This window comes from Anaerotruncus sp. 80 (genome assembly GCF_009936115.1).
GTDB lineage: Bacteria > Bacillota > Clostridia > Peptostreptococcales > Anaerovoracaceae > Senimuribacter > Senimuribacter intestinalis.
This window is the reverse complement of sequence record NZ_QWES01000010.1, coordinates 57,672-115,342: the sequence shown is the minus strand read 5'-3', so window position 1 is coordinate 115,342 and position 57,671 is coordinate 57,672. Positions and strand designations below refer to the sequence as shown.

Here is a 57,671-nt window from a genome sequence, read left to right as displayed (position 1 = left end):
AGGTAACCAGTGGCAGGTGTAATCACTTCAATGCCATAATGCTGCAAAATCTTTATATTGTCCTGTGTGATTGCATTCTCGTACATCGCCGTATTCATCGCCGGTGCTACAATCTTCGGGCAGGTTGACGCCAAAAAAGTGGTAGTCAGCATATCGTCTGCAAGACCGTGCGCTAACTTCGCCATCACGTTAGCAGTTGCCGGCGCCACCAGAAACACGTCAGCCTTCTTTGCCAGTGCCACATGTTCTACATTGTGCTGAAAATTTCTATCGAATGTATCCACAACGCATTTATTTCCTGTCAGCGTCTCAAAGGTGATAGGATTGATGAAATTGCACGCATGTGCAGTCATAATCACATGCACCTCTGCCCCTGCCTTTACCAAACTGCTGGCAAGCGCTGCGCACTTATACGCTGCGATGCCGCCGCTGACACCTAAGAGAACGGTTTTATCTTTTAGCATAGTTTTCTCCTTAAGATACTCGTAGTTTTCCTTATCAGTATACGCCATACCCTCAGAAAAAACAAGAAGAAAGAACCTCCGATTGTCGATGATTTGTCAATTATTCGTTACTGCAGTCCCATTACGCCCAGTCAGAATGGGCAATTCGTTCTTACAATCCTTTCGCCTTCAAATCCTTCACTAATTCCACATAAAATTCTCGCACATCAAAGCCGGGAATATTTTCTCTGTTCAAATCAATCACATCGCCATGGGATACGCCGCGTTTGCCCTCCGCCTGAATTTCAATGCACCGGCTTCCCCATTTCATGGATTCAACCGATACCAGTCCGTCATTGGCTCCATCAAAAAGTTTCACAAAGCGGTAGGTCAAGTTCAATGGAAACTTTCCGTATCCGGCTCTGTTCATTTTCGATGCCACACTTTGGCAGTAAATTCCATACTCCTGCACTGCCGCTTGCTCCGGTTCACGCATCTTCTCATTAAGAGCCTTGCAGCCACTTTCTGTCAAGTCAATAACAGCCGCTAGAAAATCCGGGTTCGGATCGCCCAGATATTTGACTGTCTGGTTATAGGTCTTTGCAATTTTTCCCCTAACCTTTTCCGGCACATGATAAAACAGCCACTCTGCGAATTTACAGCCGCAATGCGGCGTATTGATAGTAGTCAATGATGCAATTCGCGGCGCCGCTCCGCACATCGCAAGCGCATATCTGCTGTCCAAACCGCCTTTTGAATGTCCTATGATATTAACCTTTTCTGCTCCAGTCTTCTGGCAGATTTCTTCAATTCTTGCCGCAATCTCTTCTCCGCAGTCCGCTACTGAATCCGCCGACTGCTGTTTTCCATAAAAAATTTTCGCACCATTTCTTTGCAGTTCTCTCGGAATCCTGCCCCAGTAGTTCAGATATTTAAAGTCCCTGAAAAACACGCCATGCACCAAAAGCAGCGGATATTTTGTATGACAAACTTCGCTCTCTGCCCTCACTCGGTTCAGCTCAGCTTTCTCTGTTTCTGTTTCCACCTCTCGCTGTACAAGGTTAATTAGTTTCAACAAAACCAGCAGATTTACCACCGGAATTAATCCGGTAAAGGCGGCAACCAGCCTCCATTTCATGCCCAGCTGCGTAGATGTTAGATAAATCCGTATCATGCCGCACCAGAACAAAAGAGTCTCTATCCCTGCGCAAATCAGACCTATCGGTATTACTGTCCACCAGCCGGGCCAGGCGGTCAAAATCCAGCTGAATCCAATGAGGCAACACGCTGCAGAAGTCCATAAGAACACGCGCAGCTGCACCGTTCCGCAATACATCTGTCTGATGATTCGACTCTCAAACTCGCTCTTGCCTCGCCTCGGCACGCCAAGAGGCACTATTATAAACCAGATAGCAGCCAGTATCGGCAAAAATATAATAATGTAATATAATTTTTCCATAACCGAAGTCCTCTTTCTTTGTTAAAATGTCATTGCTACTATCACATCTATACTTTCGTACAAAGCAGCATTCTTTATATGATTGGAGTTATTTCTATTTCATTATATTATAGTTTTTTGTTATAATAAAGAAATAAATTGTTTTCGCCATGATTTTTCTATGTATTATCCAAATCCGCACCATTTTAGGATAAATATAAGTCAATGGTGCGTTTTTGCATTTCTGCAGTCTCTATGCTGCACCATATGACGCTCCATGAAAGACAATGGTGCGCCAGAAACTATATCGCAGAATAAATTCTTAAATTTTCACCCCATTTTAGGGATTTATATCCATAAACCAACATACATATTCCATAATATTCCATTTAATTCCAGAAATTTCACTTGTTTCAATGCTTAAATAAAAAAATCCGCACCATGAGACCTCATTTCGTCATATATGGTGCGGATGTCGATTTTTTCTCTTGAAAAATGCACCTTTCAGGGTATTTTCAAGAAAAATGGTGCAGAACGATTTTAGTTCGATTTACTCAGCATATGCTGCTGCTTGCCGATAAACATCTAAAAGTATAAATATAATCTTAACTTTAAACATACTTTCTCATATACTTCAATGCATTCTTTTCAAGGCGGGATACCTGTGCCTGACTGATGGAGATTTCCTCTGCTACCTCCATCTGAGTCTTTCCTTCAAAAAAACGCATTTGTAAAATGTGCCGCTCTCTCTGAGAGAGTTTATTCATAGCTTCCGACAAGGAAATGTTTTCAATCCAGCGTTCATCGGTATTCTTCGTATCCTGCACCTGATCCATTACAAAAATTGCGTCCCCATCATCGTGGAATACCGGCTCAAAGAGAGAGACCGGTTCCTGAATGGAATCCAGAGCCAGCACTACATCTTCCCGTTCCACCTCAATATCCTCAGCAATCTCTGTAATAGATGGCTCTCTGGAAAGCTCATTAGAAAGCCGCTCCTTCGCCTGCAGCGCCTTGTAGGCAATATCCCGCAAAGAACGGGAAACCCTGATGCTGTTGTTGTCGCGCAAATATCTGCGTACTTCGCCGATAATCATCGGTACAGCATATGTGGAGAACTTCACACCGTGACTCAAATCAAAATTATCCAGCGCTTTAATCAGCCCGATACAACCTACCTGAAACAAATCATCGGGGTTTTCACCGCGGTTGTTAAAGCGCTGAATAACGCTTAGAACCAGCCTTAAATTTCCCGTAATAAATTTTTCTCTGACCTGTTCATCTCCCGCTTTGATTGCACGAAGCATTTCCTGCATTTCGGCGTCCTTGTACACCGGAAGCTTTGCCGTATTGACACCGCATATTTCAACCTTATTCGCCATGATTCCACCAGCCTGTTCTATCAAGATTTCCACTTCAATTGAAAAAATCCCTGCCGCACACATTTCTGCCGCTAATACTGATTTGCCGAAAATGCAAAAACGCAGCTGTTTCATCAATTAAAGTATGTATTTCCTATTCATAGCTTGCACTGGCAGGTGTAAAAAATGCCCAGCAATTTATCCCAGTTTCTGCACCTCTTTCTGCAGCCGCTCAATAATTTTCTTTTCCAGTCTGGAAATATAACTTTGAGAAATTCCCATGGCATCAGCTACTTCCTTTTGGGTCATCTCTTTACCATTTTTCAGACCGAAGCGCATATCCATAATCTGCTTCTCCCGCTCATTTAACTTTGTCATCGCATGATACAAAAGATTCCTGTTTACTTCTTCTTCCAGTCTGGTGCTGACGATATCATTTTCCGTTCCCAGAATATCAGAAAGCAGCAGCTCATTGCCATCCCAATCCACATTGAGAGGTTCGTCAAGAGATACCTCGCTCTTTCGTTTCACATCCCTGCGCAAATACATAAGAATTTCATTTTCAATGCAGCGAGACGCATAGGTGGCTAGCTTTATGTTCTTATCTATTTTAAAAGTATTGACGGCTTTGATTAATCCTATCGTCCCAATCGAAATTAAATCTTCGACATTTATCCCCGCATTTTCAAATTTCTTGGCGATATACACCACCAGACGCAGATTCCGCTCGATAAGTACCGCCCTCGCCTCCTGGCTCCCCTTGGCATACTCCTGCAGCATTTTCTGTTCCTCGTCTCTGGCAAGAGGCGGTGGCAGCACATCGCTTCCCCCTATGTAAAAACACCCGCGTCCCGAAGTTCGAAACACTCTCTGCAAAAACTCCCTGATCGTCCTTAAAATCTGCATAAATACCCCTTTCCAGCATACTTTCCGGCAATAGTATCTGTCCGTTTCCTTTTCCCCCTGATAAAAATTCTTTTCCCTCGCAAACTGCCAGAACCGGTTTTTTTACAGTCTGCGAAAGAACTGTCAAGGCATCAATTCTATAGCCGTCCAGCACTCCTTTTTCTGTTCCTACGGTGTGGTACGGCACGGCGGTATACCTCGCTTGCGGCATTTCCATGGTCTGCAGCAGTTTTTCCATGACCTCTCTGCGCACCACAGCTACCGGCTTTCCTGTAAACGGCTCAGAAAGAAAATTCCCCGAATCAATAAATCCCGTCAATTCCCAGCTAACCTCTCCCAGCTGCAAAATTACCGTAACTTCCGTCCTCATCTGCCTTCTTCGCTCCTTTACAAGACTTAGTACCAGCCTAATGAAAAGCGCCCCAAAGGATGCTGCCGCCGTTATCGTCATATAGGTTGCAGCCGGCATATATACGCCTCCTGCGGAAACCGCCCCTTCCCAGGAAAACATACTAAGAAAGGCAATAGCTACACCGCCGTAAAGGATTGTCACTGTGAAAAAAAGCGCCCCCAAAAGCAGCACCCTTTTCATAGACTTTTTCCCAAAAGCAAGCAGTGAAATCAGCAGCACAAATCCCATTTTCCCAAGAAATCCAAGCAGGGGCGATACTGTTATAAACATAGTAAAGGCGTACGCCCCGCAGCACAGACTGCACAAAATTCCCCGCAGAATTCTAAATGGCTCCCCTGCCGCCTTTGCAGTAAAATACAGTATAATCCCACCTGTTATAAAGTTCTCTAAAAAAAGATATTCCCCATAAACGACCAATAAAAAACGCCTCCTTCGCCGGTACTTATCAAGTATAGCGAAAAAGGCGTGTAAAATTTGTCAAAATCAGTCGTCAGAGAAAAATATTCTTATATAATTCCCCGCGCACCTAACACAACCAGCGAAATGCCCGCTGCAAAAACCAGAATAAGATAAACTGCCACCATGCATTTTCCCTTGCGGTGACGTTTCATTTCGCGCTCAGCTTCCTGCCTGCGTTCCTCTTCTGTCATAGCACTCTCGCGTGCTTTCTGCGCCAGATATTCTTCTGTACCCTTTCTGACAGAAGCCTTGAAAAAAGCATCCTTGTCCATCTTCCTAAATGCATTTTGTATGTATTCCCGCATAATTCCTCCCGCTTACACGCCAATAAATTCTTTACAAAAATTGATAAATTCCCCAAAACCAGCCGCAATGCCATATAGAATCTCCGCCACCATAATAAGCGCAAAGAATGCAAGTATCGTCCTCCCGATTTTCCATCTCTTTGAATACTTCATCCCCTATACCTCCTTTAGGTCTGATTCCGCCAACAGCTACATAATCTCTTTTAAAGAAAACGCAATTAATAGAAGTACTCCCGCAGCAAACAGCATCAAAATCAGCTTCCCTTTGACCTTTTCCCAGCGCTCAACGTCCTCGATTTCCTCTCTGGAACGGTAATCATGTTTGCGGCGCTCTACATACTCTGCAACTTCCTTATTAGAGTACTCCTTTGCTGACTTCCAGCGATTTTTCTTCTTTAACTGTTTGATATACTCTTGCGTTTCCCTATTGCTCATAGTTCCGCCCTTTCTCCCTCATAAACAATAACCGCCGGACCGCTTAAGTAAAGGTCTTTTACCTTGCCTCCCTCTCTGATTACATCTACATAAAGAGTGCCTCCAGCCATCTCTACCGCCGTGTGGTCGCCGGAAACCAGTCCCTTCTCCGATAAAACGGTCACCACAGAGCCTGTTCCCGTTCCGCAGGCATAAGTAAAGTCCTCTACGCCCCGTTCAAAGGTACGTTCAAAAATCGTTCCATTCTCTGTGATTTCATAAAAATTCACATTAGCACCCTTGGACAAATCCGGATGCTCCCGCAGCGCTTTTCCAAGTTCCCAAATCGTCGCAGGTTCCGTCTTTGCAAGACCCGGATACTCCACCACCAGATGAGGGAGTCCCGGATTTCCAAGCTCCACATAGGCAGTATTCCAAACATTACCGAGGGCATTCAAATTCACATCAAGAGACAGCTTTGTCACATCGTTTAAGCGAATCTGATAATCCATAGCAGAAAGCCTCTTGCCATAAACTGGTCCCGCTGTGGTTTCCACAGTCATGGACTCTCCTGCGATACCCTTTTCATAGCCGTATTTGCAGATGCATCTTGCTCCGTTTCCGCACATTTCGCCGATAGAGCCGTCAGCATTGATAAAAATCATGCCGAAGTCGCCCCCTGCTTTGGGCTCTACAACCGCCATCAGACCATCTGCTCCCACCGCCATTGCCCGCGGGCAAAGAGTTCTTGCTATATCACAAAGGGTTTCCACAGGCAAATTCAAAGTTCTGTTATCAATGACGATAAAGTCGTTGCCTGCGCCCTGCATTTTCGTAAATTTCATTCTGCTGCCTCCTCTTTCATTGCTAAACCTTTAAGCTCCGCGAGAGAAAGCTCTGCGCCTTCAAGTCTGCGGTTTTCATCACTTCTTACAGAAATTCCAACCGTCTCAACCTTGATATAAACCGTTCGGTTTTCCTTTCCTTTAAACTTCTTAAACTGCCCTGCCATAGTTGCCGTAGTAAAGGACAAGCCTGTCACATCTGACTGTGCAGCCTTCATCACGCTGCCGCAAGCCGGACACTTAAAATAGTATTCTCTGTCCAAAAGTTTCCACTCATCACGAGTCAGCCACTTCGGATTTTTTTCTTTACAAAATGGACATATCGTAAAAGTCGTATCCGCAAAACGCTGCGGAATATCATACATACTTGCCGTGTCACGTTTAAAATTACCCATACGTTTCTCCTTAATTGCAGTATAGCATATGTTTCCTTAGAGTTGCAAGAAAAACTGCTGCTTTACCACATTGAAAGTTTTCTATCATTTCTTCAAAGAAGTTCAATCTCCTAAATAACAAAAATAGGAAAGGCAACCGCAAAGAAAGGATTGTTTCGTTACGGTTGCCCTGTGTTTTACATTTACATTAAAGCTGTTCGTTCATCAGCATATCATCATAAGACTGACGTTTCACTACAACGCGGGACTGTCCGTCACGGACGAATACCACTGCAGGAATCGGGTTCTTATTATAATTGCTTGCCATAGAGTATCCATATGCGCCTGTGGAATAAATGGCAAAGATGTCTCCTGTTTCCGGAGTCGGAACCTTTAAGTCATGAATCAGAATATCGCCGGATTCACAGCATTTTCCGCAAACCGTTACAGTTTCAGTTTTTTCAGCGTCTGCCTTGTTTGCGATAACGCCGGTATATTCCGCCTGATAAAGCGCCGGTCTGATATTGTCAGTCATACCGCCGTCAACAGAAACATACTTTCTGATGTCTCTAATATCCTTAATGCTTCCGATGGTATAAAGACTAACGCCGGCTTCAGCAACAATGCTTCTGCCCGGTTCGATGACTACCAGCGGTTTAGGCAGATCTTTTTCTGTAAACCACTTATCAATTCTTTCCATCATTGGGTCAAGGAAATAGCTGTACGGCGGTCGTTTCTCATCTACATAAGTCACGCCAAATCCACCGCCCAGATTGAGTTCCTTTACTGTTTCTCCATAAGTGTCTTTAATTTTTCCAGCCAGTTCTAAGATGATTTCCAGCGCCTGCAGATGGGAATCATTATCTAAAAGCTGAGAACCCACATGGAAATGCAGTCCATAAAACTCTACATATGGAGAATCGATTGCGGCTTTTATCTGCGGCATAATCACATCGTCATCGAGAGGAATTCCGAATTTGGAATCCTTCTTTCCGGTGACAATATAGTCATGACTGCTGCTTTTCACGCCAGGAGTTACTCGGAAGAGTATTTTGATTGTCTTATCCTTCTCCTTACAGATTTCTTCAATCATTGCAAGTTCAGAAAGTCCGTCTACAATAATTCTTCCAATTCCATACTCGACAGCAAGTTCAAGCTCGCTGCGCAGCTTATTATTTCCATTAAATTCAATGCGTTCAGCAGGAAAACCTGCTTTTATTGCGGTATACAGCTCACCGCCGGATACCACGTCTACACACATATTTTCGTCTTTTACCAGTTTAGCCATTGCCAGAGGGAAAAAAGCCTTTGCCGCATAGGCAACTCTTGTTCCTGGATATTTCTCCACGAAATCTCTGCGCAGTTCGCTAAATCTGTTTACAATATCGCGCTCAGAGTAGACATACAATGGTGTGTCATACTTCTGCGCAAGCTCTACAGTGCTGCATCCATCAATGTATAATGTATGCTCTTTTATTTCTCTCACCATTATCTTGCCTCTCAATTCTGCTATCTTTCTACCTTAAAAACTATACTCTTCTTTTCTGCGTCCATGGTGCAAAGTGCACCCATCGGAAGTGTCATCATCGGCTTTCCATGTCCTGACTCTACATTGTACATTACAGGAATATCAAGGTCCTCAAAGATTTCTTCCAAACACTTATAGACATCATAGGCTGGGCATTCTTCATTGACAATTTTCGTAAACTGTCCCAGAATAATCCCCGCGCAGTCTGCCAGCTTTCCGGCATTCTTTAAATGGTACGTCCATTTCTCAATCTTTGTTACAGGCTCACAAACCTCTTCGATGAATAAAATCTTACCCTTCGTGTCCGGTTCATAAGGCGTTCCAATGGCGGCAGAAAGGAGGGAGAGATTCCCTCCAATCAATCTGCCGGATGCCTTACCTGTTTTCATGACGTCTATTTCACAGCCCTTTGGATTGCAGAATTCAAATGTATCTTCTGCCTCCAGCGCTGCAAAAAATGACGCTTTTGTTTCTTCATCGAAACTATCTACCATATTGGAAGATACCATAGGTCCATGGAACGTAACCAAGTCACACTGCTGATTCAGCGCAAGGTGTAAACTGGTCACATCGCTGTAGCCTACGAAAACTTTTGGATTCGCTTTTACCAAATCAAAATCTATGTACTCCATAGCACGGCTTCCGCCATCGCCTCCGCGAATACAGAAAATGCCGTTCACTTCGGGATCTGCGAACATCTTATTGACCCATTCGCCACGAGTCTTGCCGCTTCCTGCCATATATCCGCCATAATCCTGGTCTAAGTTATCTGCCAGTTTTACCTGAAATCCAAGGTCTTCTACTGCCTTTTTACACTCTGCAACTCTATCAGTTCCAATTGCGGAACTGCTGCAAATCAGACCTACTGTATCACCTTTTTTTAATTTTTTTGGGTAACGCATTTGTATTTCACCCTCTATTAAAACCACATGATGTTAACAATCAGAGTTGCTGCAATCAGGGATGCCAGGTCACCTAAAAGACCAGCTGCGATAGAGTGTCTGGTGTTGCTGATTCCTACAGAACCGAAGTATACAGCTACTACATAGAAAGTGGTTTCAGTAGAACCCAGTGCAACAGAGGCAATTCTACCAATCTGGGACTGAGTACCGTACTGCGCTAACAGGTCTGCCATCATACCTTCTGCACCGCCGCCGGAGAAAGATCTCATGATTGCCATCGGCAGAACTTCAGACGGTAAACCGATTACGTTAGTTACAGGAGCAAGCAGGTCGCAAATGAAATCCATTGCACCGGATGCTCTGAACATACCGATAGCACAAAGCATTGCTACCAGGTAAGGAATAATCATAATGGCTGTTGAAAAGCCTTCTTTTGCGCCTTCTGTGAATACAGAATATACAGGAACTTTTTTACAAATTGCGTAAAAGGCTACCAGTGCAACAACAACTGGAATCGCCCAAATGGATATCGCTTCTAATACTGCTGTCATGTTCTTACCTCCTTAGAATGAAACTCTTCCGCCGTCTTTAGAGCTAACGGAAACATAATTTTCCGGCAGAACAATCGGATTGTCGCCGATGTACTCTTCGTTGATTTCCAGAGTGCCTGCTGCCATTTCCTTTTCGATTACGTTTTCCCACTTCCATCTCTTCATCTTCTGGAATAAGATAGTGCAAGTAACACCCACGATAGTGGAGATAGCGGTTGCAATGATAACCGGTGCGATAATTTCAGCAGCGCCCTGTGTCTGTACTGCAGAACGAAGACCCATAGCGGTTACCGGAATCAGAGTAATAGAGGTTGTAGAAATTGCCATCAGCATGCACTGTGCATTAGTAGCAATGCCCCTAGTAGGGTTTAATGTCTGCAGTTCAGCCATCGCTTTCAGACCAAACGGAGTAGCAGCGTTACCGATACCTAAGATATTAGCAGCGAAGTACAGAGCCATTGCCGAGTTAGCAGGGTGCTCTGCCGGAACTTCCGGGAACAGAAGGCGCATAACTGGTGCGATTGCTTTACCAAGCTTTTCGCAAAGACCTGCTCTTTCCATTACTTTCATCAAACCGCAGAAGAAAGTCATGATACCAATTAAATCTAGTGCGATATCAACAGCAGTCTGTGCAAAGTCGAAGACATTGTTCAGAACTGCCTCAATGTTACCAGTTACGCCGCCGGCAATAACTGCGATGACAACAAATGCCACCCAAATGTAATTCATCATAATTAAATATCCTCCTTCAAAAATGCGTATAGGTACTACACGATTCTTAATAATTGCTGATTTAAATTTCATTTCAAAGTTCTATGGTACAGTCTGCAGCCTTTCATAAAACTAAGAAATAATTCTTAAATCACTTGGCGAAAATCTATAGAGCAATATTCATGCCAATTCTTTTCATTCAGGCACGATTTTTGCTTGTATATATGCTTGGAAGGAAGCTTCCAGCAAAACAAAATAAAGGAGATCATTTCATGCAAGGACATTTTTCAGTCATTAATAAGCGGGGTTTCATCACCTCCTGTATATTAATCTTTATCAGTATTTTAGGATTTGCGTACAGCCTTTTCAGACAGGTAGGCGGCGGCTCTAAGCTGTGGATTGTACCGCTTATCCTTTTTGCCTGCTTCGCCCTAATCAGCCTTTTGATTCTTCGCGGCGTCGCTACTGCAGGTGTCGATGTACAAAACGGTCAGGTGATATTTGCCGCCGCAGGTGGAAATGGGCTCAGAGCACCGCAGTTTTCCCTGTCTGACTTAGAATCCGTTCAGCTTTACAACAGCGATGGTCCCATTGCAAATCCGGAAAGTTCCGTCCTTGCTGGAGCAAAGGTCGTCTTTACCACCAAAAATGACCAGCAATTTGTATATTATCCTGTAACGATTACATATAAGCAATTTCTTAATCTGAAGCAGGGACTTACTCAGCTTCAGTCACTATTATAAAATATTTCTATTTTTTAAATCTGACCTGCAAATCGCAGGTCTTTTTCTTACAATTTTTTACAATACTCTCCAAAATAGTCCTATATTTAGAACTTATAATCCGTAAATCCGGACAATTTCATAATTAACACTGTTGCAATCCTCATTTCAGGAAGTTTTTTTAGGCATGATTCTTGCTACTATTATCATAGTATAGAACTATATGCTGTTTCATCAGGAAATAGCACTCGGCTTTTTATATAGGAAAAGCCCAAAGAAAGGATCAATCATTATGTACAAAATTCAGTATCATTACACCAATCTTGCCAAGCAGGTTTTATTCGGCGTATGCTTTGTCTATGTCCTGCTTCGTTTTTTGATTATGGCAGAAATTATTATCTTCAAGATTGACGGTTATTACCAGGCGACCAACATTCCATTAACTATCGTTATGTATCTTGTAATCTTTGCCCTGATTATCTTCCTCTTCAGAGGTCACAAGTACTGCTACAGCACCTATGACGAAAAGCAGCTGACCTACCATAACAGTCTTTTGAAAAGAAGCCGCAGCTTGGATTTTTCAGAAGCGCAGGTTGCTGTATTTGACACCAAAGGCGTCAGCTTTTACGCAAAAGACGGAGACAACTTTGAAAGTGCGGAGCCAATCTTCTTCCTGCCCTTTTTTAGAGACGGAAAAATCGAAGCCATACAGATTAACAAGTTTTACAAAATGTTAAAGGAATTGCCCGGCATGCGTGTTATCAAGCGTTTCCACGTTCTTCCTGGCTACGAAAAGAAATGGAATTTTGTCACTATCGCATATGGCTTTCTCGCAGTCATCGTATTTATGAACTGCGCTACCCCGCTGACCGTATGTATCGTATTATTACAAAATCACTAAAAAAGGAGACTATAAAGAAAATGCAGCAATATGGAAATTTAGTAAGACTTTTGGACGTAGACCCGGATTTCATCATCGAACTGGTCTACGCAACAGCAGATAATTTTACAGGCAGCATCGTCTATGATTCTCCTGAATGCTATATCGATGTGGATACGGCTAAGCGCCTGATTATTGCCAAGAATTTAGCAAAGAAAGATGGCTACCGCATGAAAGTTTGGGACGCATTCCGCCCAACAAGCGCCCAGCAGCGATTTTGGGATTTGCTTCCCGACAATGACTTTGTCGCCTATCCACCGGACATGGAGACCATTACAGAGTTTAAGAACTCCCACATGAACGGTCAGTGCGTTGACGTAACCTTAACGGACATGGATGGTAATGACATCCTCATGCCAAGCGCTTTTGACGACTTTACAGAAAAAGCCCGCCTGGATTGTCAGACGACTTCCGGCGAGGCTCTTAAAAATGCTACATATTTGCGCGACATCATGGTTCGCGCAGGATTCAGTCCTTACAGCGGCGAATGGTGGCATTTCTATGATAGAAATTCAGTACCAGTAAGATACACAGAGACTATCCCTAGATAGTCTCTGTTTCATTTTTGTTGTCATTTCCATTGTCTGCCCGCATCTGTTCCTGCTCCATGCAGGCTTTCGCCTTGGCACTTTTCTTTTCTAATAAGTTCTGCATCATGCTCTTGTCATGGTTCTTCATGATATATACAAAAGACAGTGCAATAATCCCAAGGCCGATGAGGATTTTAATCATTAAAATTACCTCCCGATTACGTCTTTTAAAACGCGCAGTGCATTGCCGCTGCTGATTAAATCGATTTCATCACAAGTGAAGTGTTTCTCCATAGCGCCGATTAATTTACCAAAGCCAGCATAGTTCACCAGTTCACCGTTATCATCAATTCCATCAAAGTCGGAGCCGAATCCGATAGCTTCAATACCAGCTTTATCTCTCATGTACAACAGGTGCTCCACAATCCAGTCGATTTTCGGTGCTTCTTCGTCATCTTTTAAAAACGGTCCATTAAAGTTTACACCGACAACGCCGCCTGCATTACCCAGAGTTTTCAGCTGATCATCAGTCAGGTTACGTCTGTGGCTGCAAAGGGCTCTAGCACAGGAGTGAGAAGCAACAAACGGCTTCTTGCTGTATTTTGCAACATCGTAGAAACCACCTTCGGACAGATGAGATACGTCGATTACCATGCCAAGACGGTTCATTTCCTCTACTACTTCAATACCAAACGGTTTCAGACCGCGCAGGTGTTCTTCCTGATTGTCGCTGCTTGGAAAACCAACAGAATTTTCAAAGTTCCACAGAACAGTCAAAAGTCTTACTCCCATATCGTAAACTTCGTGAAGTCTTTCCATTTTTCCATCCAAGAATACACCGTCTTCGATGGTCAACAAAGAAGATAAAATACCCTCTTCCTTGTTTTTCATAATGTCTTCCACAGTGTAAACCGGTCTGATGTGTGCCTTGTTTGCTTCCATAACCTGCTGATAACGAGCGTACATCCCCTTGATGATATCATAGGAATCCATGGTTTCCATCTCGCTTCTGGATATGTACATGGCAAAAAACTGCGCTAAGCTGTCGTTCTGCTTTAATAACTCTATGTTGATGGAAAGGTCAGCATTATAAAAATCCAGTTCCGGCTTTCTCCATGCTTCAAGAAGTGTGTCGCAATGCATATCTACTATTTTCATTTTATCTTCCTCCATTTATTATACATCTATCATATACTAAAAGCAAAAATTGTGCCACCTTTTTATATCATAAGAATTGTATCGGCACAAGACTTGCATAAGAATAGTAATCAGAAAAGAAAACTGATTACGGAGGGTTCCATGAAATATACAAGTGAAGAAATCAAAAACAAAGTAAATTCAGTCTATGACGAAGCTGTTTCACTGCGCCGTCATCTGCATATGTATCCCGAACTCAGCGAGCAGGAATACGAAACCAGCCGTTTTATCTGCGAGCAGCTAGATAAAATGGGGATTCCTTACGAAAAGGATATTGCAGGCTGCGGTGTCTCCGCCGTTATCTACGGCAAGAACAAAACCAAGGGTGTGGCACTGCGTGCCGATATCGATGCGCTTCCCATTACAGAAAAGGTTGAAATCCCATTTAAATCGAATAATCCTAATATTATGCACGCCTGCGGCCACGATATTCACACCGCAATCCTTCTTGGCACAGCAAAAGTTTTAAACGATATGAAGGAAGATTTACCCGGATCTGTTAGACTTCTGTTCCAGCCTTCTGAAGAAACCATCGGCGGTGCTCGCCAGATGATAGAAGCAGGCTGCCTGAATGAACCAGCTATTTCCGCAGTTTTGGGACTTCATGTAGACTCCGGCACCGATGCTGGCAGCGTAGAATTTATTCCTGGCTCCATGAACGCCGCGTGCAGCGAATTTTTCGTTACAGTAAAGGGAAAATCCTGCCACGGTGCACACCCTAACGATGGCATTGACGCCCTGCTTCCTGCCTGCACCATGGTATCCAGCCTGCAGTCCATCATTACAAGACGAATCGACCCAGCTGAATCGGTGCTGATTACCGTAGGAAAATTCAACAGCGGCACCAAAGAAAACATCGTCTCTGGCGAAGCTGTTTTCTCCGGCACCATGCGCGCCCTAGATATGAAAAACATGGATAAGCTGCGAACCTACCTCAAAGAACTTTGCGAGGGAATCGCTGCTTCCTACGGTGCAAGCTGCGAAATCAGCTTTTCCGGCAGCTATCCAACGCTGGAAAACGACCCGCAGCTCTTCGACAGCGTGATGACAACGGCCAAGGAAATGCTGGGAGAAGACAAGGTAAAATTGACTGTAAAGCCTAGCCTGGGTGCTGACGATTTTGCTTTTTTCTGTCATGAAAGCCGCGGACTTTACTATAATATCGGTATCAGAAAACCTGGAGAAGACTTCGCTCACCCGATTCATAGCGAGCTGTTTCACCCGGATGAGGAATGTATTCGCACAGGCATGCTGGTGCAAATCGCCAGCGTACTGAAAATTTTAGAGGAGGAAGCATAAACATGACAAATACAGAAATCCTTCGCGACACACAAATTGTCGTCGATTTAAATAAGCTGGCTGGTAATATGACTAAAATCAAGGAGATGGTCGGCGCTGACGTCGACATCATGCCGGTTATCAAAGCCAACGGCTACGGTCACGGCGCCTGCGCCATCGCACAGACTTTGATGGAATGCGGTGCTTCTGCCTTGGCGGTTGCCACACTGACCGAGGCTTTGGAGTTAAAAGAAGCATATCCCGACTACCCAGTGCTCATCATGGGCTATACCCCTGACAGGCTGCTCCACTGGGTTGTAGAAAAAGATATCATTCAGACCATCTGGTCCATCGAACAGGCTGAGAAGCTTGGACAACTGGCAGGTTCTCTTGACAAAACCGCCTGCGTTCATATCAAGGTGGACACCGGTTTTCACCGTCTTGGAAAATGTCCTTCTGATGAATTCGCAGCAGAAATCTCCGATATTTTCAAAGTTCCTCATCTTGCAGTACAGGGGATTTTCAGCCACCTGGCTCTCGCCGGTCTCTCTGAAGACGAGGAGCAGTACCAGCAGTTCACTGACTTTATCAAAAAGCTGGAAGCCATAGGCTGCAAGTTCCACTACAAGCACATTGCAGACAGTATCGCCTGCGTGGACTATCCGCAGTATCGCATGAATCTGGTGCGTCCGGGCGCTCTGCTTTACGGTATGAAAGGCGCTCAATACGCGGATATCAATGTAGAACAAATTCTGACCTTTAAAACAGCAATTTCTCAGCTTCATGAAATTCCCGCAGGTGAAGGTCTCAGCTACGATTATCTCTGGAAGGCAGAGCGTGACAGTATCATCGCAACCCTGCCATTCGGCTACGCCGATGGCTATCCGAGAAATCTCCGGGATAAAGGCTATGTCATTATAAACGGTACCCGGGCGCCTATCGTCGGCGTTATCTGCATGGATCAGTGCATGGCGGATGTCACCGATGTGCCTGATGTCTGCTGCGGTATGGAAGCCATCATCTACGGAGATGGAAAAGACGGCTCCATGACTATCGCAGAAGCAGCATCCCTGTCCAGCACCAACAAAAATGACATCATTGCAAGACTGACCGCAAGACCGCCAAGGGTTTATATTGGTAAATAACCCTTGTTGCTTACAGGTGTTGGCGCACGTGCATATTTTAGATGAAACTGCCAAATATATGCACAGTACTGTGCATATTTCTCAAAAAAAGACTAAATATATGCAGAAAAAGGCAGTCAATTCGATTTTATCTTTCGAGTTGACTGCCTTTTATCGTCTCAATCTGCATATTTCACTGAAAATCCCTCAAAATATGCACACCTGCAAAGATAAACGTGCATATTTTAAGGGATTTTACTAAATTTATGCATACACAGTAGCAAATCGATCTTGCGAGCGCAGCGCTCCCTGCATCACTTAGAACAAAGAGTTATAGAAATCACTGCCTGCACCGAAAACAATCTGGCGCAATGCCATCAGTTCATCCATGTTTTCTGCGCTGATTCCCACTGTCATAGAATCAATTCTCTTAGTGCCAGGTACGCGCATTGCCCCATCAGCCAAATTCACCTGCTGAAAGGTCACTTCCATTTCCGGCTTTTCAGGTACAGCAACCAGCTTTCTGCTCTTAGCAGCTCTGACCGCTTTTTCCGCAGTGTCTCTCAGCATTTTCTGAGTCTGGGTTCTCGGCAGACATCTTGCACAAAATCTGCCCTCTGCATATTTTACGACTACAGTCTCCACTTCAGGGTCAAAAGTCTTCGCCTCTGCTTCCAGTGCCTGATCACCTGTCACCATGAGAAGGGGCACACCCTTTTCTGCTGCAAAGTAAGAATTCATGCCAAGCTCGCCTACACTCATGCCGGAGACCTTTAAATCTCTGATAGTTGCCGGATTAAAGGTATGATCCAAAATTGCATTCTGTGTGCCGAATTTAGCATGATAACCTACCAAAATCAATCCGTCAAATGACTCATCAAGGCCGTGAACCATAGAATTTCTGCGGGTGTCCCCTCTGGTAATCTGCGCCCTTTCATCCAGCATTTCCACTTTGATATTCTGAGAAATATTATGAGAATCGCAGACTACCACTTCTGTAGCACCCCCTGCGAAAGCACCGTCTACAACTGCGTTTACTTCCTCCGTCATAAAAATTCTTGCCTGCTGATAACCTGCCCCCACCTCTTCAACATCTTCCGGTGCAACGATTCCGTTAATGCCTTCCAAATCCGCTGAAATAAAAATCCTCATACTTAATTCCTCCGTTAATATTTTATGTTATACTTTTTTAGCTTGTCATAGAAAACCGTTCTGGACATATCAAGTTCCTCCATCGCCGCCTGTTTATCCCCATTGTATTTAATCAAAGCCATTTCTAAAATGCGGGCTTCTTCCTTTGCCAGCATCTCCTTCATAGTCACAGGAATATTTCCCTTTCCGATTTGCAGATGCTCCGAATAGATAATGTTGGACTCACACAGGGTAATCGCACGCTCAATTGCGTTTTCCAGTTCACGCACGTTACCTGGCCAGTTGTAGGAAATCAACTTCTGTAAAGCTTCACCAGAAAACTGTTTTTGTTCCAGTCCATAAGTATCGCAGACCTTCTCCAGAATCTGATTAATCAAAAGATAAAGGTCCGCTTTCCTTTCCCTAAGAGACGGGATTTCGATAGGAAATACGTTGATACGATAGAACAAATCCTGACGGAATCTGCCCAGCGAAACTTCTTCTTCCAAATTTCTATTAGTCGCTGCAATCACACGCACATCCACTTTAATCGGCTTGGAAGAGCCGACTCTGTAAATGGTTTTGTTCTGCAGTACATGAAGCAGTTTCACTTGAATATCCAGCGGAATTTCACCTATTTCGTCTAGAAAAATCGTGCCGCCGTTGGCTGCCTCAAAGAATCCTGTCTTTCCTTCATTTTTTGCACCAGTAAAAGCACCCCCCACATATCCGAACAGTTCACTTTCAAATAAAGTCGGTGCAATAGCATTACAGTTTACTTCCACAAAAGGTGCGCCGGGCATGCCGATAGAATGAATTTCCCTCGCCAATTTGGATTTACCAGTCCCACTTTCTCCGGTAATAATCACATTAAATCTGCTTTTAGCCGCTTTCCACGCCATATATTTGACTTCCCGCGCCTTGTTGCTCTTGCCTGCAAAGCCAGAAAAAGCGTCTTCTGGATAGTCAAGGTTTTGTATCCCCCCTATCGTATTTTGTTCTTCAATTCGCTGAATAATCTGATCACGTTCGCTCAAGAGTCTCTCCAGATGTGAAGCATCCGATAGCAGCAAAAAGGCTCCATCAGCGCCAGCCTCATCTTCATCGGTCCACTTTACAATGCTGCAGTTAAAAGGTCTTTTATTGATTTCATAAAGCTGATTATAAACCTTTTCCTCCGTACCCTCCAGTACAAGCTGCAGTTTCTCTGTCAAAGGTGACTGCTGAAATAAATCCCAAAATCGCTGACCTGTCACATCCACATCCGTGTCCTCTACGCTCTTTGCCTGATAGGTTGCACCGCGTAGCAAATAGCCTAAATCTTCCTGTCTGACACTATACCCTTTTGCCTGAAAAAATTTAATATTACCGGTAATCCCGTCAATAATTACAACGTTTCCAACGGAATTAGAATATCTCAGTCTGTGAACCATGTCATTGACAGAAATCAGCGTTTCTTTTTTTCCTGTGTCAATAATGGCCTGAATATGAAATCCCCAATAATTCACGTCCAGTTTCATAGGGACATTCAGGGAGTGTTCTCTGATATATTTGTACTGCGGTTCAATCTTCTTATTTTTGTAAACACCGACCGCTACCAGCATGTCTCCTCTATGGATACCGGCATCATTGATATTGAGAAGCGTCAATTCTTCTCTGCCCATCAGACCATCGTCATCACCCAGCTTGTTGTCCGCAATAACGACAATATCACCTTCACAAATCTGCCCCGCATCATGTCCTGTCTTTGCATTAATGATAATCCCCGTTGTCTCTTTGGCCTTGCGATTGCAAAGCTGTATTTTTCCTTCGCTGTCAACAAAAATAATGCCCTGATTCATACTGTTCATCAGAAGCTCGATAGCCTCTTTCACATTACTTCTGTGCATGTTTTTTCCCTTCCTTCTTTAATCCCCGCTCTATTCTTATGCAAGAATCAAGCCAAAACTGTCTTACCAAAAAACAGGGTAGCCGATAACGTATTCTATCGACACCCTGTCAGATTGTTACATATTGTCAGCTGCTTCTTTTATTTTAATAATGGCGTCCTCTACAAGCTCTCCGACCGGCAGCATACTTACGCCTGCCACCAGATTATCACACCTGTTCATCGGAACCAGCACCTTAGCTGCATGACTTTGCCCTACGGCAACTGCCATATCAGGTGTCACTTCTCCAAGAAGCGAATCTGCAATGACAATACCGATAGGTCCAGCAATAATATCCGCCCGCTGACTTGCTACTATGACCGGGTTTTCTCCTGTTGCAGCCTCATCAGCCCCAGCCTTTAGCATAGTAGCCGTCGCAACAGCGTTGGTTCCCACCGCCATAATCTCCGCCCGTGAAAACTCTCTTCTGATTCCTTCTACAAGCAGCTTTCCCAATCTGCCGCCTTGTCCGTCTATTACTAGAAAACGCATGGTTCCTCCCTCAATGCCTTTTATCAGTACTATTCTACCACATCTTGGAGGAAAAGCAACGATATACGTTTATAATATTTTTTATCTTTGTAGAGTTACAATTGATGTGACACTTTCCAATAGAAAAAGACGATAGGATTTGTTAGAATGTCAATCACCACAAAAAACATATCTGAAATGAACCCTATCGTCATGAACAGTATAACACAAACTCAACGATATTTGCCACATGAAATTTCTACCCGTTTTTACGCAGTGAATCTTTATCGCAGCGGTCAGTCCGTCGCCTTTGTCTGCAGGCGCTACCATATATCTAAATCTTCCCTTATGCGCTGGAACAAACGCTTTGATGGTACGAAAGAGTCCCTTATGGATCATTCTCACAGACCCAAAACGCCTCATCCTTCTTCTCATACCACTGAGGAACTCAAGTGGATTCGTGATTTGCACAGACGCAATCCCCACGCCTCCGTCTGCGAAATCTATGGAAAATTACGTACTTCCAAAGGGTATCGCAGGCATCCCGGCTCTCTTTACCGTGTATTTTCTCGGCTAGGGTATACCAAGCAAAAAGTGACTCCCACTAACAAGTATACTCCAAAGCCTTATGCGACTCCTCAGGCTGTTGGTGAAAAGTGGCAGATGGATGTGAAATATGTGCCCTCTGCCTGCTATACTGGCTCTATGCCTGACAAATTTTATCAATATACAATCATAGATGAAGCTTCCAGACAGCGCTTCCTCTACCCATATAAAGAACAGAGTTCTTATTCTACCGTTAATTTCATAAAGCGCGCTATCCAATTCTTTGGATATACGCCCAAAATGATTCAAACGGATAATGGCGCTGAATTTACTTATCCAAAAGACTACAAAAAACTACATCCGATGGATAAACTCTGTGATGAACTTGGCATTACCCACAAACTGATTCGTCCACGCACACCAAGACACAATGGCAAAGTGGAACGCAGCCATCGACTGAATCAGGAGCGATTCTACAATTACCTGCATTTTCTACTCCTATGAAGATTTAAAAGTGCAGATGCTCCGCTATCTAAAACGTTACAACAACACCCCTAAACCAGTCCTTGGGTGGGCTACACCTTTGGAGAAAAGGTCATCTTTGGAATTGCATTCTTATGATACCATATCGTCAAATTAATGCTCTCTTTTGGGTGTCATATCATTGACAAACCAACAGTCAAAAGAACTGCTATGCACAATTGCAGAAAAAATCCAATTCATTGATGAAACCTGCGTCGTACACATTACTATGCAGCAAAGAATTCACCAGTGCCCAGAATGCAGTACCCATACCTCAAAAGTACATGGCTACAGAATCCAGCGGGTCAAACATATCCCTATCGGTAATCCCCCGTCATGCTCAGCATTCGTAAAAGACGTCATGTTTGCCCCTGCTGCGGTAAAAAGTTCTTTGAAACAATTCCATTCCTTCCCAAATATCAAAGAACCTCCAACGCATTATGGGCAATGGCACTTTTCGAATTATCAAAAACCGCTTCGATGAAATCTATTGTAGAAAGACTTAACGTCTCCGCTTCAACCACTGCACGTATTTTGGACAAAGTGAATTACCCTTGTACCACCCTGCCATCTGTAATTTCCATCGATGAATTCAAAGGCAACACCGGCGGCAGAAAATTCCAGTGCATCCTAACCAATCCCAAAGAGAAGAAAGTGCTGGATATCCTTCCAAACAGAAAAGGCGATACCTTGTACCAGTACTTTTCGAAGTTTCCAGATCGAAACAACATAAAATACGTTGTCATGGATTTAAGCACACTCTTTAGAAGTCTGGCAAAAACCGCATTTCCAAAAGCAGAAATCGTTGCCGACCGATTCCATGCCCTAAGACTTGCCATTTACGCATTAGAACAAGTTCGCAAAGAAGCCCAAAAGAACTTTCATACAAAACGAAGGAGATACTTCAAACACGCCAGAACACTTCTCATCAAACACAAAGAAAAGCTGGATTCAGAAGAACTCGAACAAGTAGCGAATATGCTCTCACTATCTAAGGAACTGGCACAGGCATACCATTTAAAAGAACTAGCATACGAACTATTTGCTTCCCTTGATGTGTATACCGCCAAGAAAAAGCTACTTGCCTTTAAAATGGCTGTACAGGTTGCAAACCTTGCCCCATTCAATAAAGTTGCTTCTACCTACACACAATGGGAGAAAGAAATACTAAATGCCTTTGATGTACCATTCTCCAACGGATATACCGAAGGCTGCAACAATCGAATCAAAGTCACCAAGAGAGTCGCTTATGGCATGAGAAACTACGAAAGATTTAAGAAAAGAATTCTACATACTATGGTTCAATATTAAACCAAAAGAGACAGCTTTATCACTGCCTCCTCAGTCACTTAAATTTTTTTAGTTTGCGTTCCACCTCAACATTTGACATAGAACCTCAAAACCGCAAACCGGAAGACTCAGGAATTTCTAAGACCTTCTGATCTGCGGTTTTTTCTAAGGCGCAGGGAGGAAATCCTACGACTTAAATTTCTTCCAGTATTTGGTGAACAAATCGTCCGCTTCTGCGCCAAGATTTCTAAGAGACTCACACCGTTTCAGCACTATTTCATCCGGAAACAGGATATCCATCTTGTCCGAATCACCCTTAACACTATCTATAACACTGATATTTGGAATTGAGTATGTCAAATAATCGAAGTTTATCATCGCCGTTTCCTTTTCCAGCATAAAATTGATCCAGGCGTGGGCACTATCCCGATTTTTCGCAGCTTTCGGAATCGCCCAGGCATCGGTAAAATACTCACTGCCTTCTTTTGGAACGACATAAGCTAAATTTTCTTTTTCTTCGCGACAATACAAAACTTCACCATTCCAGATGACTGCAATATCCGCAGATCCGCCGAGAATCATATCCCTCGCCGAATCATTGGCATATTTGTATACCAGAGATTTTTGCTCTGTCAGATAAGCTGCTGCTTCAGAAAGTTCCGCCTCGCTGACAGTATTTAACGAATATCCCTTTGCTTTCAACGCAATTCCCATAGTGTCACGCATACTATCAGGCATAACAATTCTGCCCGCATATTCCGTCTTCCAAAGATCATTCCAGGAAGTGATCTCTCCCTCAGGAATTTTATCCGTATCGTATAAAATTCCCAGCGTGCCCCATGTATGAGGAACCGCATATTTATTTCCCGAATCGAAAGACTCCGCAAGCTGCAGATATTTTTTCTCCAAATTAGAGATATTTGGAATCGAAGAATAATCTACTTCTGCAAGCAAATCCTCGCTGATAAGTTTTTCAATCATATAATCGGAAACACAAATCACATCGTAATTAACCGAACCATTTTTTATGACAGGATACATTTCCTCTGCTGTGTCAAAAGTGTCCATGACCACAGATATCCCTGTCTCCTGTTCAAATTCTTTAATGAGCGCAGGATCAATATAATCTCCAAAAGCATAGACATGGACTTCCTTTCCGGTGTTGCCTCCTGTGGAACCGCTGAGATAAAGAGTTCCGCAAAGCAAACAAATCACCAGCGCTGTCAGCACTGCCATAATACGCTTTTTCGTCTTTCCGCCTGCCTTGGCCGACGCAACATTGGAAGTAGTCAAAACCAGCAGCACGGTAACAAAAATAACTGTAGACAGTGCAAAAAGTGTCGGTCTGATTCCTACTTTCACCTGGCTATAAATCAAAGTCGAAATCGTATTAATGCCAGCGCCTCTTGTAAAGTGTGTAATTACAAAATCATCTACAGACATGGTGAACGCCAGCAGAAATCCGCTGACAATGCCCGGTCTAATATCAGGAAGAACGACTTTATAAAACGCATAAAGCGGCGTTGCTCCAAGATCCAGTGCAGCTTCATAAGTATTTCCAGAAATCTGTTTAAATTTTGGCATCACCGACAGAATCACATAAGGAATGCTGAAAGTAATATGCGCAAGCAGTACTGTACCCCAGCTCAGTGAAATACCGAAGGCAATAAATGCCATCATCAGAGAAATACCTGTAACGATATCTGCATTGAGCAGAGGAATATTGTTCAGCGCCATGATTACATTTTCTGAGCGCTTTTTCATCGCCATAATCCCGATACATGCAGCAGTCCCGATGAGGGTTGCTATGGCGGCAGCTGCCAGCGCAATCGTGAATGTATTCCAGATTGCTTCCATAATCATGGTATTTGACAGCATTTCCTTGTACCATTTCAAAGAAAAGCCCGTCCACAGAGACATAGACTTGCTCTCGTTGAAGGAAAAAACCATCAGGATCAGAATTGGCAGATACAAAAACAGCAGAACGAGGATCAGATAAATGCTTTTTCCAAGTTTTTTCATATCAGCGTCCCCTCCCCATTTTTGTCTAATTTAGAGAGCGCTGCCATGCTGATAACAATAAATACCATCATGACAAGAGACAGGCCCGAGCCCAGATTCCAGTTGGAACTTGTCGTAAATTCCTGCTCGATGATATTTCCAATCAGATTGATTTTCCCTCCGCCCAGCATGTTGGAGATTACAAAAGTGGTCAGGGACGGTACAAACACCATGGTAACACCGCTGGCAATACCCGGAATGCTGAGAGGCAGCAGGATATCTGTCAGTACCTTCCGCTTGGTCGCTCCAAGATCGTAAGCAGCTTCTATAATATGATCATCTATCTTCATCAGTGTATTATAGATCGGCAGTACCATAAAAGGCAGAAAATCATAAACCATTCCCAGTACAATTGCTGCCGGTGTATTGATCAGCGCAAGAGGCGGCAGATGTAAAAGTCCCAGCAGACCGTTGATCAATCCGCCCTTTTCCAGAATTACCTGCCACGCCATCGTTCGCAGTAAAAAGTTCATCCACATCGGCAAGATAAAAATGAACACCATAAAGCCCTGCCGTCCAAGCTTGCTCCCTTTTAAAATCAGCGCCAGCGGAAAAGCAATCACAAAGCAAATCACAGTACTGATTAATGACAGTAAAAGAGACAGTAAAAGCGCCTGCGCATGCTCTGCGCTCAGCATTGCAATCAAATTAGCAAAAGTAAATGTGCCGCTTCTATCTGTAAAACCATAATAAGCAACAACTGCCAAAGGAATCACAGTACCGCAGATAATCCACAAGAGAAATGGCGCTGCAAAACTTTTTTTAGACATCGATTTCTATCGCCTCCTCTTCCTTGGACTGTGGTTTATGCATAATTTGAATATTTTCCGGAATCACATCCAGACTAACCTTAGTTCCTACCGGATAGCTGGTGGTATTCTGTGCAAGCCAGGTGAACCCGCCTGCTTCAATTTCCATTTCATAGTGTACACCAATGAATACATTGTGAGTCACTTCACCATCTAGCCTGCCTGCACCCGGTTTTCCAATAATCAGATCCTCCGGTCTGATTACAACGTCGACTGGCTTATTTCTGCCAAAGCCGTCGTCAATACAAGGAAATACCGTATCACAGATCTTCACATAAAAATCTTCCATCATTGTGCCATCAATAATATTGCTGTCACCGATAAAATCTGCAACGAAAGCATTTTCCGGCTCGTTGTAAATCTCTTCCGGCGTACCCATCTGCTGAATATATCCACCGTTCATTACCACTACTTTATCGCTCATAGTCAGAGCTTCCTCCTGATCGTGAGTAACGTAAATAAAGGTGATGCCAAGTTCATTCTTCAGGCGAATCAACTCATACTGCATATCCTGGCGCAATTTCAAATCCAATGCTCCCAAAGGTTCATCAAGCAAAAGCACCTTCGGTTCATTGACAATAGCTCTTGCCATAGCAATTCTCTGCTGCTGACCGCCGGAAAGCTGATCGATTTTTCGTTTCTCATAGCCGTCCAGATTGACAAGTTTCAGCGCATATTCAATTTTATCTTTAATATACGATTCGCTCTTCCCGCTAATCTTAAGGCCAAAGGCGATATTCTGTCCCACATTCATATGTGGAAAAAGCGCGTACTTCTGAAATACAGTATTCAGATGGCGCTGATTCGGCGGCACATCGGTAATATCCTTTCCTTCAAAGAACACCTGCCCTGCATCAGGCTTTTCAAAACCGCCTACAATACGAAGCGTTGTAGTCTTTCCACATCCAGAAGGTCCCAACAGTGTGATAAATTCGTTCTCATTTACCGTTAAATTGAAGTCATCCAGCACCTGTGTATCTTCAAAAGACTTGTAAATATGCTTTAATTCGATGAGTGATGATGTCATTTAAGTTCCTTTCTTTACATCTTAAAAGCTTGGCGGCGAACTTACCCATATCAGTTCTGCGCCTGCTTTCGACGAAATATAATGTTTTCTTGCCGGTGTATAATAAAATGAATCGCCGGCCTTTGCCTGATGGATTTTCTTTCCTATATGAATGGTAATCTCACCTTTCAGTACAAATCCAAACTCTTCTCCCTCGTGCGGATTGTCAGGATATGTCTGGCCGCCCGCCTCAAGGCTCAGGCGAATAGGCTCCATAACGTTCTTTTGCGCACTTGGAATAATCCACTCTATTTTATTCTTTAATTCAAGGTCTATTTTCTCAAAATAATCTTCATCTGCAAATACAATCTGTTCATCGCTGTCCTCTGCAAAAAACTCTGAAACAGATACTCCCAGGCACTGCAATATGTCTGAAAGTGTTGCAATAGATGGAGATGTCAAATCTCGTTCCAGCTGAGAAATGAAGCCCTTAGAAAGCTCCGCCCTGTCAGCTAGTTCCTCCTGCGTCAGTCCATTGACAATGCGCAGGGCTTTAATCTTGGAACCAATCTCCATATTCCTACTCCCTTACTGTGTCACAAGTATTAAACTTCAAGTTTAGTATTTCTAAACTGTAGTGCAAGATTATTATACTCGTTTTTTATGACATGTCAATAGGTGATTTAACTTTTACAAATTTTTTGTCAAAAAAAATAAATCGGATTTCAAAACAATTTGCATTGTCTGGTATTCCGATCTATTTCTTATATTTACTTACAGCTCCTCATCACCTAGCCTGTTTCGGATATAATCCTGTACATCATCTCTGGAAATTCCCAGCGCTGCTGCGAACTCTCCGAAAAGAAGGTCTTCTGCACGTTTCATAAATTTTTTGTCAATCTGCCCAAGGTGGCGATTCTGAGCAAGTGCATCCAGCTTTTTTTGATGTATGGACTTGGTCAGTTTAAGCAAGTCTATACATTTATGGCTGTCAATGACTGACTGATAATACTTCGTAAGCTGTTGCATGCTACTGTTTTTGTAAATTTCCGTGTGAATCTGCGGAATATTGTCAATCAGATCTTTCGCTTCATCTTCGGAGATTACCGCACGCATAAACACTTTCTGATTATCTACTGGTGCATAAATGACGCCGCTTTGATAAAGAGGCTCCAGCACATAATACAGCCTGTCCTCATCTCCACCGGCAAAATCCGACTTACGAATATCCGATACTTTGCAAACGCCTGTCGTGCCATACATAATCAGGTCATCAATGTTATACATTTCGGCTCACATCTCCTTTCTTCTTCCATTATTTCTATCTCATTTATTATTATAACACGTTTTTGAAAGAAAATGTAAGTTTTTTGTATACAATTCCAAAATATTTTTATCATATCATTTTTTGCACGCAAAAGGGAACGACGATAAATGCGTCTGTTCCCTAAATTCTTGTCAGTTTAAAATTGTGCTACTTCAGGATCGGCTTCTTCTGTCTCTTCCACTTTTGTGCAGTAGAGCACAGGTCCCACCTCGCCATAGGTTTCATCATCTTCCACTTTCACTTTAGCTATAATCGTTACCCAGCCGCCGTGTTCCAGCAAATTTGCTGCATTTTCCCATCTGCATACAAGTCCTGCAAACTGAATATCTTCTACACAGCATGTCATCACATGACGACCAAAGACAAATTTGTCGTCCGGCATACCGCCGCCAAGAACGCTGCGACCCTTTACAGTAATCACCTTGCCGTCATACTTGTCCTGCTCCTCGTTGATATCTCTGTACCACTCCGCATAGGCATTGTCTGCAATCTCAATCAGCGGCGCATTGAGGTCAAAAGGCAGAGGATCCGGAATCTGGTCCAGTTCCACATCGTCTTTATCATATTCATAAAGAATCTGGCTCTTTCGGTTAACTCCGCGAACAATTTTATGAAATTCCATCTTGTCAAAGCCTTTTTCGCAGCGGTTGAACACAACCATCTCAGCGCTTTTCAGTTTATCAAAGACCAGCTGCCGCATATTCTGATTATACACAGAAAAAGTCTGCGCATCTGCAAAAAACATTTCCTGATAGGTAATCCACTCCTTCGGCATATTTCTGTAGATCGTGTCCAAACTCCACATGCCGTTATACTCGATGATTACCCGTTCGACCTTATGCTTTTTCTGCAAAGCGCTAAGCGTCTCTTCCGTTAAATCTTCTTCCTCTTCAACCCGTTCAATAAACACGTTGGTTCCGAAAAACTTGACCGGATGATATTCTTCCTCACCCTCTTCACACAGAAGCAGCAAGGTTCTTTCTCCGGCATTGAAGTCATCGCCCTCCAGCGCCTCCTGAATAAACGTGGTTTTACCGCTTTCTAAAAATCCGGTAAACAAATATACTGGTATTTCCATATGCTACTACCTCTTTACAGTCCAAACAACTCTTTAATGCTGTCCTCTTCGATGCCTGCACCAATGACACACAGCATACCTGTTACTGCCGCAGTGCCATATCTAACATCAGGTTCACCCGGCACATAGTCAAAATGTAACCACTTACCGTCTTCTCCCTCTACAATTCCTTTCGCACGAAGCACCTGTCCATACATTGCAAAATTTGTCAAAGCGCTCAGCGCTTCTTCAATCTGCTCTTTTGTAAACTTATGAGATGTTTCCAGTCCAAAACTCTGGAATACTTCATCGGCGTGGTGATGATGGTGGTCATGATGATGTTCATGTTCGTGACAGCCGCAGTCACAATCTTCATCGTGGTGATGATGGTCATGATGTTCATGCTCGTGTGCGTGGTCGTGGCAGCCGCAATCCTCATCGTGATGATGATGACCATGGTCGTGATGTTCATGCGCTTCTTTCTCAAGAGTTGCCAGCTGCGCTGCCAGTGTATTCTTCTGCTCGATCGTTTCCAGAAGCTGCTGTCCTGTAAGTTCTTCCCAGTCTGTTGTTACTACAGGCGCTTTCTCGTTATATTTACGAACAAGCGCTACACAGTCGTCCAGTTTCTTCTGCGCAAGCCCCGCCGTATGGCTGAGAATAACTGCTGCCGCATGTTCAATCTGATTATTATAAAACTCCCCAAAGTTCTGCATGTACATCTTCGCCTTCTTTGCGTCCACAACCGCAACCGCAGCATTTAAGCACAATGCTTCGTTATGCAGATTTGTCACAGCAGTTATCACATCGCTAAGTTTTCCTACACCGGACGGCTCGATGAGAATTCTGTCAGGCGCAAACTCTGCCAGTACCTTTTCTAGTGCCTTTCCAAAATCACCAACGAGGCTGCAGCAGATACAGCCAGAAGTCATCTCATTAATTTCAATTCCTGCATCTTTGAGAAATCCGCCGTCAATCCCGATTTCTCCAAATTCATTTTCGATGAGAACTACTTTCTCATTCTGATACGCTTCTTCAATGAGTTTCTTAATTAGCGTTGTCTTTCCGGCACCTAAAAATCCGGAAAAAATATCTACCTTTGTCATATTATCATCTCTCTCCTGTAAAGTTCTACTTTATAGTATACCACAAATTCCCATAATTCTCACCGGAAATATAGAAATTTTCTATTCTGCGTCATAATACGCTTTGACTCTGCTTTCTACAAGTGCCATAACCTGATCCCAGCCGCCGATACAGATCCAGTCCTGCGCAAGATGTACCTTTACTACCTCATAAAGCCATGTCTTATAGTGTTCTATCGCCGCCTCAAAGTTCAGCCCCTGTTTCTGCAGCTGCTTAATATCAAAGGCAGCAAACTCTACTGTAATTTTACAGCGCTGCCGCGGCGCTTCTTTTAACCCCTTTGGAAAATCCAGCACTGCCACATCTACACTGTTAAAAAAGGGAGGGTCCATCCTCAGCTGAATTTCTTTCATTTGATTCTCCTTTACCAAAAACAAGCAAATACACTAGCGCCTACCACTGTGACAAGACCCGCCACCGCAATGGAAAGGCTGCTCATAGCGCCTTCAATTTCTCCTATTTCTATCGCCTTTGCCGTGCCGACGGCATGAGACGCTGTGCCAAAGCCCATACCCTTTGCGATAGGCTCTTCTATGCGGAACAGTCTGCAAACCGCTTCGCCGAACATATTTCCTAAAATCCCCGTAATGATTATGACGGCTACCGTAATCGTGACATAGCCGCCCAGCGTTTCCGAAACACCCATGCCAATAGCTGTCGTAATAGATTTTGGCAGTAGAGTCACATAAGTTTCGTGGCTGAGGCCAAAGAGGACTGCCATAGCAAGTATGGAGACAAGGCTTGTCAAACAGCCTGCAATAATTCCAGCCATAACTGCTTTCCAGTTCTTTTTCAAAAGACTCATCTGTTCGTACATAGGAATGGCAAGACATACTGTAGCCGGCGTCAGCAAATAACTAATATACTTTGCACCTTCGTAATATGTATCGTAGTCCATATCTAAAAGCAGAAGCGCACCGATAATCAGCACCGTTGCGATCAAAATGGGGTTAAACAGGGGAATTTTCAGCTTTTTCTTTGCAATTTGTCCAATTTCAAAGCAGAGCAGCGTAAGCCCCACGCCGAAGAATACAGACTCAATCAGAATATCATTCATCAGCTTCACCGCCTTTTCGAATCACAAACTGGGTCACTCTGCCGGAGACCGCCATCACTACTACAGTTGAAATGACGGTGATGCAAATAACTGGAATCCACACCGGCTTCAGTACGCCCCAGGATTCCAGAAGCCCTACTGCCGCAGGCACAAACATCAGCGGCATAATCTCTACCATAAACGTTCCGGTCTCTCTGACCGCTTCCAGAGGAATAATCCCACTCAAAAGACATATCAGCATAATTACCAGTCCATAAATGCTGGCAGGTACCGGAAGCGGAAGTAAAAAGTTAAGCATCTCTCCTGCAAAAGAAACTATCATTACAATTAAAACCTGTCGTATATATTTCATTGATTTCCTCGTTTCTATCTAAAATTGCAGCTTGTCCCTCTGCCGCAATTTAATAGTATATCACCTTGCCGAAAAAAAGCAACCGTCTTTCCCTCTTCACATGAAGAAGGGATCTCGACAAGTTTATCAATGGGAAGCTTAACCTAAATTTTGTTTTTATACCAAAAATGTATAAGTCTAACGGCAAATCTTAACCTAAAATGAAAAAGTATTAAAAAAGTGTATAAGAGAAACTTGAAACAGGGTCGAAACATCCTTGAAAACGAAACATTTGCCAAAGGAATTCAAGTGCTTTTATACATTTTTTTAAATTCTTTAAATTCTCGGTTAAGATTTTCATATTCTCTTATACACTTTTTTTTAAAATTTCTATTTTAGGTTAAACGCTTGTTCCTTCTAAATCCTTTTTTTCATATCCATTTGCGCCGGATTATCAATCAATTTTCCATCCCCTGCAAATCTTGAACCGTGGCAAGGGCAATCCCAGGTTTTCTCCGCCGCATTCCATTTCAGCGCACAGCCAAGATGGGTACAGCGAGGTGCAGTTGGCCGCATAAAATTTTTTGTCGTCTCAAAACCGTTTACCAAGAGCTGCGGTCTCAGTATCGTCCGCTGAGGTGAAAACACCCTTCCAATCTCCCGATCCAGTTCTCCGGTCAGGGCCATTGCCGCTGTCATCGCGCCGGTCATCCCCCACTTGTTAAAACCCGTCGCCACCAGCAGCCCGTCCTTTTTTCGACTATAGCTGCCAACGTAAGGAACTTCATCTAACGTCATGCAGTCCTGCGCCGCCCATGCTGCCACTTCCCGGCTGCCCGGATAAAGGCGCTTTGCCTGCTGTCTCAGCTGTTCAAAAGCCGCATGGCTGGTTCCGGTTCTGCCACCTCCTCCGCCTAAAAGTAAATAGTCGTCATAGGTTCTAAAGGATAGATCCAGAGGATTACCCTTTTCACCGCCATTTCCGATATACATGCCGCAGACCTGCTGCATTTCTGCCTTTCCCTCGTCATTCTGTGCTGAAAGCGCTAACACATAGGACCGGCTCTGGTACATCTTCATAAAATACATGCCTCTGCGGTCAATAAACGGAAAGTGGGTTGCGATAATTACCTTATCCGCATGAATCCTTATATCCCGACCCCAGCCATTTATAACAAAAGCCTGCCAGCCAAAACGCTGCTTCTTTACGTCGCTTACAAAACTGTGCTCGTAAATTGCCTGCCCCTTGGCAATCTCTGACGCAAATTTCAGCGGGTGAAACTGGGCCTGCCCCTTCACCTTAACTGCACAGGCTGCCGGCAGCGGTATATCCACATGCTCCGTGTAGGATACTTTTCCGCCAACCTCTGTGATAGCCTCAATCTCAGAAAGCACCGCACCTACATCATTCATCGTGTAAACGTAGTTTGCCTTCTCTTCAAAATCACACGAGATGCGCTCAGCTAAACGCCTGTACATCTCTATCGCTTTCTCATTTGCCGATAGATATGCTGCGGTCTTTTCCCTGCCAAAACGAGCAAGGCGTTTTCTGTAGGAAAGTCCATGAAAGGCGGTAATCTTTGCCGTCGTATTTTTCGTCACACCGCCTGCGATAGTATCCTTCTCCATCACTGCGTAGTTCGCCCCTTGCTCATTTAAAAAATGACCGATTAAGAGACCGCACATACCGCCGCCAACCACCAGCACATCTACTTTCATATCATGCTCTGCTGTGGGAAATTCCGGCATCTTGATATCTTTTGTCCAGATTGATTCCATTGCAATAACCTCCAAATACCCCTATTGTGCCACCAGTGTGCTTTTTTATAACAATATCTAAAAATTAACAGAATCTCAATAAAAAAGCTGTACAACAATCTAACCTCACTTGTTTGAGACTGTTATACAGCTTTTATTTTATTTTAATACGCAGTCCAAAGTGGTCCTTCCTTATCCTAACCGTCTCTGCATCTGTTCTGCATTGTCCGCATAGATAAGTGCCGTATCCTTACTAATCTCACCATTTTTACAAAGAGTCAAGATAGACTGATCCATGGATAACATACCCTCATTTGCCCCTGCGGCAATTGCGTTGTTAATCTGGTGGCTCTTGTTATCTCGAATCAAACTCTTGATTGCATTATTCATATGCATGATTTCAAAAGCCGGCACCAGATTTCCAGAAGTGCCTGGCAGCAGCTGCTGTGATACGACTGTGCGAAGCACCATGCTCAACTGGGTTCTCACCTGTGCCTGCTGCTCACTTGGGAAAGAATCCACAATTCTGTCGATGGTATTTACAGTTCCTTTCGTGTGCAGCGTTGCAATAATCAAATGCCCTGTTTCCGCTGCGGTCATGGCTGTACGAATCGTCTCGTGGTCACGCATTTCTCCCAGCAAAATCACATCCGGTGCCTGGCGCAGGCAAGCACGAAGTCCGGAAAGATAGTCCTCCGTATCAATAGAAATTTCTCTCTGGCTTACAATGCTCCTGTCATTTCTGTGCAGGTACTCGATGGGATTTTCCATGGTAATGATGTGGCATTCTCTGGTGTGATTGATTCGGTCAATGATACATGCCTGAGTCGTAGATTTCCCGCTTCCTGCAGTACCTGTCACCAGAATCAGCCCGTGACTTGCCTCCGACAGTTCCATCACCTGAGCCGGAATCCCCATTTCTTTCCAATCAGGAATCCCAAAAGCAACCACACGCACGACAGCCGCCATCGAGCCGCGCTGCTGATAGGTATTTACACGAAATCGCGCCAGTCCCGGCACAGAGAAGGAAAAGTCATCATCACCGCAACTCAAAAAATGCTCCATGGGTCTTCCCGCTTTTTCGTAAATCTCTGTGACCAGTTTTGCGCTGGTATCCGGAAGAACTCGCTCTTCACCAATAGGTGTCACGCTTTTGTCCAGTTTCACGCAAACTGGACCGCCTGCCACAATAAAAATATCCGAAGCTCCGCATTCGACTGCTTTACCTAAATAATTCATCAAATCTGCCATAATCAAATCCTCCTGGTCACTCGTTTTCTATGCTGTCTTCAGGTTCCGTGCCGTCCCAAACAGGAAGGTTTTCATCAATCTCCTCATCTCTACTGGTTTCCACTCGCCAATGTTCTATCGTATAATCGGCTCCGTTAAACCGAATCGAAACTTTTAGGTTTTGGTTCTCCGAAATCGGACAGGTATAAGTATATCTGTTTCCCCTAATTGTTACATGCTCCGGCACTTTGCCCTGACGAATCTGCGCCAGTATTTCTTCCGCACGAGAATCCGCTTCATAGTAGTCTGACACAGCCTTTGCCGAAGCCTTACTGAGTCTCTCATCTGCCCGCACCGTGGAAAGACTGAGCAGCGAAAACACAGTCAGGCACAATACTGCAAAGATGACCAAAAGGGATGTTCCCCCTACTGCAGGCGGCGAAAATGATTCTTTGCTGATTTTTCTCATTACTCCACCTCCCGATTCTGCCACGATACCGGCATGCTGAACAGAAGCTCTCCCTCAGCATCATATACTGCAATCTCCGCACTCTGCAAATATGCTATGTCCGTATCCTTATAACTGAGCTGCAAGCGGAATGCTGCCTCCATCTCACCCTTACTATCTTCGAACGGTTTCCATTTTTCATTGTAAAATATCTGGCCGCCTTCCTCTCCTAAGTTTGCGCCCATTTCACGAAAATAGGTCTCTCCATCGCCAGCTTTCATGGACTCCGCTGCATTCTGCACTTCCACGACTGCCCGGTCACGGCAAATGCTTTCCTCAGAAATCTCTTTGGAAGTTGTAAAAGCCTGCAAGCACAAAACTGCCGCAAGGGCAAATACCAGCAGCATAATCATCTGCTCTATCATCACTAGAGGTGCTTTGCTTCTCATGACGCTGCCTCCTCTCCGCTTCGCAGAGTCAAAAACATAACAGTCTCAGACTCCTGCGTTCCTTCATTTCCGTAGGAAATTTCCAGTCTGCTACCCTTCATAGAGAGGGAAAACTTGGAAATCGGCATAATTTTCTCTCCATCTTCTGGCGCCAGCTGTGCTCCTTCGGCACAAAAAAGTTCCATCAGATAGCCGTCATAACTATAAATTAAAGTTACATAAGTATTTCCTTCGATTTCTTTCGCAAGGGAAAGCGCATTTCCATCCCCAAAATCGGTTACAGAAACACTGTTCATATCATCATTTTGACGCACCTGAGTCGCAATGTACTGTCCGCAAACTCGGCTGTCATACGCAATCCTGTCCTTGGTTGTCAAACCGTTGTATGCATCAGCGCCTGCAAGCAAAACAATCAGCAGGCATACTGCAAATACACCAAACAGCAATAAGGCGATTAGACCTTCTAAATGATTCTTCTGTATCTTCATTGATCATTCTCCAGTACTGTAATATCCGGCATCAGGTTATCGGCAATCACCATATAGTGCACCGTGTAACGCTCCTCGTCAATTTGAACGCCATAATGTTCCTTCAGGTATTCAAGACTTGGAGGGTATGCTCCTTCAGCAGCATAGCACGCCACACAGTTTCGTCTGATGGCCTCTTGCAGCTGCTCCAAACTTTCTTGATTTCTACCGCTATCCAGGCTATTAAACGCTGTCGCAAAGCACAAAAGCACGCAAACTGCAACGGCCGGAAGCAGCAGTCCCTTTATCAGTCCACTCCATTTGGAAAATTTTCTTTTCATCTTTTGCACCGCCTATTAACCAATTGCTGACATAATATGCATAAGCGGAAGCATTACAGAAAGGAGAATCAGCCCTACCAGAAGTGCACAAACCAGCACCAGTGCAGGTTCTACCTTGCCGACCATCGCTTCAATCGCAAACTCGCTCTCTTCAGATAAATCTGCAGCAATTTTTTCTACGGTTGCGTCCATGGTGCCGCTTTTCTGACCCAGTTCCATCAGTCTGCAGGAAGCCGCCGGAAGCATTCCGCTTTCCTGCATGGCAGCATTCAGGCTCTTTCCCTCATCGATTAGATTTCTGCAAGTTTCGCAGCGCATTTTCGCCCCTGGAACGTCACAAAGCAGTTCCGCAGAAAGTTCCAGCGCTTCCTCTGTCTGAAGTCCGCTGGATACACCCATAGCAAATGCCTGAATCAGCCTGGAAGTATTTAACTGACGAAAGATGCCCTTATCGCCGCGGCTGTTTCTCCATGCGCCGAGAAGCTTCTCACGAAAGCTTCTAATCGCTGCAAAAGCCACCAGGAAAATCATCACAGCGGCTAAAAGAATCCATAAAACCGGCATTGCCTTATCAAGCCAGCGTCCCAGCATCAAAAGTCCGCCGCCAACACCGGTGAGTTGTCCGCCTAAAGACGCATATACATCATCAAAAATTGGGAGCACCTTTACCAATAAAATGCCTATTACAATCAGCATTAAAACCAGCATAACTGCAGGATAAAGAAGCGCGCTCTTAATACGCTTATTCAGTCTGACGCGGCGCTCATAATATGTAGCCAAGGCCGTCAGCGCTTCCTCTGTACGACCTGCATGCTCGCCCACATCAATCAGCCCGCATACATATGCCGGAAACCTGCCGCTTTCACGAAAACACTCTGAAAGAGATACTCCATCATCTGCCTTTTGCGCCATACCCTCCAAAATTTCTTTGTAGTCTGCTTCTTCTGACAGCAGCGCCAACGCATCCCCCACAGGAATTCCTGCATGAAACAGCAAAGAAAGTTCAAGGCATAAAGCTGCTATCATCTCATTTGAAAGTATTTGATTCATAATTATTCCGTCCTCGTCTTTCATTCTAAAAAGTTTTAAATGCGCAACAAATCGTTAGGTTGCTTTAACAGCTCCCTAACGATTTATTTCGCAGTTTTTTAATAGAAAAGTTTTGGTGCATAGTTGCTTCCGTCACCGACGTATTTCTTGATAGATTTACTATTCTTAGCAGAGGAAACGAATGTCGGATCCATACGCTGCCATTTAACACCGTCGAAGTAGATAGCACCATCAACCCAGCCTGTATCTTCACTCCATACACTAATCCAGGCATGATATGCACTGCCTGCATATCCTACAACCAGTTTGCACGGAACGCCCTGGCTTCTCAGCATACCAGTCATCAACGCTGCATAGTCGAAACAGATTCCCTTTTTCTTTTTCAGAACTTTATCTAAATCAGGAAGATAACCGGACTGCACAGTCTTTGCAAGCTTGGTATCATAGGATAAATTCTTTATGACATATTTATAAACTTTTTCCACTTTCTTCAGTGGATCTTTGGTTTTGCCTACGACGCTCTTCGCCTTCTTGACTGTATTAGGCGCATCCTCATAGTTTACATACTGATTCGGACGAATGAACGGTGCAAATTCATCATCAAGAGTTGCCTTGAAGCTTACAGAAAGCACTGTGGAGTACTTATTGTCCGTTACATTCTCGAATACCGTAACCTTGTAACTTCCGTTGCCATCTGACAGCGGAAATGTAGTCCACTCGTCTACGTTAATGTTATACGTATAAGTTGTAGTCGGACCTGCAACCTGTGTCTTAAGGCGTTTTTTGGTGGAACCGATAAACTTGACCATAACATACCCGTCTTCAACATTAGAATAGTCAATGATTGCACGGTCATCCTGCTTCACGCTGGTTCCAGACGGTTCCGGAGTTAATATATTAGGGATGGAAGGCGCTTTCGCTAAGATTGCCGGTTCATCCGGAATCTCTACATCTTCCGCATCAACAAGTGCAACCTGCTCGATATAAGGAATGTCATCCATAGCTACACTGTCCTCAGAATCCTGCCCGCAAGCCGTGAGTGATGTCAGAACCAATATCAGCGCCAAAAGCAAGGATAGGGTTTTCTTTATATACACAAAATCACCTCCATTAAAATTTGTATCTTTTCTTCTACGGTTAGAAGTATACCACAGAATTTGCGGAATGAAAACCCCTTTTTTGAAAAAAAATATAATCTTTCCGAACTTTCTTTTTAAGCAAACACCATACTCCGATTAAACCTTTATTTTTAGCCATTTATTCTCAATTCAAGTTCGGATATCAATTCGTTTTTTTGGTAAAAAATCCGAAATATCATGTTCAAAAATGGAAATTTTATACCGTTTTCCATTAAATTCCTCTGGTTAGATTCCGCAGCAATGCCTTTCATATTCGTGCAAAATCTAACCGATTTGTATGAAATTATCCCATACCATTTTATGTCATACTATCTTTATGCGTGTAAACAAAAAAACAATTCAGCCAGCAAATTCACAGACTGAATTGACATTTTTAGCCTTTCTATTCTACTAAAAAAACTTGCTTAAAATCCGATTAATTTCCGCAAGGAGCAGCTCCATCGGATGGCTTTGACTGCGAGCACAGACCTTCGCAGCTTCACCACAAAGAAGACACCGCCTGCCTGGCATTCCAAGGTTTGACCGTGAAATACTCCCTTTTTCAGATAAAACATCCATATCAAAAATTCTTCCCAAAGGCGTCGTATCTTCGATTTCCACAGTCACCCTTTTCACCTCTTCAGGCTGCATACCTGTTATCATTAGATAGCCTTCTGCGCCGGTCGAAAGAAATTTTTCTTCTCTATATAAAATCTGTTCTGCCGAAATTTTTTCCGCAAGAAGTTCCATTCCCACCTTCAAAGCTTCCCTATAAGCAGGCTTATCTTTTACAGGCCCCGGAATGTTCAAAGTCACCGAAACCAAAACGCCATCATGCTGGTCAAGCAGCATTCTTTGCTTCTGCGCCCGCTTTTCTCGGGAGTCTAAAAGTTCCTGCAAAGTAATCGGATGTTCTGTCATGTCCGTCCTTCTTTCTGCTATTACTGTATTTCCTATGATAAATCAAATACCCCAGTAATTCAACATTTCTTTTTATTGAAAAGTCATTTTGGAGGCTCTCATGCTTTTTCGAAAAATAGAAACACTTTTATTATATCATGTTTTTTCAGCACAACCCAAATAATACTGACACTTTAATTCCATAAGAAAACCCGGTCTGCTTCTCGCAAACCGGGTTTTATCTCAACAAACTATATTATAGCAGCACTGTGGTCAGTACTGGAAATGCAGCAATCAAAATCACCGCCGCAATTACCGTCAAAATATACGGAACCAGCCCTTTTACCACGTCTACATAACTTTCTCCCGTCGTCGAGCAAACAGTAAACAAGTTGACCCCAAAAGGAGGCGTAATATAACCAACTACCAGCGCAATTACAAAGACCAATCCCAAATGGAGCGGATCAAATCCGAGAGCAAGTCCTGTCGGCACGATAATCGGTGCCAAAATAACAACAGAAGCGCTGGTTTCCATCAAAGTACCGATGATAAAAAGCAGAATTAGAAGCACTGCCATGTATAGTACTTTGGTATGTAGCAACGGCACCAAAAATGTCGTAATAGTTGCCGGAATTTTTCCTGCTGCAAGAAGCCAGCCAAATACGTTAGCTGAGCCTACGATCAGTAGTCCCATCGCCGAAACTGTAGCGGATTTTTTCAAAATCTCAAAGAGCTTTTTAAAGGTCATGCTTTTATAACAAATTGAAATCAAAAGACTGTACGCACATGCAATCGCCGCCGCTTCCGTTGCAGTAAAAATGCCTTTATAAATACCGCCAAGTACCAGCACAGGCATAAACAAAGTTCCTGCAGCCTTCCATGTATAGCCAAGCACTTCCCTTGCCGTATACTTTTTATCGCTGACCTCTATTCCCCATCTTCTCGCCATTAAATTGTTTGCTGCAATCAGTGCAACAGCCATGAGTACGCCTGGAACAATTGCTCCTGTAAACATATCCGGCACACTGACTCCCATGGTTGTCCCGTAAATAATCATCACAATGCTCGGCGGAATAACCGGTCCTAAAGCCCCTCCGGCAGCAACCAGCGCCGCAGAAGAATTTTTCGGATATCCTGCGTCAATTAGCGCCGGATACATAATCGCTCCGATAGCCGCAACAGTTGCAGGTCCGGAACCTGTTAGTGCCGCAAAAATCGCACACGCTACAATTGTAACGGTACCTACACCGCCTCTGGTACGTCCGCATACACAGGATGCCCAGTCTACAAGGCGCTGCGACATACTGCTGCCCTCCATAATATATCCTGCCAAAATGAACAATGGACAGGCAAGAATCGGAAAACTGTCAAGACCTCCAAACATTCTCTGTACCATAATGATTAAATCAGCAAAGTCGGTACTCACCAGTGTAATTCCACTGCAAAGCACAAGGGCATAGGCAATCGGCATACCGATTAACATCAAAACTAATAGAGAAATAATTAAAATTGCGCCCATATTTATGCACCCGCCTTTCCGCAAAGCTTTGCGATGCCAGTGGCTGCCCCATCAACACAGTGAAGCAGTGTCAAAATGCTTCCTACCGGAATCGCCCCATAAACCAGACTCATAGGAAGATGTACCGCCGTACTGGTTAATCCTGAGGCAGATGCCGCATAAGTAATGCCATACTTTGTCAAAATAGCTGCAGTCACTCCTGTTAATATGAAAATAATTGTCTCCTGCAGCGCAATCTGCTTTTCACTTTTCAGCCTCTTTTTTAGAAGGTCAATAGCCGCTCCACTGCCCTCTTTTACTGTCACAGCCGTGGCAAGAAGAATCATCCACACAAATACATATCGCATGGTTTCCTCACTCCATGTGAGGGAATTATTTAAGAATCGGCGGAATATCACCTGCAGGGTGCAAACGATGGCAAGATATGCCATCATTACTGCACAAACTGCTTTGCACGCCTCATTTACTACGTTACTGATTTTATTTAATCCCTTTAACATAGTCTCCGTCCTTTCCGGCAGCGCCTACTTTCTCAGTGAATCGACATAGTCCATAGCCTTGTCATAGAGCTCAGCGCCAATTTTATCGCGATAGCTGTCCAAAATCGGCTGCACTGCTTTACGCATTTCCTCTGTATTTACATCACGGTTTACTACTGCGCCAGCTTTTTCAATTTCAGCAAGCTGAGATTCCACAGATTCCATCTGTGCTTTTCTTGAAGCCTCATTAGCCGCTTTTGCTGCTTCAGAAAAAATTTCTTGCTCTTCAGCAGACAATTTATTCCACAAGTCATCACTGGTACACATATACCATGCTGCAAACATGTGATTGGTCATATCGATGTACTTCGCTGCGGTATAAAGCTGCATGGAATAGATGGAAGAAACCGGAAACTCACAGCCGTCTATGGTACCCTGTTGCAAACCTGTAAACACCTCAGCCCCACCCATCGGTGTTGCATTGGCACCAAGGGCATTAAAAGTATCTGTAAACAAATCCATCGGCGGAACTCTCCACTTCATTCCCTTGAAATCAGCCATTGCCTTAATCGTCTTCTTCGTGTTCAGAGACTGGCGGAATCCTCCGTCCAATATACTCATCACCTTCATTCCTTTGCTCTCCAGACCCTGATTCATTTCTGCTGCAATATCACTGTCAATGAAAGCATTTGCCTGTTCATCATCGTCAAAGAGGAACGGCAGTGCATACAGCTGGTGGGCAGGATTGTACCCACTGATTGCCGCGTTTGAAGTAATTCCCATATCTAAAGTGCCCAGGGTCAGTCCTTCTGCAATTTCCACATCATCACCCAAAACACTGTCACCTTGAATATCAAATGTGATTCTTCCTTCTGTCTTTTCTGTCACTAAATCCGCAAATGTTTTGCAGTATATGTAGACAGGATCTTTTTCGTTATTCGGATGCGGAGTTGCAATAGTAATTTCCATCGCTTTTGCTTCACCATCTGAGCCAGCCGGTTCATCAGAACCGCCGCTGCACGCAAAAAGTCCTAAAATCAAAGTAAGGGTCAATATTGCCGCTAATATTTTCTTCATGATTCTTTCCTCTTTTTATCTTTCTCCAAACATGGTTTCCACTGTGTCCAGTAGAACTTTCATAAAATGCTTTGCAAGAAATTCCTGCGCCTCTTTTGTCAAATGCAATCCGTTTTCTGGAATATTCACATCGCCCTCAAAAGCTTTTAAATTCTCCGTTTGGTCGTTCAATACACAGTTTTTCACTTCTGCAATTTCTCTGATAACGCCGTTAAAAACATCCCAGTCATCAATTCTGTAGGTCCATCTTTTATCACGCACTCCTCTTTCCTGCGCAGGAATGTTACACGGAGTTAGGGTGTGGAGAATCACCTGACTGTCGTATTGTTTCACCATATCGATAATGTAATTCATATCTCTTGCAAATTCTCTCGGACTCACATTATTCTTTGTATAGACGTCCCGGTTTCTTCGCATATCGTTAATGCCCATATAAATCGAGCACAAATCCGGCTTATACCTCAGCACCCGGTTATAAAGGTGTGCCATGGTTTGCGGCACAGTCTCGGCAGTTACTGCTGCGTCGATAACTTCAATTTGCGGATAATACCGGCGCAGTAAATCTGTCACTACATTGACATAGCTCAAATATTCCGATGAAAAGGAGCAGCCGATAATCGCAAAGCGAAAATTTTTTTCAGTCAGAACCTTCTCCATTCTCTCTCCATATTCTGACCTTACAGTTTCCGCCATTTCATCTACCTGGAATTTAAGCGCGCTGATAATATCCTCAATTTCTTTTTCGGTATAATCAAAGCCCTTGGCCAGAAGTGGAATATTATCTTCCATCCACATAACCCCCTGGTCGTAGCTTTTAAATCGGATATTGGTATATGCGTCATAATAGTCGCTGACATTTCCAATCTGTTTCACACTTTCACCTCCTTCAAAGCTGTGCCAGCAGCACCTTTATAAAGCCTCTTGCAATGGCAAATTGCGCTTTTTCTGTCAGTAAAACTCCATTCCCATCTAAAACTACAGGTTTTTCTATCTCACGCAAAACAGCTGCAATATCATTGAGTGCACACTGATTTTTTTCTGCAATCTGATAAATCAGTCTGTTCCTAATCTCAATTTCGTCATTACTGATTGTCCAGTTCATATGCGCATATGCATGTTCCGCCGCTTTTTGCTCCACTGGAGGCAAAGTGTTTAAAATCACCTTGCTCCCAGTGTGAAGCATAACCTTAGTGAGGTAGTCCACGTTATCTCTAAACTCTTCTCTGGAGGAAATCGTCTTCACGAAAGCATCTTTACCGCAAAAGGCGTCATTGGTTCCAATCAAAATAGAAGTAACCGTAGGTTCCTGAGACACTGCAAGACCGTAAATGTATTGCAGCGACTGATTAGAGGTATCCCCCGTATTTCCTGCAATAGAAAGCTTTATTTCCGGAAACTCTGCGAAAAGCCGCTTCAGAATATTATAGTAGCTCAAACATTCGCTAGTCATCTGATCTCCAATAAAAACAAAGCTGGCTGGACGATTTTTAAGTTTTTCATAAAGCTTCTCGCCAAACTCCTCTTTCAACAACTCGACTTCGTCTTGTAATATCCGATCCATTTCCGAAAAAATCCTTTCCACTTCTTCCAAAGAATACCCATAGATTTCTGCAATCTTTTCGGCGTCATTGTCCAGCGGCACGCAGTGCCTGTATAGCTTCATTCTCGTATTGGTATAGCTGTTAAAAAAGCTCCCCGTATATCTGGCATCTTCTTTTGCCATATTCTTGGACCTCCTTTTTCTTTGAAATTTTAGTCAAGGGGTGGCATTTCCGGTATCCATTTTTCCTGCAGCAGTACATCCGGATCTCCGTACTTTGCTGCCTCTTTAATTACCTCCGGATCGTCCAAAATCATTAAGCGTCCGTCTTTAATTAAAACTTCCCCATTTACAGTCAGTGTTGGGAAGAACACTTCCATATCTCTGTGTCTATACCACTCATCTTTACCGCCGCCGATTCCAAAGTGCAGTACGCCGGAACGTCTGGTACCGCCAACCCATGCCTGGAAAGTTTCAGAACCCTGATATCGATATTTATAACCCAATCTGAACGCACGAGGATGTACACCGTACATAATTTCTTCTATCCAGTTAATTCCAGGTCCCGGAGATACCCCAAAGGTCGTGCATCTGCCCTCTGCACTGGCATTTTTTCCTTTCTCAAAATCTCTCATCCATTCTTTTGCGACTGCGCCGCCGCCCTCCATTGCTACAATGCGTCCGCCTTTCACGAAGGCTTTCATTTCAGGCACATAACCGGTATGAATAGATGTCGCTACGATTACACCTTCTGCATTGGCGCCATTAGGCTTTGGTTCGTAAGGAATCATGCCTACCTGCTCCGTTCCAAAGGTATTAATCGGATCCTTTCCGTTTTCGTTCTTGATTTCTCCCTTTGTACACATTTTAAAACCTTTTATGGTAATATCTGTTCCCTGCAAATCAGTAATGTGCATAACTGCATGATCCGGGTCACCGCCGATGGCATTTAAAAGATGCTCATGAGCCTTGAAATTCAAATATTTAAGCAAATCGTTCGGATAGGTTGCCCAATCGCTTGTCAGCGCTTCTTTATTAGAAATAGCCACGCTGAGCATTCTCGTATGATATTTGCACCAAAAATCTGTCGGATGCAGTCCGTATTTACTGAATCCTGTGCCGTAAATTCCGTGCATATCGGCATATCCACTTAGATTAATACACAAATCAGCAGCTTTCATTGCCTCTATCAGCACCTCCGGATACGGACCGCAAAGGGTATTGTTGGTGATTTCACTGGAGCAGCAGCCGACTCCTGCCGCCGGAATCGTAATTGCTGTTACATACCCTCCCTCCGATTCGTAAGCAATTCTATATGCATCTACGATTAAAGAATCCGTTGTGGTATCTGCAATCAGCAGCACAGATTCGCCTTCGGTAATAGGGCACGCATTTCTTGCACAGTTCAGCGTGCCTTTCATCATGTCTGAAAGTCTAATTGTCATAATGATCTCCTTCTTCGCTTCTCAGTTTATGTGTTACAATTTTCAAAGAATTTGTAATACAAAGTATATACCACTTCCGAATTCTTGTCAATACATTTTTAATCATTTTTTAATACATTTATAATACACTTCAAAAGAATTGTCTCTTGCATTTTTCTCTTATTTGTATTATAATCGACTATAATAGGACATACTCAGGAGGAAAATTTATGGCTAAAGGGCGTACTACTTTACCCCTATATCTGCAAATCGCAGCTAGGATTAAGAAACATATCGAAGATGAAGAGCTCATGGCAGGTGACCGTCTGCCCTTTGAGAGTTGGTTTATAGAACATTTTAACGTTAGTCGTGTCACAGTCAGAAAGGCTATCGACCATCTCATAGCAGAAGGCGTCATAGAACGTCGTCCTTATCAGGGACTTTATGTATCTCAAAAGGAAATGCAAATGCATTCCGATTCTCCAATTTATTCTTTCGGACTTTCCGACGATGACCCTAATATTACGTCAAAAATCATCTCTTTTGATACACTATCTGCTTCTGATAAGCTGCAACAGATTTTCCAGTACGAACAGGAAGAAAAAACATACTATATCAATATTTTACGATACTATAACGGCAAGCCGTTTACAATTCAGTCTGTTTATCTGAACAAAGAGCTGCTTACGGATCTTGACATTTTTGCTTTAAAAGACAGGCCTCTTTACGAAATCATAGAAAAAGACTACGGACTTAACATCAGCCATCTCAATGTAACCATGTCTATCTCTGTACCTACAGAAGAACAAGCCGAATGGCTCTGCGTATCTCCCCTTGATAATCTTTTGGAGGCGACCGATTCACTGTGTCTTTCCGACAATAGGGTTGTCCGCTATGCGATTTCCCTCTATACCAACGCGATTGACTATAACTATACGGTTTATAAATAAATTTCATTTCACGAAAAAAGCACCTATTGACTACGATAGGTGCTTTCTTATGCTGTGTTTTCATTCCCATAACATTCGGATTTTTTAAGGGAATTAGATGTTTTAAAGGTAAACTGCGAAGGGCCCTCGCTTTAAACTCCTTTATATCAATTTGTTAATCCAATTTGAAATAAGCCAGCCTGTCATTTGCTTTTATCTCAATTTATGTTACACCGTTACTCTTCTGATATAGCAACAGTTTCCAGTAGATCCTCCACTCTGCAGCCCAACGCATTAGCAAGGGAGGCAACCGCCCGTACAGACGCTTTCCCAATCTCCTTCGTGCCAAGTTCATACTGTTGCAGTGTGCGCAGATTAACATCTGACTTTTCGGCAAGTTCTCTTTGTGAGTACCCGCATGTTTTCCTCTGAGCCTGTAGCTTTGTTGTTTGCTTTTTTCGCCGTAATATAGCGTTTACGGTATATAAAAACTTTTCTTCTGCCGCTTCATGGTGCGTGGAGTACATCTTCAGCACCTCAATCATTGAGATATTTGCGTGTATGTCTTTAAACGACTGATCCGTGTACCACTGGTAAAAAGCAAGTATCCAACCACTCCAGTATTCAGCCGATGCGGCGTATTCAATTTGCGCCTCCGGGAAGTTTATAGCAATCCCAGATTTTAAACAGACCTCCATAACAAGTTCGGTTCCTGAAAATCCTGATATAACCTTTGGATTACCTTTGCCAAACTTATCTGCATAACCGCTGGCAATGAACAGTTCCATAAAAGCATCAGCTTTCATTTTGCAGGCGTTTACGGCATAGTCAAAGGCTTCGCCTAAATTGATCATAGCGTCATGCAAATACTGTTCAGTGTAAGCGTGGATCATTTGGCTTTATCTCCTTTCGTATAATATCTCGCATGAAAATCCCATCCAAATCCTCATTTTCCAATTCTTTGTTGTAGGCGTCTCTCGCCTTATTATCTCTCACTTTACGCCTTGCATAATAAAGAGTATTATCCGCAATCTCATAATTAAGAAAACGGATGCTTTCAAATGCTTTTTGAGATTTTAAAACAAACTGCTCACCGAGCTTTCCGAGCTTCATGGCATAACCTAACTGCTTCAGCGATATCTCATTGCTCACAAAAGAGCGGGCAAACGAAAAGTAAGAGTCATCTGCACGATATCCTATAATGACATCATAGGATTGGAACTCCGGAAGAAAATTTTGAATCAAATAGTCTTTTTCTCGTCTTGCAAGAGGGGTTGATAGTCTTGCTTTCCGATGAAGCATCAAAATGGCAAGCCAGTTTAGTATTGTGAAATCATTCGAAGAAAGGTTCAGAATCGCTAAATCAGAGAGATCGATTTCATACCGATTAGCAAAGCCGTCTACATTCTCGCTACAAGCCCATTCTTTAGCAAGCTCAATATGCTCTGTGCAGTAGAAGCCTTTCCCATAATCCTTTACAATTTCGACCTTTCGGCTTCGAATCCCTGACTCTGATTTCCACGAAAAAAGCGCGCCTGCGGCGCGCTTTTATAACACTTGGCGGAGAGTCAGGGATTCGAACCCTGGGTCCGGTTAAGGACACAGCATTTCGAGTGCTGCACGATCGACCACTCTGACAACTCTCCAAAACAGCTTATTTATTCTATCATAAATCCATTTAAGTTTCAACTAAATTCTACGATGCAAACACGGCAAACGCACAAAAACGTTCTATGCCAGCTAACATTGACAAATTTCTTTCACCCCGTGTATTTTTGTCAATAAACCATCAGTGCAGCAGGTCAAAAGCGCTCTTAAATCCCTTCAACTTTGTCAGAATTGACAAAAAATCAAGAGTTTGTCAATCTTGTCAATATTAGAGCGTAAAATATGAACAAATCGGTATTTTAACGCGCATTTATTGACAAAAATACAAAATATCCAAGAATTTGTCAATGTTCAATTTCTGAAAGCTTTTTCGTGCGTTTGTCGTGACGATGCAAAAACCATTGCAGCCTTCGGCACAATGAACCGCAGTCCATTAGGCACGATAGAAAATTCCACTTCTCCCGCAACCTGAATCTCTCCATCTGCACAAAGAATAAAATTTTGCGCCATAGGCGAAATCTTTAAGGCAGTACACTGTTTCACCGTTATAACCTCTTCAATCCCTGGAATTTCTAAATGATTACCCTTCATATAGCTAGGAAACAGTTTGAGAAATTTCAGTCGAGATACATCGTGAATGATATTCAAATCAAAGACGCCGTCTGTCAACGCTGACTGCGGCGATGTTTTCAATCCGCCACCGCAAAAACTTCCGTTGGCAATTGCGCAAAGCAACACTTCACCATCGATATGCACGGCATCGCGTTCAGTTAGATGCAGACAAATCCCCTTCTTTTTGATGAACATGCCAAGCACCGCTAACAGATACGCCATACTGCCGGAAATCATGGGTTTCTTCTTCAGCCGTCCAGCCAGTTCTGCCACGTTGCAGTCAAAACCGATATTAAACATGTTAGCGCAGTACCGCGTTTGCGCTTTTCCGGCAATCACGCCGCTATATCGCATCAAATCCACCTGTGTATCCGCCCCCTCAAACTGTGCCTTGAGGTCGAGAAAACTTCCCGCTTCAGGAAAATTCCGCACAAAATCATTGCCTGTTCCGATAGGCACACAACCTACTGCAATATTGTCAAATCCAAAACTGCCGTTGATCACCTCATTCAAAGTGCCGTCTCCGCCACAAGCGTAAAATCTAGCTTCTTTCCCCTGCAATTCCTGCGAAATTCGGCGAGCAGCAGTCTCACCGTCACCCTCTGCCTTTGTAATATATATCTCATACTGCATAGACAAAGCCTCGGCTGAGGCTTTAATATCCGCAATAAATCGTTCAATCCCTTTCCCCTGACCCGCAACCGGGTTCACAAAGAAATAGCTGATCATTATATGCTCCTTTTATCATAAGTAGTTTTATTTTACGCTAATCTCCTTTTAATTACAAGGGGTTTCGGCTATAATATATCGAAGAAACAAAAAAACAAGGAGGTATCCCGATGGATCCAAGAGACAAAAAATTGGCAGATTTGCTGATCAATTATTCCTGCGATATAAAACCGGACGAAAATATTTTAATCGACTATGAAGGCGCTGCTTGCAAGCCTTTGATCAAGGAGCTGATTCGCAGCACCTACAAAGCCGGCGGCAGACCCTTTATCGCAATTATCGATAGCGAAATCAACCGTGAACTTCTGTTGGAATGCAGCGAAGAACAGGTCAAATTTAAAAACGACTATCTGCTTCACCAGATGAAAGGCATGGACGCTTTTATCGCGGTGCGCGGCGGTGATAACGCCTCCGAAATGGCGGATGTACCTTCCGAAAAACTGAATCTGCACAGCAAACTTATGCAGCCTTTGCAGGACTACCGAGTCAACAAAACTAAATGGTGTATTCTCAGATATCCAAACGCCGCGATGGCACAGCTTGCGGGCACCAGCCAGGAAGCTTTTTCGGAGTTTTTCTACAATGTCTGCACGCTGGACTACGCAAAGATGAGCAAAGCCATGGATCCACTGGTAAACCTTCTAAACAAAACCGACAAAGTCCACATCAAAGGACCTGATACAGATTTGGAATTTTCTATCAAGGGAATCGGCGCTGTCAAGTGCGACGGCAAAGCCAATATTCCTGACGGTGAAGTCTATACCGCTCCTGTCAAGGACTCCATGAACGGCTATATCACTTACAATACCGTCAGTCAGGAGCAGGGCTTTACCTTCGAAAATATTCATTTCGACATCGAAAAAGGTCGCATCGTCAATGCGTCCGCCAACAACACCGAGCGAATCAACAAGCTACTCGACACCGACGAAGGCGCAAGATATTTCGGAGAATTTGCCTTCGGTGTCAATCCTTACGTCCTGCATCCAATGAAGGATACCCTTTTCGATGAAAAAATCGCCGGCAGCTTCCACCTGACGCCGGGCATGTGCTACGAAGATGCGCCAAACGGCAATGAATCCTCCGTTCACTGGGATTTAGTCATGATTCAGCGTCCGGAATATGGCGGCGGCGAAATCTGGCTGGACGACGTCCTCGTGCGCAAAGACGGGCTCTTTGTTCTGCCGGAACTGAAAGGTCTCAACCCTGAAAACCTGAAATAGCCAAAGTTTTAAAAGCCGCAGGGCGTCTGCAAAGGCAAACCATTGCCGAAAAACAGACGCCCCGTATTTTATCATTTTACTGCCAGCAGCTTCTCGCGGATTATTTTTTTCTGACTGTCGCTGAGCGGTATATTCGTATTTATCCAAATCGCTCTGTCACCATATTGAAGAATCCACTTATTCTCTTTGCTGCCGCCTTCACCAACGGAAATATAAGTCTTTCCCCCATGAAATCTCTCATCTTCTATCTCGGAAAATTCCATGAATTCCTTCCGCGATTCTATCATCCACTGCACAAGCTTCCTGGCATTTCCAACATAGACTCTATATGAAAGAAAGTAATTTTCTTCATTGTTCGAAAAATCGTCGCATTCCATATACCGAATAAATGGCGTTCCACCTCTGTCGCAGTACCGGTCCGCATAGGCTGCCGTTTCGATGCCCAAATCTTCCATCGTAAGCGGCAATTCATCCAGGGAAACCATTTGGTAACTACCGTCAACCTGCACATATTCGCCACTCTCTGCGGTTTCTATAATTACACCAGTCACTGCCGAAGTCAGCACCGCCAATCCAATTCCAATCAATAAATAAGTTCCGTAATTCCCCTTCCTCGCTTTGCCAAATCTAGCGCTAAAAAAAGGAAACAGTATGATAAATAGCAGAATCACCGCAAACAGCGCCAACGTTGTTATCATCTCCGTTCGCTTTCCGCTGAAATAGGCGTCCAAAAGCTGTGCGCCCCAAATGCCGCCGAAAATATACAGCAGTATAACCTTATCCAAGATTCGATTCAGCCGTTTCTTCCTATAATCCGGAGACTGACCGTCCGCGACAGCTTTTTTAGCCTTTAAATACCAATGCAGATAACTGCCTGCCAACAACACAAGCACCAGCATAAGAAACGGCATACCGAATACAGCAAGAATTTCTCTGCTGCTCATTAAAGTACCATAATCAAAGTTCAATCTGAAATGCTTCATCCAAAGGCAAGAAAAAAATAAAGCGATAACCGGAAGCCAGAGATTCATCTTCTTTGCTTTGCGGTGAACTGCCGCAAGCTTCAATGCCGGATCTGTATGAATAGGCGTTGCATCTAAATCATCAGTTTCAAAAATCTGAATCTTCCCATCGCTGAACATATGCCGCCAGCCAGCTGATTCACAGTACTCGATAAATCTTGCGTTGTCGTAGTCATTGTCATCGGAATAAACCAGTTCTACACTGACTCTGACTTTCCGCAGCGCACTCCTGCGAAAGCCCAAACTTACGCCCGTCTTGCTAGTCAGCTGCCAGCCCTCAGCCGCTTTTTTCTCAAGAAATTCTGCCAGTGCGTCCAGTTCATTATATTCACAGGCAAAACGTACTGTCATGGTGTTCATGTCTTTCAGTTTCATCTTCTCACCTCTCCTCCTCGTAATACTTTTCAAAATCCGAAACCAGCAGCTGATGCCGCTGATGCTCCTGCAAGAGCCGCTTCTTTCCTTCCTCTGTCATACGATAGCTTCGCTTTCCCCCTGCCACTTTGCCTGTGGTCTCTTCAATCAGACCTTCTTTTTGAAAATCACCAAGAAGCGCGTACAATGTGCCCGGTCCCAGGCGAACGCGTCCGTCAGTCATCACTCTGACAGCCTCCATTACGTCAACGCCGCAAAGTTCCTGCTGGAGCGCAAGGAGTACATAATACATCTGTTCCGTTAAGGTTTTAAATTTTTCCCGCGGCATGATTTCATAATTCCTTTCTCAGTCCCATCTCATCATATCGAATATCGTATCGATATTCGATATGATTGTAGCTACAGTATACACCAGCGATGAAAGTATGTCAACTGATATTGGCACCGTATCCTTAACCTAAAATAGAATTTCTTTTAAAAAATGTATAAGAAGATTCCATGCCGCATCTGTCAACTCGGTTTTCATCGCACTTTAGCAATAGTTTAGCTGCGGTTTCAACCAAATTCATTCTCAAAACTTGCATCTGGCGCAAGTTTCAAAGAAATTTTCCTAATGTCTTACATTCTACGCAAGGCAGCTCCCTTAGACGAGTTATCTTCTTATACATTTTTTTAGAAAAATCAAGGTTTAAGTTAAAAAAGCAGTGCATCAGCGAAGATAGGAAAAACATAGAAAGAAACCTCAAAAAAGCCCATACGCCCCAAGGATTCCCCCGGAGCGCATGAACCAGTTATTTTACAGGACAACAATCCTATAACGCATATAAATTTTTAAACTTCTTTTCCAGATAATCTACATAATAAGCCGGATTAAATGGCTTTCCGCAGGTCATCTGAATCAGTTCATCCGCTGTGTACAGCATGCCGTGACGGTAGATTTTCTCTGTCAACCACTGACATACCGGCGCAAAGTCTCCTTTTTTGCAACAAGCATCCACATCGACAGCCTCACGCAGCACCGCGTAAATCTGTGCGGAATAGGCTGTTCCCAAAGCGTAGCTCGGGAAGTATCCAAAGGCGCCGCCTGCCCAGTGGGCGTCCTGCAACACGCCGCGAGTATCATCCGGCACATCGATGCCAAGGTATTCCTTATATAAACGATTCCATTCTGCAGGCAGTTCGCTGACGGAAAGCGTGCCGTCGAACATCCGCTTTTCAATTTCATAACGCACCATAACGTGGAGCGCATAGGTCAGTTCATCTGCGTCAGTACGAATCAAAGATGGTTTTGCCACATTGACAACCCGATAAAACGCTTCAGCTGTCACATCCTTCATCTGCGCAGGAAACAATTCCTTCACCTTTGGAAAAATCAACTGACAAAACGGCAAACTGCGCCCGATGTAGTTTTCCCAAAGGCGGGACTGCGACTCATGGATTGCCGTGGTAGCTCCTGCTCCCAGTACTGAAAACTGCAGTGCATCGTCTATCGACAATTCATACATACCATGACCGCTTTCATGAATGACGCTGTACAAATTACTAGTCAAATCCTCTTCCAGATATTTGGTCGTAATACGCACATCATTCTTAGAAAACTCAATCGTAAAAGGATGTTCAGTCTCCCGCAGGATGCAGCGTTCTTTGTCAATTCCCATCACATCCATCACATATTCTGACAGTTCCTTCTGTGCTTCTAGATCAAAAGGTCCTGTCAGGAATGAGGTGTCCGGCTGCTGCACCGCGCCTACCGCCTGAATCAGCGGCACCAATTTTTCCCGCAGTGCGTCAAAGAAAGAATCCATCTGCGCCTTCGTCATGCCCTTTTCAAATTCGTTGAGCAGTGTATCATACACATCGCCGCCCGGATTGATGTATTCGGCGTAGCGTTTTTTCATTGCAATCAGCTTCTCAAGATGCGGCGCGAAAATCGAAAAGTCATTGTTCTTCTTCGCCACTTCCCAGTAGTGATTCGCTTTGGTCTGCGCTTCCTCCATGGCGACAACCTCTTCCTTTGGAACCTTCGCCATCTTCACCTGCTCCTCGTTAAGCTCCTCAACTTCACGGCGCGTCTGAAAATCCAGTTCCTGCCGCTGTCCATACAAATCCTCTAATAAAGTCTTAAACTCCGGATTCACAGTCAGACTGTAAATTTCCCCGCTGAGCACACCTGTCGTTGCACTCATAGACTCTGCCGCACCCGCCGGCATGGATGTAGAAGCATCATAGAACAGAAGGCTGGCAGCATGATTGTATGCCTTCAGCTTTTTTTGATGTTCCTTCAAGGCTTTTACTTTATCATCTAAATTCATTGCTGTTTCCTCCTCTTTCATCGGTTGTGTAAAACCCTTCTTTCTCTGGTTAATTGCACAACTCATCATCGACAAGGTTGTGTAGAATCCCTAGATTTATCCCAATTTTACACAACTTGAACTACAACAGTTCTCTTTTCAAAGAAAAAGTTGTGCAATCTATAGAAAAAGAATATCCGTTGCACAACTATCTTCAGAAATCTTTACTAACATTGGGCTTAATAACGTGGAAGTTGTGCAATTTCATATTTTTCCATTGGTTTTACACAACATAACCAACAAAGAGCTGTGCAAAACCAGAAATAATTCCAAATTCTGCACAACCTTTGTCAAATACGGCAAGTACTTTACGCTTTACAGCATGCAACAAAATGTCCCGGCTCTCTTTCCTCAAACGGAATATCAGCAGCGCGGCATTCATCACTTGCAAACGGACATCGATTGGCAAAGCGGCAGCCCGGTTTCGGGTTAATCGGGTTGGAAACTTCACCCTTGATGACCTCAATTTTCTTGCCCTTCATCTCGATGCTCGGTACAGGAATGGCTGACAGCAGCGCTTTGGTGTACGGATGAATCGGATTTTTAAACAGTTCCTTGGATGGCGCTAGTTCCACACACTGTCCCAGATACATCACCGCAATCTGGTCGGAAATGTGCCGCACAACAGAAAGGTCGTGGGTGATGAACATATAGGTCAAGTTTCGTTCGTCCTGCAAATCCATCAAAAGGTTCAAAATCTGTGCCTGAATGGATACGTCCAACGCGGAAACCGGTTCATCACAGACGATAAACTTCGGATTTAGCGCTAGGGCTCTTGCCACACCGATTCTCTGGCGGCGACCGCCGTCCAGTTCATGCGGATATGCGCCGGAAAGACGTTCCGCAAGGCCTACGGTTTCCATCAGCTCAGAAACCTTATCAAAAACTTCCGCTCTGCTTCCGCAGGCTTTGTTAATAATCAGTGGTTCTGCAATCAACTCCTGCACACTCATACGTGGATTCAGACTAGAATACGGATCCTGGAAAATCATCTGCATATCCTGCCTGATTTTATGAATCTGTTTATGCTTATAATCCGTAATATCGTTTCCATCAAAGATAATTTTACCGTCGGTCGGCGCATGGAGCTTCAGAACAGTTCTTCCCAGCGTGGACTTTCCGCATCCGGATTCGCCTACAACGCCCAAGGTTTCCCCTTCGTTGATAGACAGCGTAACGCCGTCCACCGCATGAAGCTGTACCCCTTTGGATATATCAAAATACTTCTTGAGGTTTTGTAATTCTATTAACGGTTTTCCCACGGTTATACCTCCTTCGCTAGGTTCTCAAAAAGATGGCATCTAATTTTGTGCGTGCCGGAAACAGCTTCTTCTGGATGAACTCCTCTGCACTGTTCCGTGCACTTTGGACATCTCGGTGAGAAATAGCAGCCGCTTGGCAAGTCGGTCGGATCAGGCATCATGCCGTCGATTGGGTGCAGTCTTTCTTCGTCTCCTTCCAGGCTTGGAATTGATCCGAACAACCCTACCGTATACGGATGATGTGCGTCTCCTGTAAAAATGTCTTCCACTGTACCATACTCGATGATTTCACCAGCATACATAACAGCCACCTTATCACAGGTCTGTGCGACAATCCCGAGGTCATGGGTAATCATTATCATCGCCGTATCCAGCTTTTCCTTCAGTTCCTGCATCATAGCCAGTACCTGCGCCTGAATGGTTACATCCAGGGCTGTAGTCGGCTCGTCTGCAATGAGAAGTCCCGGATTGCAGGCAAGGGCGATCGCGATGACAACCCTCTGCTTCATGCCGCCGGAGAATTGGTGCGGATAGTCCTTTTTTCTTGCCGCAGGAATACCAACAAGTTCCAGTACTTCTTCCACTCGAGCATCGATCACTTCCTTGCTTCTGCCTTGGTCATCATGGAGCTGCAGAGACTCTGCAATCTGATCCCCTACAGTCAAAACCGGATTCAACGCCGTCATTGGATCCTGGAAAATCATAGATACCTTCTCGCCGCGGATTTTCTGCATTTCCTTCTCGGAAAGTTCCAGTACGTTTCTACCCTCTAGTTCAATGCTGCCATTTGTAATCTGCGCCGTACGCTCCGGCAGCAGGCGGAGAATGGAAAGTGCCGTCGTCGTTTTTCCTGCGCCGGTTTCTCCCACCAACCCCAGGGTTTCTCCTTTATCCAAATCAAAGGAGATGTTGTTGACTGCATAAACTGTTTCCAAATCCGTCTTATAGATCACTTCCAGGTCCTTCACCTGTAAGAATTTTTCTTTCATCTTTTATTCCTCCTAGTCTTTCAGCTTTGGATCCAGCGCATCTCTCAGCCCGTCACCGGCAAGGTTAAAGCACAGTGCTGCCAGGACGATGAAGATACCCGGAATATACAAAAGATACGGCGCGTTAAACATATACTGTCTCGCATCAGAGAGCAGTGCCCCCCACTCTGGCGCAGGCGGCTGTACGCCCATGCCCAGGAAAGAAAGTCCGGAAGCGGATAAAATCATGCTGGAAACGTTCATGGTCGTCGTTACAATGATTGGTCCCAGCGCATTTGGAATCACATATTTTAAAATAATACGCAGGTCAGAACCGCCATAAGACCTTGCTGCTTCAATATAATCGTTGTCAATGACAGTCAGCACCACAGAACGCACCATACGTACCATGCTCGGCACACAGGATATGGTAATGGCAATGAGCAGATTTCTAAGATTCGCACCCAGCGCCGCTACAACAGCCAGCGACAGCAGAATCGGCGGAACAGTCATCACTACGTCCACAAGACGCATAATCACATTATCCACTGTCTTGCCGTAATAGCCTGCTGCTGCACCAAGCAGTCCACCGATGAGCAGGGCAAAGATACTGGTAGAAATGCCGATGAGCAGAGAATATCTGGAACCGTGGACAATACGGGCAAAGAGATCTCTACCAATTTCATCGGTGCCAAACCAGTGTTCAGCGCTTGGTCCCTGCAGTCTGTTGGCAGGATCTTGGGTAATTGCTTCCTGATACGGAACAATCAAATCTGCAAAGATTGCAATCAGCAAAATAAAAACCAGAAGTACAAGGCCCAGCATAGCAGTCTTACTTTTTTTGAATCTACGCCAGATTTCTTTCACCTGGCTGTTCTTTTTCGATGTTTTCTTGTTCATATGTAAGTTCCCTCCTGATTAACTCTTATACTTAGCCTTTAGCCTTGGATCTATATATGCGTAGAGCAAATCGACGATCAGCATAATCAGACAGAACAGAACTGCCAAAAACAGTGTCGCTGCCATGACAGTCGGCGTATCCTTTTGACGAATTGCCGTCACCATCAGCTGACCAACACCCGGTACACCAAATACGGTTTCGATGATGACTGCGCCGCCAAGGCTTGCACCAAAACCCATACCAATCGAGGTCAAAACCGGCAGCAGTGCATTTTTCAGTGCATGACGGAAAATGACGATTTTAGACGGTGCCCCTTTGGATTTTGCCGTTCTGATATAATCCATGCGAATGGTTTCCAGCATGGTGGAACGCGTCAAACGAATATCCGCTGCGATGTTGGACAAACTCAGGGTAATCACCGGCAGAATATAGCCCTGCCAGGAATCCAGTCCGTTGGATGGCAAAAGCCCCAACTTTAAGGAAAAGATCAGCATCAGCATCAGCGCCAGCCAAAATCCCGGAACTGCGGAAAGCACCATGGAAGTCGTCGTCAGCACATTGTCCAGTACCGAATACTGCTTTACGGCAGAAATCACACCGAGGATAATGCCGATGACCGCGCCCAGAAGGCAGGACCACAAAGTGAGCCAGAAGGTCGCAGGAAATCTTGCCAAAATCTCATTGAACACCGGCATGCGGGTTCTGTAAGAAATGCCGAAATCAAACTCGGTAACAATATCCTTTATATAGTTAAAAAACTGTGTAAAGAATG

61 protein-coding genes, 1 tRNA gene and 2 pseudogenes (2 of these 64 cut by a window edge) are annotated in these 57,671 nt (G+C 44.0%); 9 read left to right on the top strand and 55 right to left on the bottom strand.

Features of this window, described 5'->3' with window-relative positions; translation table 11 throughout:
• The 14 genes and pseudogenes from coaBC to D1155_RS06410 form a co-directional block, all read right to left on the bottom strand.
• Positions 1 to 464: the beginning of a bifunctional phosphopantothenoylcysteine decarboxylase/phosphopantothenate--cysteine ligase CoaBC gene (gene coaBC / locus D1155_RS06475; RefSeq protein WP_160201572.1), read on the bottom strand. 727 nt of this gene lie to the left of the window's left edge; 464 of the gene's 1,191 nt are visible here — the first part of the coding sequence; it begins with the start codon at positions 462 to 464; the stop codon falls past the left edge of the window.
• 151 nt (positions 465 to 615) lie between these two features.
• Positions 616 to 1,902 carry an alpha/beta fold hydrolase gene (locus tag D1155_RS06470; protein WP_160201571.1) on the bottom strand — a complete coding sequence of 429 codons (1,287 nt, stop codon included), beginning with the start codon at positions 1,900 to 1,902 and terminating at the stop codon, positions 616 to 618.
• 590 nt (positions 1,903 to 2,492) lie between these two features.
• Positions 2,493 to 3,266 (bottom strand): RNA polymerase sporulation sigma factor SigG, encoded by a 774-nt coding sequence (gene sigG, locus D1155_RS06465; RefSeq protein WP_161880230.1) that lies wholly within the window; start codon positions 3,264 to 3,266, stop codon positions 2,493 to 2,495.
• A gap of 174 nt (positions 3,267 to 3,440) precedes the next feature.
• Positions 3,441 to 4,148, bottom strand: coding sequence for an RNA polymerase sporulation sigma factor SigE (sigE, locus tag D1155_RS06460; protein WP_160201570.1), 708 nt, complete (start codon positions 4,146 to 4,148; stop codon positions 3,441 to 3,443).
• Between the two features lie 82 nt (positions 4,149 to 4,230).
• Positions 4,231 to 4,977: pseudogene (locus D1155_RS15790) on the bottom strand (sigma-E processing peptidase SpoIIGA); the annotation flags it as partial.
• 89 nt (positions 4,978 to 5,066) lie between these two features.
• Positions 5,067 to 5,324, bottom strand: a complete 258-nt coding sequence (locus tag D1155_RS06450; protein ID WP_160201568.1) for a hypothetical protein — start codon at positions 5,322 to 5,324, stop codon at positions 5,067 to 5,069.
• A 12-nt stretch (positions 5,325 to 5,336) separates the two neighbouring features.
• Complete coding sequence (locus D1155_RS06445; protein WP_160201567.1) at positions 5,337 to 5,477, bottom strand: hypothetical protein; 141 nt, start codon at positions 5,475 to 5,477, stop codon at positions 5,337 to 5,339.
• Positions 5,478 to 5,513: 36 nt separating this feature from the next.
• Complete coding sequence (locus D1155_RS06440; RefSeq protein ID WP_160201566.1) at positions 5,514 to 5,759, bottom strand: hypothetical protein; 246 nt, start codon at positions 5,757 to 5,759, stop codon at positions 5,514 to 5,516.
• Positions 5,756 to 6,583, bottom strand: coding sequence for a diaminopimelate epimerase (gene dapF / locus D1155_RS06435; RefSeq protein ID WP_160201565.1), 828 nt, complete (start codon positions 6,581 to 6,583; stop codon positions 5,756 to 5,758). The genes D1155_RS06440 and dapF overlap by 4 nt, the downstream gene beginning before the upstream one ends.
• Positions 6,580 to 6,978, bottom strand: a complete 399-nt coding sequence (locus tag D1155_RS06430) for a hypothetical protein (protein ID WP_160201564.1) — start codon at positions 6,976 to 6,978, stop codon at positions 6,580 to 6,582. The genes dapF and D1155_RS06430 overlap by 4 nt, the downstream gene beginning before the upstream one ends.
• Positions 6,979 to 7,165: 187 nt before the next feature.
• Complete coding sequence (gene lysA / locus D1155_RS06425) at positions 7,166 to 8,446, bottom strand: diaminopimelate decarboxylase (RefSeq protein ID WP_160201563.1); 1,281 nt, start codon at positions 8,444 to 8,446, stop codon at positions 7,166 to 7,168.
• Between the two features lie 20 nt (positions 8,447 to 8,466).
• Positions 8,467 to 9,387, bottom strand: coding sequence for an LD-carboxypeptidase (locus tag D1155_RS06420; protein ID WP_160201562.1), 921 nt, complete (start codon positions 9,385 to 9,387; stop codon positions 8,467 to 8,469).
• A 17-nt stretch (positions 9,388 to 9,404) separates the two neighbouring features.
• Entirely contained in the window at positions 9,405 to 9,938 is a 534-nt protein-coding gene (locus D1155_RS06415) for a spore maturation protein (protein WP_160201561.1), read from the bottom strand.
• Between the two features lie 12 nt (positions 9,939 to 9,950).
• Positions 9,951 to 10,670, bottom strand: coding sequence for a nucleoside recognition domain-containing protein (locus D1155_RS06410; protein WP_160201560.1), 720 nt, complete (start codon positions 10,668 to 10,670; stop codon positions 9,951 to 9,953).
• A gap of 251 nt (positions 10,671 to 10,921) precedes the next feature.
• Here D1155_RS06410 and D1155_RS06405 point away from each other — a divergent pair, with 251 nt between their 5' ends.
• From D1155_RS06405 to D1155_RS06395, 3 genes are all read left to right on the top strand, one after another.
• A complete protein-coding gene (locus D1155_RS06405; protein ID WP_160201559.1) occupies positions 10,922 to 11,392 on the top strand; it encodes a hypothetical protein in 471 nt (156 codons plus the stop codon).
• A gap of 271 nt (positions 11,393 to 11,663) precedes the next feature.
• Positions 11,664 to 12,272, top strand: coding sequence for a hypothetical protein (locus tag D1155_RS06400; protein WP_160201558.1), 609 nt, complete (start codon positions 11,664 to 11,666; stop codon positions 12,270 to 12,272).
• Between the two features lie 20 nt (positions 12,273 to 12,292).
• On the top strand, positions 12,293 to 12,862 hold the full coding sequence (locus tag D1155_RS06395; RefSeq protein WP_160201557.1) for a M15 family metallopeptidase: 570 nt from the start codon (positions 12,293 to 12,295) through the stop codon (positions 12,860 to 12,862).
• On the opposite strand, the gene D1155_RS06390 is transcribed toward D1155_RS06395, so the two are convergent.
• Positions 12,855 to 13,043, bottom strand: a complete 189-nt coding sequence (locus D1155_RS06390; RefSeq protein ID WP_160201556.1) for a hypothetical protein — start codon at positions 13,041 to 13,043, stop codon at positions 12,855 to 12,857. The genes D1155_RS06395 and D1155_RS06390 overlap by 8 nt on opposite strands.
• 5 nt (positions 13,044 to 13,048) lie before the next feature.
• A complete protein-coding gene (locus tag D1155_RS06385; protein WP_160201555.1) occupies positions 13,049 to 13,999 on the bottom strand; it encodes a membrane dipeptidase in 951 nt (316 codons plus the stop codon).
• A 141-nt stretch (positions 14,000 to 14,140) separates the two neighbouring features.
• Here D1155_RS06385 and D1155_RS06380 point away from each other — a divergent pair, with 141 nt between their 5' ends.
• The gene (locus D1155_RS06380; RefSeq protein ID WP_160201554.1) at positions 14,141 to 15,337 is read left to right on the top strand and encodes a M20 family metallopeptidase; all 1,197 of its coding nucleotides are present in this window, start codon (positions 14,141 to 14,143) and stop codon (positions 15,335 to 15,337) included.
• Positions 15,338 to 15,339: 2 nt separating this feature from the next.
• Positions 15,340 to 16,461 (top strand): alanine racemase, encoded by a 1,122-nt coding sequence (gene alr, locus D1155_RS06375; RefSeq protein WP_160201553.1) that lies wholly within the window; start codon positions 15,340 to 15,342, stop codon positions 16,459 to 16,461.
• Positions 16,462 to 16,758: 297 nt separating this feature from the next.
• Here alr and D1155_RS06370 read toward each other — a convergent pair whose 3' ends face one another.
• The 3 genes from D1155_RS06370 to D1155_RS06360 all read right to left on the bottom strand — a co-directional run bounded on the left by D1155_RS06370 (position 16,759) and on the right by D1155_RS06360 (position 19,991).
• Positions 16,759 to 17,592 (bottom strand): M55 family metallopeptidase, encoded by an 834-nt coding sequence (locus D1155_RS06370; protein WP_160201552.1) that lies wholly within the window; start codon positions 17,590 to 17,592, stop codon positions 16,759 to 16,761.
• A 14-nt stretch (positions 17,593 to 17,606) separates the two neighbouring features.
• Positions 17,607 to 19,460, bottom strand: a complete 1,854-nt coding sequence (locus D1155_RS06365; protein WP_160201551.1) for a sigma 54-interacting transcriptional regulator — start codon at positions 19,458 to 19,460, stop codon at positions 17,607 to 17,609.
• A 117-nt stretch (positions 19,461 to 19,577) separates the two neighbouring features.
• Positions 19,578 to 19,991, bottom strand: coding sequence for a DUF3842 family protein (locus D1155_RS06360; protein WP_160201550.1), 414 nt, complete (start codon positions 19,989 to 19,991; stop codon positions 19,578 to 19,580).
• 192 nt (positions 19,992 to 20,183) lie between these two features.
• Here D1155_RS06360 and D1155_RS06355 point away from each other — a divergent pair.
• Positions 20,184 to 21,156 (top strand): annotated as a pseudogene (locus tag D1155_RS06355) (IS481 family transposase).
• A 218-nt stretch (positions 21,157 to 21,374) separates the two neighbouring features.
• The gene (locus D1155_RS06350) at positions 21,375 to 22,349 is read left to right on the top strand and encodes an ISL3 family transposase (RefSeq protein WP_160201549.1); all 975 of its coding nucleotides are present in this window, start codon (positions 21,375 to 21,377) and stop codon (positions 22,347 to 22,349) included.
• A 165-nt stretch (positions 22,350 to 22,514) separates the two neighbouring features.
• Here the strand turns inward: D1155_RS06350 and D1155_RS06345 are convergent, their stop codons facing one another.
• The 25 genes from D1155_RS06345 to D1155_RS06225 all read right to left on the bottom strand — a co-directional run bounded on the left by D1155_RS06345 (position 22,515) and on the right by D1155_RS06225 (position 44,943).
• Complete coding sequence (locus tag D1155_RS06345; protein ID WP_160201548.1) at positions 22,515 to 24,350, bottom strand: extracellular solute-binding protein; 1,836 nt, start codon at positions 24,348 to 24,350, stop codon at positions 22,515 to 22,517.
• Positions 24,347 to 25,159 (bottom strand): ABC transporter permease, encoded by an 813-nt coding sequence (locus D1155_RS06340; protein ID WP_160201547.1) that lies wholly within the window; start codon positions 25,157 to 25,159, stop codon positions 24,347 to 24,349. Before D1155_RS06340 ends, D1155_RS06345 begins: the two co-directional genes overlap by 4 nt.
• Complete coding sequence (locus tag D1155_RS06335) at positions 25,152 to 26,225, bottom strand: ABC transporter ATP-binding protein (protein ID WP_160201546.1); 1,074 nt, start codon at positions 26,223 to 26,225, stop codon at positions 25,152 to 25,154. The genes D1155_RS06340 and D1155_RS06335 overlap by 8 nt, the downstream gene beginning before the upstream one ends.
• Before the next feature lie 21 nt (positions 26,226 to 26,246).
• A complete protein-coding gene (locus tag D1155_RS06330) occupies positions 26,247 to 26,780 on the bottom strand; it encodes a cupin domain-containing protein (RefSeq protein ID WP_160201545.1) in 534 nt (177 codons plus the stop codon).
• Between the two features lie 198 nt (positions 26,781 to 26,978).
• Entirely contained in the window at positions 26,979 to 27,491 is a 513-nt protein-coding gene (locus D1155_RS06325) for a CarD family transcriptional regulator (protein ID WP_160201544.1), read from the bottom strand.
• Between the two features lie 176 nt (positions 27,492 to 27,667).
• Entirely contained in the window at positions 27,668 to 28,609 is a 942-nt protein-coding gene (locus D1155_RS06320) for a hypothetical protein (RefSeq protein WP_160201543.1), read from the bottom strand.
• 14 nt (positions 28,610 to 28,623) lie between these two features.
• Positions 28,624 to 29,694, bottom strand: a complete 1,071-nt coding sequence (locus tag D1155_RS06315; RefSeq protein ID WP_160201542.1) for a GTP-binding protein — start codon at positions 29,692 to 29,694, stop codon at positions 28,624 to 28,626.
• Between the two features lie 81 nt (positions 29,695 to 29,775).
• Entirely contained in the window at positions 29,776 to 30,087 is a 312-nt protein-coding gene (locus D1155_RS06310; RefSeq protein WP_160201541.1) for a hypothetical protein, read from the bottom strand.
• Positions 30,088 to 30,098: 11 nt separating this feature from the next.
• Complete coding sequence (locus tag D1155_RS06305; protein ID WP_160201540.1) at positions 30,099 to 30,791, bottom strand: LrgB family protein; 693 nt, start codon at positions 30,789 to 30,791, stop codon at positions 30,099 to 30,101.
• A complete protein-coding gene (locus tag D1155_RS06300) occupies positions 30,784 to 31,143 on the bottom strand; it encodes a CidA/LrgA family protein (RefSeq protein ID WP_160201539.1) in 360 nt (119 codons plus the stop codon). Before D1155_RS06300 ends, D1155_RS06305 begins: the two co-directional genes overlap by 8 nt.
• A 396-nt stretch (positions 31,144 to 31,539) precedes the next feature.
• Positions 31,540 to 32,901 (bottom strand): FAD-dependent oxidoreductase, encoded by a 1,362-nt coding sequence (locus D1155_RS06295; protein ID WP_160201538.1) that lies wholly within the window; start codon positions 32,899 to 32,901, stop codon positions 31,540 to 31,542.
• A 171-nt stretch (positions 32,902 to 33,072) separates the two neighbouring features.
• Entirely contained in the window at positions 33,073 to 34,131 is a 1,059-nt protein-coding gene (locus D1155_RS06290) for a PilT/PilU family type 4a pilus ATPase (RefSeq protein WP_160201537.1), read from the bottom strand.
• Between the two features lie 16 nt (positions 34,132 to 34,147).
• Complete coding sequence (locus tag D1155_RS06285; protein ID WP_160201536.1) at positions 34,148 to 34,579, bottom strand: hypothetical protein; 432 nt, start codon at positions 34,577 to 34,579, stop codon at positions 34,148 to 34,150.
• Positions 34,579 to 35,007 carry a hypothetical protein gene (locus D1155_RS06280; protein ID WP_160201535.1) on the bottom strand — a complete coding sequence of 143 codons (429 nt, stop codon included), beginning with the start codon at positions 35,005 to 35,007 and terminating at the stop codon, positions 34,579 to 34,581. The genes D1155_RS06285 and D1155_RS06280 overlap by 1 nt, the downstream gene beginning before the upstream one ends.
• Positions 35,004 to 35,495, bottom strand: a complete 492-nt coding sequence (locus D1155_RS06275) for a DUF4860 domain-containing protein (protein WP_160201534.1) — start codon at positions 35,493 to 35,495, stop codon at positions 35,004 to 35,006. The genes D1155_RS06280 and D1155_RS06275 overlap by 4 nt, the downstream gene beginning before the upstream one ends.
• A complete protein-coding gene (locus tag D1155_RS06270; RefSeq protein WP_160201533.1) occupies positions 35,492 to 35,815 on the bottom strand; it encodes a hypothetical protein in 324 nt (107 codons plus the stop codon). The genes D1155_RS06275 and D1155_RS06270 overlap by 4 nt, the downstream gene beginning before the upstream one ends.
• 15 nt (positions 35,816 to 35,830) lie before the next feature.
• Positions 35,831 to 36,865: a type II secretion system F family protein gene (locus tag D1155_RS06265; protein WP_160201532.1), complete on the bottom strand. Its 1,035-nt coding sequence runs from the start codon at positions 36,863 to 36,865 to the stop codon at positions 35,831 to 35,833.
• Positions 36,866 to 36,963: 98 nt separating this feature from the next.
• The gene (locus tag D1155_RS06260; protein WP_251613735.1) at positions 36,964 to 37,962 is read right to left on the bottom strand and encodes a transglutaminase-like domain-containing protein; all 999 of its coding nucleotides are present in this window, start codon (positions 37,960 to 37,962) and stop codon (positions 36,964 to 36,966) included.
• A gap of 432 nt (positions 37,963 to 38,394) precedes the next feature.
• Positions 38,395 to 38,904, bottom strand: a complete 510-nt coding sequence (citX, locus tag D1155_RS06255; RefSeq protein WP_160201531.1) for a citrate lyase holo-[acyl-carrier protein] synthase — start codon at positions 38,902 to 38,904, stop codon at positions 38,395 to 38,397.
• Between the two features lie 235 nt (positions 38,905 to 39,139).
• Entirely contained in the window at positions 39,140 to 40,402 is a 1,263-nt protein-coding gene (locus D1155_RS06250) for a TRAP transporter large permease subunit (protein ID WP_160201530.1), read from the bottom strand.
• A 2-nt stretch (positions 40,403 to 40,404) separates the two neighbouring features.
• Entirely contained in the window at positions 40,405 to 40,902 is a 498-nt protein-coding gene (locus tag D1155_RS06245; protein ID WP_160201529.1) for a TRAP transporter small permease, read from the bottom strand.
• 24 nt (positions 40,903 to 40,926) lie between these two features.
• Positions 40,927 to 41,958, bottom strand: a complete 1,032-nt coding sequence (locus D1155_RS06240; RefSeq protein WP_160201528.1) for a TRAP transporter substrate-binding protein — start codon at positions 41,956 to 41,958, stop codon at positions 40,927 to 40,929.
• Between the two features lie 15 nt (positions 41,959 to 41,973).
• Positions 41,974 to 42,831, bottom strand: a complete 858-nt coding sequence (locus D1155_RS06235) for an SGNH/GDSL hydrolase family protein (protein ID WP_160201527.1) — start codon at positions 42,829 to 42,831, stop codon at positions 41,974 to 41,976.
• 13 nt (positions 42,832 to 42,844) lie between these two features.
• Positions 42,845 to 43,681 (bottom strand): hypothetical protein, encoded by an 837-nt coding sequence (locus D1155_RS06230; protein ID WP_160201526.1) that lies wholly within the window; start codon positions 43,679 to 43,681, stop codon positions 42,845 to 42,847.
• A 29-nt stretch (positions 43,682 to 43,710) separates the two neighbouring features.
• Positions 43,711 to 44,943, bottom strand: a complete 1,233-nt coding sequence (locus tag D1155_RS06225) for a hypothetical protein (protein ID WP_160201525.1) — start codon at positions 44,941 to 44,943, stop codon at positions 43,711 to 43,713.
• Between the two features lie 209 nt (positions 44,944 to 45,152).
• Here D1155_RS06225 and D1155_RS06220 point away from each other — a divergent pair, with 209 nt between their 5' ends.
• Positions 45,153 to 45,872, top strand: a complete 720-nt coding sequence (locus D1155_RS06220) for a GntR family transcriptional regulator (RefSeq protein WP_160201524.1) — start codon at positions 45,153 to 45,155, stop codon at positions 45,870 to 45,872.
• 215 nt (positions 45,873 to 46,087) lie between these two features.
• Here the strand turns inward: D1155_RS06220 and D1155_RS06215 are convergent, their stop codons facing one another.
• The 4 genes from D1155_RS06215 to D1155_RS06200 form a co-directional block, all read right to left on the bottom strand.
• On the bottom strand, positions 46,088 to 46,744 hold the full coding sequence (locus tag D1155_RS06215; RefSeq protein WP_161880229.1) for a helix-turn-helix transcriptional regulator: 657 nt from the start codon (positions 46,742 to 46,744) through the stop codon (positions 46,088 to 46,090).
• On the bottom strand, positions 46,725 to 47,354 hold the full coding sequence (locus D1155_RS06210) for a DUF3990 domain-containing protein (RefSeq protein WP_160201585.1): 630 nt from the start codon (positions 47,352 to 47,354) through the stop codon (positions 46,725 to 46,727). The genes D1155_RS06215 and D1155_RS06210 overlap by 20 nt, the downstream gene beginning before the upstream one ends.
• 55 nt (positions 47,355 to 47,409) lie before the next feature.
• A tRNA-Ser gene (locus tag D1155_RS06205) sits at positions 47,410 to 47,497 on the bottom strand.
• Positions 47,498 to 47,810: 313 nt separating this feature from the next.
• On the bottom strand, positions 47,811 to 48,800 hold the full coding sequence (locus D1155_RS06200) for a diacylglycerol kinase family protein (RefSeq protein ID WP_160201522.1): 990 nt from the start codon (positions 48,798 to 48,800) through the stop codon (positions 47,811 to 47,813).
• A 110-nt stretch (positions 48,801 to 48,910) separates the two neighbouring features.
• Here D1155_RS06200 and D1155_RS06195 point away from each other — a divergent pair, with 110 nt between their 5' ends.
• Positions 48,911 to 50,020, top strand: a complete 1,110-nt coding sequence (locus tag D1155_RS06195) for an aminopeptidase (RefSeq protein WP_160201521.1) — start codon at positions 48,911 to 48,913, stop codon at positions 50,018 to 50,020.
• Between the two features lie 71 nt (positions 50,021 to 50,091).
• On the opposite strand, the gene D1155_RS06190 is transcribed toward D1155_RS06195, so the two are convergent.
• From D1155_RS06190 to D1155_RS06160, 7 genes are all read right to left on the bottom strand, one after another.
• Entirely contained in the window at positions 50,092 to 51,417 is a 1,326-nt protein-coding gene (locus tag D1155_RS06190) for a DUF2812 domain-containing protein (protein WP_160201520.1), read from the bottom strand.
• A 4-nt stretch (positions 51,418 to 51,421) separates the two neighbouring features.
• Positions 51,422 to 51,745: a helix-turn-helix transcriptional regulator gene (locus D1155_RS06185; RefSeq protein WP_160201519.1), complete on the bottom strand. Its 324-nt coding sequence runs from the start codon at positions 51,743 to 51,745 to the stop codon at positions 51,422 to 51,424.
• 484 nt (positions 51,746 to 52,229) lie between these two features.
• Positions 52,230 to 53,729, bottom strand: a complete 1,500-nt coding sequence (locus D1155_RS06180) for a carboxypeptidase M32 (RefSeq protein ID WP_160201518.1) — start codon at positions 53,727 to 53,729, stop codon at positions 52,230 to 52,232.
• A 347-nt stretch (positions 53,730 to 54,076) separates the two neighbouring features.
• Positions 54,077 to 55,030: an oligopeptide/dipeptide ABC transporter ATP-binding protein gene (locus D1155_RS06175; RefSeq protein WP_160201517.1), complete on the bottom strand. Its 954-nt coding sequence runs from the start codon at positions 55,028 to 55,030 to the stop codon at positions 54,077 to 54,079.
• 2 nt (positions 55,031 to 55,032) lie between these two features.
• Positions 55,033 to 56,019, bottom strand: a complete 987-nt coding sequence (locus tag D1155_RS06170; protein WP_160201516.1) for an ABC transporter ATP-binding protein — start codon at positions 56,017 to 56,019, stop codon at positions 55,033 to 55,035.
• A 12-nt stretch (positions 56,020 to 56,031) separates the two neighbouring features.
• Positions 56,032 to 56,898 carry an ABC transporter permease gene (locus D1155_RS06165; RefSeq protein WP_160201515.1) on the bottom strand — a complete coding sequence of 289 codons (867 nt, stop codon included), beginning with the start codon at positions 56,896 to 56,898 and terminating at the stop codon, positions 56,032 to 56,034.
• An 18-nt stretch (positions 56,899 to 56,916) separates the two neighbouring features.
• Positions 56,917 to 57,671, bottom strand: the 3' portion of a protein-coding gene (locus D1155_RS06160; RefSeq protein ID WP_160201514.1) for an ABC transporter permease. It continues 178 nt past the right edge of the window; the window shows 755 of its 933 coding nt (coding positions 179–933); its start codon lies off the right edge, out of view — the gene reads right to left on this strand; the stop codon is at positions 56,917 to 56,919.

Coding starts and splice junctions, on each gene's coding strand:
- D1155_RS06470 (WP_160201571.1), bottom strand. CDS start 1,902: ATGGAAAAATTATATTACATTATTATATTTTTGCCGATACTGGCTGCT.
- sigE (WP_160201570.1), bottom strand. CDS start 4,148: ATGCAGATTTTAAGGACGATCAGGGAGTTTTTGCAGAGAGTGTTTCGA.
- D1155_RS06450 (WP_160201568.1), bottom strand. CDS start 5,324: ATGCGGGAATACATACAAAATGCATTTAGGAAGATGGACAAGGATGCT.
- D1155_RS06445 (WP_160201567.1), bottom strand. CDS start 5,477: ATGAAGTATTCAAAGAGATGGAAAATCGGGAGGACGATACTTGCATTC.
- D1155_RS06440 (WP_160201566.1), bottom strand. CDS start 5,759: ATGAGCAATAGGGAAACGCAAGAGTATATCAAACAGTTAAAGAAGAAA.
- dapF (WP_160201565.1), bottom strand. CDS start 6,583: ATGAAATTTACGAAAATGCAGGGCGCAGGCAACGACTTTATCGTCATT.
- D1155_RS06430 (WP_160201564.1), bottom strand. CDS start 6,978: ATGGGTAATTTTAAACGTGACACGGCAAGTATGTATGATATTCCGCAG.
- lysA (WP_160201563.1), bottom strand. CDS start 8,446: ATGGTGAGAGAAATAAAAGAGCATACATTATACATTGATGGATGCAGC.
- D1155_RS06420 (WP_160201562.1), bottom strand. CDS start 9,387: ATGCGTTACCCAAAAAAATTAAAAAAAGGTGATACAGTAGGTCTGATT.
- D1155_RS06415 (WP_160201561.1), bottom strand. CDS start 9,938: ATGACAGCAGTATTAGAAGCGATATCCATTTGGGCGATTCCAGTTGTT.
- D1155_RS06410 (WP_160201560.1), bottom strand. CDS start 10,670: ATGATGAATTACATTTGGGTGGCATTTGTTGTCATCGCAGTTATTGCC.
- D1155_RS06405 (WP_160201559.1), top strand. CDS start 10,922: ATGCAAGGACATTTTTCAGTCATTAATAAGCGGGGTTTCATCACCTCC.
- D1155_RS06400 (WP_160201558.1), top strand. CDS start 11,664: ATGTACAAAATTCAGTATCATTACACCAATCTTGCCAAGCAGGTTTTA.
- D1155_RS06395 (WP_160201557.1), top strand. CDS start 12,293: ATGCAGCAATATGGAAATTTAGTAAGACTTTTGGACGTAGACCCGGAT.
- D1155_RS06390 (WP_160201556.1), bottom strand. CDS start 13,043: ATGATTAAAATCCTCATCGGCCTTGGGATTATTGCACTGTCTTTTGTA.
- D1155_RS06385 (WP_160201555.1), bottom strand. CDS start 13,999: ATGAAAATAGTAGATATGCATTGCGACACACTTCTTGAAGCATGGAGA.
- D1155_RS06380 (WP_160201554.1), top strand. CDS start 14,141: ATGAAATATACAAGTGAAGAAATCAAAAACAAAGTAAATTCAGTCTAT.
- alr (WP_160201553.1), top strand. CDS start 15,340: ATGACAAATACAGAAATCCTTCGCGACACACAAATTGTCGTCGATTTA.
- D1155_RS06370 (WP_160201552.1), bottom strand. CDS start 17,592: ATGAGGATTTTTATTTCAGCGGATTTGGAAGGCATTAACGGAATCGTT.
- D1155_RS06365 (WP_160201551.1), bottom strand. CDS start 19,460: ATGCACAGAAGTAATGTGAAAGAGGCTATCGAGCTTCTGATGAACAGT.
- D1155_RS06360 (WP_160201550.1), bottom strand. CDS start 19,991: ATGCGTTTTCTAGTAATAGACGGACAAGGCGGCAGATTGGGAAAGCTG.
- D1155_RS06350 (WP_160201549.1), top strand. CDS start 21,375: ATGCTCAGCATTCGTAAAAGACGTCATGTTTGCCCCTGCTGCGGTAAA.
- D1155_RS06345 (WP_160201548.1), bottom strand. CDS start 24,350: ATGAAAAAACTTGGAAAAAGCATTTATCTGATCCTCGTTCTGCTGTTT.
- D1155_RS06340 (WP_160201547.1), bottom strand. CDS start 25,159: ATGTCTAAAAAAAGTTTTGCAGCGCCATTTCTCTTGTGGATTATCTGC.
- D1155_RS06335 (WP_160201546.1), bottom strand. CDS start 26,225: ATGACATCATCACTCATCGAATTAAAGCATATTTACAAGTCTTTTGAA.
- D1155_RS06330 (WP_160201545.1), bottom strand. CDS start 26,780: ATGGAGATTGGTTCCAAGATTAAAGCCCTGCGCATTGTCAATGGACTG.
- D1155_RS06325 (WP_160201544.1), bottom strand. CDS start 27,491: ATGTATAACATTGATGACCTGATTATGTATGGCACGACAGGCGTTTGC.
- D1155_RS06320 (WP_160201543.1), bottom strand. CDS start 28,609: ATGGAAATACCAGTATATTTGTTTACCGGATTTTTAGAAAGCGGTAAA.
- D1155_RS06315 (WP_160201542.1), bottom strand. CDS start 29,694: ATGACAAAGGTAGATATTTTTTCCGGATTTTTAGGTGCCGGAAAGACA.
- D1155_RS06310 (WP_160201541.1), bottom strand. CDS start 30,087: ATGAAAGAAATTCAGCTGAGGATGGACCCTCCCTTTTTTAACAGTGTA.
- D1155_RS06305 (WP_160201540.1), bottom strand. CDS start 30,791: ATGAATGATATTCTGATTGAGTCTGTATTCTTCGGCGTGGGGCTTACG.
- D1155_RS06300 (WP_160201539.1), bottom strand. CDS start 31,143: ATGAAATATATACGACAGGTTTTAATTGTAATGATAGTTTCTTTTGCA.
- D1155_RS06295 (WP_160201538.1), bottom strand. CDS start 32,901: ATGGAATCAATCTGGACAAAAGATATCAAGATGCCGGAATTTCCCACA.
- D1155_RS06290 (WP_160201537.1), bottom strand. CDS start 34,131: ATGGCAGATTTGATGAATTATTTAGGTAAAGCAGTCGAATGCGGAGCT.
- D1155_RS06285 (WP_160201536.1), bottom strand. CDS start 34,579: ATGAGAAAAATCAGCAAAGAATCATTTTCGCCGCCTGCAGTAGGGGGA.
- D1155_RS06280 (WP_160201535.1), bottom strand. CDS start 35,007: ATGAGAAGCAAAGCACCTCTAGTGATGATAGAGCAGATGATTATGCTG.
- D1155_RS06275 (WP_160201534.1), bottom strand. CDS start 35,495: ATGAAGATACAGAAGAATCATTTAGAAGGTCTAATCGCCTTATTGCTG.
- D1155_RS06270 (WP_160201533.1), bottom strand. CDS start 35,815: ATGAAAAGAAAATTTTCCAAATGGAGTGGACTGATAAAGGGACTGCTG.
- D1155_RS06265 (WP_160201532.1), bottom strand. CDS start 36,865: ATGAATCAAATACTTTCAAATGAGATGATAGCAGCTTTATGCCTTGAA.
- citX (WP_160201531.1), bottom strand. CDS start 38,904: ATGACAGAACATCCGATTACTTTGCAGGAACTTTTAGACTCCCGAGAA.
- D1155_RS06250 (WP_160201530.1), bottom strand. CDS start 40,402: ATGGGCGCAATTTTAATTATTTCTCTATTAGTTTTGATGTTAATCGGT.
- D1155_RS06245 (WP_160201529.1), bottom strand. CDS start 40,902: ATGTTAAAGGGATTAAATAAAATCAGTAACGTAGTAAATGAGGCGTGC.
- D1155_RS06240 (WP_160201528.1), bottom strand. CDS start 41,958: ATGAAGAAAATATTAGCGGCAATATTGACCCTTACTTTGATTTTAGGA.
- D1155_RS06230 (WP_160201526.1), bottom strand. CDS start 43,681: ATGGCAAAAGAAGATGCCAGATATACGGGGAGCTTTTTTAACAGCTAT.
- D1155_RS06225 (WP_160201525.1), bottom strand. CDS start 44,943: ATGACAATTAGACTTTCAGACATGATGAAAGGCACGCTGAACTGTGCA.
- D1155_RS06220 (WP_160201524.1), top strand. CDS start 45,153: ATGGCTAAAGGGCGTACTACTTTACCCCTATATCTGCAAATCGCAGCT.
- D1155_RS06215 (WP_161880229.1), bottom strand. CDS start 46,744: ATGATCCACGCTTACACTGAACAGTATTTGCATGACGCTATGATCAAT.
- D1155_RS06200 (WP_160201522.1), bottom strand. CDS start 48,800: ATGATCAGCTATTTCTTTGTGAACCCGGTTGCGGGTCAGGGGAAAGGG.
- D1155_RS06195 (WP_160201521.1), top strand. CDS start 48,911: ATGGATCCAAGAGACAAAAAATTGGCAGATTTGCTGATCAATTATTCC.
- D1155_RS06190 (WP_160201520.1), bottom strand. CDS start 51,417: ATGAAACTGAAAGACATGAACACCATGACAGTACGTTTTGCCTGTGAA.
- D1155_RS06185 (WP_160201519.1), bottom strand. CDS start 51,745: ATGCCGCGGGAAAAATTTAAAACCTTAACGGAACAGATGTATTATGTA.
- D1155_RS06180 (WP_160201518.1), bottom strand. CDS start 53,729: ATGAATTTAGATGATAAAGTAAAAGCCTTGAAGGAACATCAAAAAAAG.
- D1155_RS06170 (WP_160201516.1), bottom strand. CDS start 56,019: ATGAAAGAAAAATTCTTACAGGTGAAGGACCTGGAAGTGATCTATAAG.
- D1155_RS06165 (WP_160201515.1), bottom strand. CDS start 56,898: ATGAACAAGAAAACATCGAAAAAGAACAGCCAGGTGAAAGAAATCTGG.